The 57,671-nt window shown below is 47.1% G+C and carries 45 protein-coding genes and 1 pseudogene (1 of these 46 running past the window's edge); 34 read left to right on the forward strand and 12 right to left on the reverse strand.

The window, feature by feature from the left end:
- The first annotated feature begins 37 nt into the window (after positions 1-37).
- Positions 38-1,120: a flagellar assembly protein T N-terminal domain-containing protein gene (locus BLQ36_RS03985; protein ID WP_074514087.1), complete on the forward strand. Its 1,083-nt coding sequence runs from the start codon at positions 38-40 to the stop codon at positions 1,118-1,120.
- A gap of 127 nt (positions 1,121-1,247) precedes the next feature.
- Here the strand turns inward: BLQ36_RS03985 and BLQ36_RS13310 are convergent, their stop codons facing one another.
- Both BLQ36_RS13310 and BLQ36_RS13640 read right to left on the reverse strand, forming a co-directional pair.
- Positions 1,248-1,748, reverse strand: a complete 501-nt coding sequence (locus tag BLQ36_RS13310) for a DUF805 domain-containing protein (protein ID WP_180364825.1) — start codon at positions 1,746-1,748, stop codon at positions 1,248-1,250.
- Positions 1,749-1,865: 117 nt separating this feature from the next.
- Positions 1,866-1,934, reverse strand: a pseudogene (locus tag BLQ36_RS13640) (zinc-ribbon domain-containing protein); the annotation flags it as partial.
- A gap of 247 nt (positions 1,935-2,181) precedes the next feature.
- On the opposite strand from BLQ36_RS13640, the gene ylxM reads away from it, so the two are divergent.
- The 10 genes from ylxM (at position 2,182) to BLQ36_RS04040 (ending at position 11,356) form a co-directional block, all read left to right on the forward strand.
- On the forward strand, positions 2,182-2,544 hold the full coding sequence (gene ylxM / locus BLQ36_RS03995; RefSeq protein WP_074514089.1) for a YlxM family DNA-binding protein: 363 nt from the start codon (positions 2,182-2,184) through the stop codon (positions 2,542-2,544).
- Positions 2,541-3,929: a signal recognition particle protein gene (gene ffh, locus BLQ36_RS04000; protein WP_074514090.1), complete on the forward strand. Its 1,389-nt coding sequence runs from the start codon at positions 2,541-2,543 to the stop codon at positions 3,927-3,929. Before ylxM ends, ffh begins: the two co-directional genes overlap by 4 nt.
- Before the next feature lie 42 nt (positions 3,930-3,971).
- On the forward strand, positions 3,972-4,244 hold the full coding sequence (rpsP, locus tag BLQ36_RS04005; protein ID WP_074514091.1) for a 30S ribosomal protein S16: 273 nt from the start codon (positions 3,972-3,974) through the stop codon (positions 4,242-4,244).
- Between the two features lie 15 nt (positions 4,245-4,259).
- Complete coding sequence (locus BLQ36_RS04010) at positions 4,260-4,487, forward strand: KH domain-containing protein (RefSeq protein WP_074514092.1); 228 nt, start codon at positions 4,260-4,262, stop codon at positions 4,485-4,487.
- Positions 4,488-4,550: 63 nt separating this feature from the next.
- Positions 4,551-4,982, forward strand: a complete 432-nt coding sequence (locus BLQ36_RS04015; RefSeq protein WP_074514093.1) for a YlqD family protein — start codon at positions 4,551-4,553, stop codon at positions 4,980-4,982.
- Complete coding sequence (rimM, locus tag BLQ36_RS04020; RefSeq protein ID WP_074514094.1) at positions 4,954-5,484, forward strand: ribosome maturation factor RimM; 531 nt, start codon at positions 4,954-4,956, stop codon at positions 5,482-5,484. Before BLQ36_RS04015 ends, rimM begins: the two co-directional genes overlap by 29 nt.
- Positions 5,474-6,220 (forward strand): tRNA (guanosine(37)-N1)-methyltransferase TrmD, encoded by a 747-nt coding sequence (gene trmD, locus BLQ36_RS04025; protein ID WP_074514095.1) that lies wholly within the window; start codon positions 5,474-5,476, stop codon positions 6,218-6,220. The genes rimM and trmD overlap by 11 nt, the downstream gene beginning before the upstream one ends.
- 193 nt (positions 6,221-6,413) lie before the next feature.
- Positions 6,414-8,486, forward strand: coding sequence for a methyl-accepting chemotaxis protein (locus tag BLQ36_RS04030; protein WP_074514096.1), 2,073 nt, complete (start codon positions 6,414-6,416; stop codon positions 8,484-8,486).
- 176 nt (positions 8,487-8,662) lie between these two features.
- Positions 8,663-10,369: a HAMP domain-containing methyl-accepting chemotaxis protein gene (locus tag BLQ36_RS04035; protein WP_074514097.1), complete on the forward strand. Its 1,707-nt coding sequence runs from the start codon at positions 8,663-8,665 to the stop codon at positions 10,367-10,369.
- A 135-nt stretch (positions 10,370-10,504) separates the two neighbouring features.
- The gene (locus BLQ36_RS04040) at positions 10,505-11,356 is read left to right on the forward strand and encodes a hypothetical protein (protein WP_074514098.1); all 852 of its coding nucleotides are present in this window, start codon (positions 10,505-10,507) and stop codon (positions 11,354-11,356) included.
- 32 nt (positions 11,357-11,388) lie between these two features.
- Here the strand turns inward: BLQ36_RS04040 and hypF are convergent, their stop codons facing one another.
- Positions 11,389-13,719, reverse strand: a complete 2,331-nt coding sequence (gene hypF / locus BLQ36_RS04045; RefSeq protein ID WP_081342212.1) for a carbamoyltransferase HypF — start codon at positions 13,717-13,719, stop codon at positions 11,389-11,391.
- Positions 13,720-14,181: 462 nt separating this feature from the next.
- Between hypF and BLQ36_RS04050 the strand changes: the two genes are divergently transcribed.
- Positions 14,182-16,926 carry an ATP-binding protein gene (locus BLQ36_RS04050; protein ID WP_074514100.1) on the forward strand — a complete coding sequence of 915 codons (2,745 nt, stop codon included), beginning with the start codon at positions 14,182-14,184 and terminating at the stop codon, positions 16,924-16,926.
- A 170-nt stretch (positions 16,927-17,096) separates the two neighbouring features.
- On the opposite strand, the gene BLQ36_RS04055 is transcribed toward BLQ36_RS04050, so the two are convergent.
- From BLQ36_RS04055 to cooS, 4 genes are read right to left on the reverse strand one after another with little or no spacing between them, the layout of a single operon-like run.
- Positions 17,097-17,870, reverse strand: coding sequence for an ABC transporter ATP-binding protein (locus BLQ36_RS04055; RefSeq protein ID WP_033169103.1), 774 nt, complete (start codon positions 17,868-17,870; stop codon positions 17,097-17,099).
- Positions 17,867-18,631: an ABC transporter permease gene (locus BLQ36_RS04060; protein WP_074514101.1), complete on the reverse strand. Its 765-nt coding sequence runs from the start codon at positions 18,629-18,631 to the stop codon at positions 17,867-17,869. Before BLQ36_RS04060 ends, BLQ36_RS04055 begins: the two co-directional genes overlap by 4 nt.
- 29 nt (positions 18,632-18,660) lie before the next feature.
- Positions 18,661-19,611: an ABC transporter substrate-binding protein gene (locus tag BLQ36_RS04065; RefSeq protein ID WP_074514102.1), complete on the reverse strand. Its 951-nt coding sequence runs from the start codon at positions 19,609-19,611 to the stop codon at positions 18,661-18,663.
- 25 nt (positions 19,612-19,636) lie between these two features.
- Positions 19,637-21,691, reverse strand: a complete 2,055-nt coding sequence (gene cooS / locus BLQ36_RS04070; protein ID WP_081342213.1) for an anaerobic carbon-monoxide dehydrogenase catalytic subunit — start codon at positions 21,689-21,691, stop codon at positions 19,637-19,639.
- 412 nt (positions 21,692-22,103) lie between these two features.
- Here cooS and BLQ36_RS04075 point away from each other — a divergent pair, with 412 nt between their 5' ends.
- The 7 genes from BLQ36_RS04075 to BLQ36_RS04105 all read left to right on the forward strand — a co-directional run bounded on the left by BLQ36_RS04075 (position 22,104) and on the right by BLQ36_RS04105 (position 30,516).
- Positions 22,104-22,388, forward strand: a complete 285-nt coding sequence (locus BLQ36_RS04075) for a LysM peptidoglycan-binding domain-containing protein (RefSeq protein WP_074514103.1) — start codon at positions 22,104-22,106, stop codon at positions 22,386-22,388.
- 99 nt (positions 22,389-22,487) lie between these two features.
- Complete coding sequence (locus BLQ36_RS04080) at positions 22,488-23,633, forward strand: glycerate kinase (RefSeq protein WP_074514104.1); 1,146 nt, start codon at positions 22,488-22,490, stop codon at positions 23,631-23,633.
- A 109-nt stretch (positions 23,634-23,742) separates the two neighbouring features.
- The gene (locus BLQ36_RS04085; protein WP_074514105.1) at positions 23,743-24,717 is read left to right on the forward strand and encodes a LacI family DNA-binding transcriptional regulator; all 975 of its coding nucleotides are present in this window, start codon (positions 23,743-23,745) and stop codon (positions 24,715-24,717) included.
- Positions 24,718-24,898: 181 nt separating this feature from the next.
- Positions 24,899-26,275, forward strand: coding sequence for a glycoside hydrolase family 32 protein (locus BLQ36_RS04090; protein WP_081342214.1), 1,377 nt, complete (start codon positions 24,899-24,901; stop codon positions 26,273-26,275).
- Positions 26,276-26,304: 29 nt separating this feature from the next.
- Positions 26,305-27,579, forward strand: a complete 1,275-nt coding sequence (locus BLQ36_RS04095) for an oligosaccharide MFS transporter (RefSeq protein ID WP_074514107.1) — start codon at positions 26,305-26,307, stop codon at positions 27,577-27,579.
- 84 nt (positions 27,580-27,663) lie between these two features.
- Positions 27,664-29,013, forward strand: a complete 1,350-nt coding sequence (locus tag BLQ36_RS04100; RefSeq protein WP_074514108.1) for a hypothetical protein — start codon at positions 27,664-27,666, stop codon at positions 29,011-29,013.
- 30 nt (positions 29,014-29,043) lie between these two features.
- Positions 29,044-30,516, forward strand: coding sequence for a glycoside hydrolase family 32 protein (locus BLQ36_RS04105; protein WP_074514109.1), 1,473 nt, complete (start codon positions 29,044-29,046; stop codon positions 30,514-30,516).
- 111 nt (positions 30,517-30,627) lie between these two features.
- Here BLQ36_RS04105 and BLQ36_RS04110 read toward each other — a convergent pair whose 3' ends face one another.
- The 4 genes from BLQ36_RS04110 to uraA form a co-directional block, all read right to left on the reverse strand.
- Entirely contained in the window at positions 30,628-31,509 is an 882-nt protein-coding gene (locus BLQ36_RS04110) for a hypothetical protein (protein ID WP_143558669.1), read from the reverse strand.
- 276 nt (positions 31,510-31,785) lie between these two features.
- Positions 31,786-32,778 carry a class II fructose-1,6-bisphosphate aldolase gene (gene fba / locus BLQ36_RS04120; protein ID WP_074514112.1) on the reverse strand — a complete coding sequence of 331 codons (993 nt, stop codon included), beginning with the start codon at positions 32,776-32,778 and terminating at the stop codon, positions 31,786-31,788.
- A 151-nt stretch (positions 32,779-32,929) separates the two neighbouring features.
- A complete protein-coding gene (locus BLQ36_RS04125) occupies positions 32,930-33,808 on the reverse strand; it encodes an RluA family pseudouridine synthase (RefSeq protein WP_074514113.1) in 879 nt (292 codons plus the stop codon).
- A 10-nt stretch (positions 33,809-33,818) separates the two neighbouring features.
- Complete coding sequence (uraA, locus tag BLQ36_RS04130; protein ID WP_074514114.1) at positions 33,819-35,075, reverse strand: uracil permease; 1,257 nt, start codon at positions 35,073-35,075, stop codon at positions 33,819-33,821.
- Positions 35,076-35,446: 371 nt separating this feature from the next.
- On the opposite strand from uraA, the gene BLQ36_RS04135 reads away from it, so the two are divergent.
- The 7 genes from BLQ36_RS04135 (at position 35,447) to BLQ36_RS04165 (ending at position 44,831) form a co-directional block, all read left to right on the forward strand.
- Positions 35,447-36,676: an aspartate kinase gene (locus BLQ36_RS04135; protein ID WP_033171080.1), complete on the forward strand. Its 1,230-nt coding sequence runs from the start codon at positions 35,447-35,449 to the stop codon at positions 36,674-36,676.
- A 242-nt stretch (positions 36,677-36,918) separates the two neighbouring features.
- Entirely contained in the window at positions 36,919-38,163 is a 1,245-nt protein-coding gene (locus BLQ36_RS04140; RefSeq protein WP_074514115.1) for an aminotransferase class I/II-fold pyridoxal phosphate-dependent enzyme, read from the forward strand.
- Between the two features lie 186 nt (positions 38,164-38,349).
- Positions 38,350-38,976: a DUF47 domain-containing protein gene (locus tag BLQ36_RS04145; RefSeq protein WP_033171082.1), complete on the forward strand. Its 627-nt coding sequence runs from the start codon at positions 38,350-38,352 to the stop codon at positions 38,974-38,976.
- Complete coding sequence (locus tag BLQ36_RS04150; protein ID WP_033171083.1) at positions 38,969-39,967, forward strand: inorganic phosphate transporter; 999 nt, start codon at positions 38,969-38,971, stop codon at positions 39,965-39,967. The genes BLQ36_RS04145 and BLQ36_RS04150 overlap by 8 nt, the downstream gene beginning before the upstream one ends.
- A 93-nt stretch (positions 39,968-40,060) precedes the next feature.
- Positions 40,061-41,692 carry a nucleoside kinase gene (locus tag BLQ36_RS04155; protein ID WP_318260909.1) on the forward strand — a complete coding sequence of 544 codons (1,632 nt, stop codon included), beginning with the start codon at positions 40,061-40,063 and terminating at the stop codon, positions 41,690-41,692.
- A 137-nt stretch (positions 41,693-41,829) separates the two neighbouring features.
- Positions 41,830-42,435 carry a class I SAM-dependent methyltransferase gene (locus tag BLQ36_RS04160; RefSeq protein ID WP_074514116.1) on the forward strand — a complete coding sequence of 202 codons (606 nt, stop codon included), beginning with the start codon at positions 41,830-41,832 and terminating at the stop codon, positions 42,433-42,435.
- Positions 42,405-44,831, forward strand: a complete 2,427-nt coding sequence (locus BLQ36_RS04165; RefSeq protein ID WP_074514117.1) for a DEAD/DEAH box helicase family protein — start codon at positions 42,405-42,407, stop codon at positions 44,829-44,831. The genes BLQ36_RS04160 and BLQ36_RS04165 overlap by 31 nt, the downstream gene beginning before the upstream one ends.
- 48 nt (positions 44,832-44,879) lie before the next feature.
- Here the strand turns inward: BLQ36_RS04165 and BLQ36_RS04170 are convergent, their stop codons facing one another.
- On the reverse strand, positions 44,880-45,245 hold the full coding sequence (locus BLQ36_RS04170; protein WP_074514118.1) for a helix-turn-helix domain-containing protein: 366 nt from the start codon (positions 45,243-45,245) through the stop codon (positions 44,880-44,882).
- A gap of 426 nt (positions 45,246-45,671) precedes the next feature.
- Between BLQ36_RS04170 and BLQ36_RS04175 the strand changes: the two genes are divergently transcribed.
- The 8 genes in view from BLQ36_RS04175 to BLQ36_RS04205 are tightly spaced (at most 50 nt apart) and all read left to right on the forward strand, a layout consistent with a single transcriptional unit that may run on beyond the window.
- Positions 45,672-47,204 (forward strand): phosphoadenosine phosphosulfate reductase family protein, encoded by a 1,533-nt coding sequence (locus BLQ36_RS04175; RefSeq protein ID WP_218970065.1) that lies wholly within the window; start codon positions 45,672-45,674, stop codon positions 47,202-47,204.
- 29 nt (positions 47,205-47,233) lie between these two features.
- On the forward strand, positions 47,234-48,136 hold the full coding sequence (locus BLQ36_RS04180; RefSeq protein WP_074514120.1) for a DUF4007 family protein: 903 nt from the start codon (positions 47,234-47,236) through the stop codon (positions 48,134-48,136).
- The gene (locus BLQ36_RS04185) at positions 48,137-51,736 is read left to right on the forward strand and encodes a hypothetical protein (protein ID WP_074514121.1); all 3,600 of its coding nucleotides are present in this window, start codon (positions 48,137-48,139) and stop codon (positions 51,734-51,736) included.
- An 11-nt stretch (positions 51,737-51,747) separates the two neighbouring features.
- On the forward strand, positions 51,748-52,884 hold the full coding sequence (locus BLQ36_RS04190; protein WP_074514122.1) for an aminotransferase class V-fold PLP-dependent enzyme: 1,137 nt from the start codon (positions 51,748-51,750) through the stop codon (positions 52,882-52,884).
- Between the two features lie 50 nt (positions 52,885-52,934).
- Complete coding sequence (locus BLQ36_RS04195; RefSeq protein WP_180364828.1) at positions 52,935-55,133, forward strand: DUF262 domain-containing protein; 2,199 nt, start codon at positions 52,935-52,937, stop codon at positions 55,131-55,133.
- 17 nt (positions 55,134-55,150) lie between these two features.
- Complete coding sequence (locus tag BLQ36_RS04200) at positions 55,151-57,349, forward strand: DEAD/DEAH box helicase family protein (RefSeq protein ID WP_074514124.1); 2,199 nt, start codon at positions 55,151-55,153, stop codon at positions 57,347-57,349.
- Positions 57,346-57,516, forward strand: coding sequence for a hypothetical protein (locus BLQ36_RS13375; protein WP_180364829.1), 171 nt, complete (start codon positions 57,346-57,348; stop codon positions 57,514-57,516). Before BLQ36_RS04200 ends, BLQ36_RS13375 begins: the two co-directional genes overlap by 4 nt.
- Positions 57,506-57,671, forward strand: partial view of an AAA family ATPase gene (locus BLQ36_RS04205; RefSeq protein ID WP_074514125.1) — the start only. 1,853 nt of this gene lie beyond the right edge of the window; only the first 166 of its 2,019 coding nucleotides appear in the window; its start codon is at positions 57,506-57,508; its stop codon lies beyond the right edge, outside the window. Before BLQ36_RS13375 ends, BLQ36_RS04205 begins: the two co-directional genes overlap by 11 nt.

Below are 57,671 nucleotides of genomic sequence, written 5' to 3' on the forward strand. Positions count from 1 at the left end.
TTGTTATAATAAAAATAGCGAAAGGACGGTGAGGACTGTGTGGAAAAAATTGACGGTTTTAGCGAGCTTTCTGGTGATTCCGTCACTCACGGCATCAGCGGCCGTGGTTACGGTGAACGGTCAGGGCGGCTCGGAGCGAAGTGCTCTGCGGCAGGCCTTACGGCAAGCGATTGAACAGCAGGTCGGCGTCATGGTGGACAGCCGCAGTTATGTGCAGAATTACCGTCTTATCAATGACCGCATCTATACGCAGGCCGATGGCTATATCAAAAGTTATGAGATACTTGAACGCACTAAGGATAACGGCATTTATAAGGTAAAGGTGCGCGCCGATGTTTCGGAGCAAAAACTAAGTGCCGCGCTTGGTTCCTATGCGCAGAAAAAGGCTGTCGTTGGTGCCAATATGCAAGATCCGCGTGTTGGTGTCGTGGCGATGGATCAGCAGGGCACCCGCTATGCGGCTTTAGAAAATGCCGTGATGGAAGGTCTTGGTGCACAGGGCTATACGCGGATTGTCGATATTGACCAGCTTGACAAGTCCAAACAAAAGCAGCTGCAAGCAGCGGCTCTTTCGGGTGACAAGTCAATGATTAAGACGTTGACTTGTCAATTTTCGCTTGACTATCTCGTGACCGTGTCGGTGGATAAGGCTGTCGGCAGTATGGCTGATTATGCGCCTGTGCCGGGTTTTGAAAATCTCAAGAAGGCAAATGTCACGGTGTCGGTGCGCATGCTAAATGTCAATAATGGCGAGGTTATATACACGGGCGTGTTCAAGGGAAAATCCGAACGCCGCGGCCCCAATGCCGTAAACGAAGCGATAGCCGAGGCTGCTAAAGGAATACCTGAGGCCATCGGAACGGCGGCACTTAATAAGGCCGCTAATCCCGAGCAGCATTTGCAGTTAATCATTACGGACAACAAATTGGGCAACATCAGCGAGGCAACAGCAACTTTGCGCGAACTTTCAGGCGTGGGCAACGTCTTTGTCCGCAGTTCAAGCTTTGGCAACATGATTGTTGACATTGACTTTAACGGCACGGCGCACGATTTTGCGACGGTGCTTGAGGGAAATGGCTGGAAGGTCTTAGCGATGGGTGCGGAATATATAAAGATATAAGAAGGCTAACGAATAGGCAGGAACCATCTGCCTATTCGTGATGAACGACAGCGTGCGGTTGACAGGTCAAAAAGTTGACAAGTCAACCGCACGTGTTTTCGTATCGGGGCATGACCGAATGGTGATTTTAATTCGTAACACTTAGTGGGTCAGGGCCGTATTGGTTAGGGCCCGGTGTACCGGGGATGAAGAGAACATATATGGAGAGGGCGATGTTGAGCACGGGAATAAAATTGCCGATAGCCCACCAGCCAGGACGGTTAAGGTCGTGCAGACGACGTATCAGCAGCATGATGCTGGGAACCATGATGGCAAGACCTAGCAACCATATTAGAAGGGTACCAAACATTTCATCAATCATCATGCCGATGGTACCCAATATCAAGGATGCGACTAGGTATATACCCACCAATGCAAGACCTCGCAGGATGTACCGTTTTCGGTTCAATCGGTTGTCATAGCGGAAGAATTTTTCGGTGATGTTTTTATCGGGGGTATATGGTTCATTGCCGTAGGCAGAAAAGCCAGAGGCAGAAGCCGGATTTTGACCGGGATAAGGTGGCCGATTGAAATTGGGAGCGCCGTTGTAGTAAGGCTGACTGGGCTGCTGCATAGGTGGTGGCGTCATGGGCTTTGGTGCGGGGGGGGCTTGCGGTTGCGAATTATGGAGCGTTTGAGGCGAGGCGGTGGTGCCTGCCGGTGTTGCCTGGGCAGGTGTAGGCGGGATTGAGGCAGTAACGGCGGTACCGCAGGATGGGCAGAATTTTGCGTCCCCGTCCAATGGAGTGCCGCAGTTGGAACAGAAATTAGACATAATGATTCCTCCTGACAGATTGCTTCTGTTTGTTATATAGAAGCAGTATTTTGTTTGCTGAGGAAAAATTCTTCACGAAGCATGAAATTCCTGCTGACAAGTTAAATTGCCAGCAGGAGAGTATAGCGTTGTTTGAAAAAGAAATCTATGTGCCAAGGAAAAATGCTTGACAGGTCGTTTATGCTTCGGTATAATAGCAATGTCAAGGAGATGACCTTGGCACATTTTTTTGAAAACAGGTGATGGAATGATGGAGCAGCTTTTATATCTGTCCGCTTTGTTTGACCTGTATGGCGCACTGCTGACGGAAAAACAGCAGGAATGCCTGCGGATGCATCTGTTTGAAGATTTTTCGTTGTCGGAAATCGGTGAGGAGCTGGGGATTTCCCGCCAGGCCGTTTACGACAACATCCATCGGTCCGAAAAGGCCATGGAGGCGTATGAAGAAAAGCTGGGGCTGGTGCGACGCTATCAGGCGGAACGTCAGGAACTGGCTGAGATTTATGAATCCATCGAGGGACTGAAGACTTCGGAGAATGCCTCGAAGGTGGAAGCAGTCCTAAACCGGCTGAACCCAATATTGGGCCGCAGTCAGGAGGTATCGATTTGATATTTGAGAGTTTATCCGACCGTTTGCAGGAGACCTTCAAGAAACTCCGCGGACATGGCAAGCTGACCGAGGATGATGTCAACGAGGCCATGCGCGAAGTTCGCATGGCACTGCTGGAGGCCGACGTCAACTTCAAGGTAGTCAAAAATTTCATCAAGACCGTGAAAGAGCGGGCCATTGGTCAGGATATCTTAGAGACGCTGACGCCGGCTCAGGTCGTCATCAAGATTGTTGATGAGGAGCTCACAAACCTCATGGGAGGTACCCAGAGCCGTATCAACATGAGCCCGAATCCGCCGACGGTCATTATGATGGCTGGTTTGCAGGGGGCTGGTAAGACCACCTCTGCGGGCAAGTTGGGTCTCGCCTTAAGGAAACAGGGCAAGCGTCCGTTGCTTGTTGCCTGTGATATTTATCGTCCGGCAGCTATCAAGCAGTTGCAGGTTTTAGGCGGCCAGCTGGACATTCCGGTGTTCACCATGGAGCAGGGCACCGATGCGGTGACCATTGCCAAGAATTCCATCGCCTATTCCCAGTCTCATGCCAATGATGTTATCATCATCGATACCGCCGGTCGTCTGCAGATTGATGAAAAGCTCATGCAGGAGCTTCGCGATATCAAGGCAGAGGTTAAACCTCATGAGATTTTGCTGGTCGTTGACGCCATGACTGGTCAGGAATCGGTCAACGTTGCGCAGACCTTCAATGAAAATCTGGGCCTTGACGGTGTTGTCATGACGAAGCTCGATGGCGATGCCCGCGGTGGTGCGGCGCTGTCTGTTAAGGCAGTCACCAATGTGCCGATTAAGTTCATCGGTGTCGGTGAGAAAATCGAGCCGTTGCAGCCCTTCCATCCAGACCGTATGGCTTCGCGAATCCTGGGCATGGGGGATGTGCTCTCTCTGGTGGAGAAGGCACAGCAGACCTTTGACATGGAAGAAGCCAAGAAGATGGAGAAGAAGCTTCGCAAGGATGAATTTACCCTTGACGACTTCCTTTCCCAGATGCAGCAGGTCAAAAAACTTGGCTCGCTGGAAAATATTCTGGGGATGATTCCTGGCATGGGCGGCCTCAAAAAGCAGCTGGAGGGCCAGAACATCGACCTCGATGGCAAAGAAATGCGCCAGATTGAGGCTATCATCAAATCCATGACGCTGAAGGAACGCGCCAATATCGATATCATCAATGGCAGCCGCCGTAAGCGCATTGCCATGGGATCCGGTACGCGGGTTCAGGATGTTAACAAACTCTTGAAACAGTTTGGCGAAATGAAAAAGATGATGAAGAAAATGAAAAAAATGCAGAAGGGCAAAGGCGGGTTCCCAGGTCTTGGCGGGCTCGGCGGCTTTGGCGGCGGTTTCCCGAAACTTCCGTTTATGCATTAAGCTTTATAGATTTACTTTTTCTACGAAAGGTGGTGAATATTCATGGCAGTAAAGATTCGTTTGAACCGTATGGGTGCTAAAAAGAACCCGTTCTATCGCATCGTTGTAGCTGATTCCCGCGCTCCGCGTGATGGCCGTTTCATCGAGATTCTCGGTAACTACGACCCGAACAAGCAGCCGGCAGTTGTCAGCATCGACGAAGCTAAGGCTATCGATTGGATGAACAAAGGCGCTCAGCCGACGGATACCGTTAAAAATCTCCTCAGCAAGCAGGGCATCATGGCTAAGTTTGCTGAAGCAAAAGCTAAGAAATAATTGGAGGGACTCAACATGAAAGAACTTGTTGAAGTTATCGCCAAATCCTTAGTAGACCATCCGGAGGCCGTCCGTGTGGACGAACGACAGGAAGATGGGCAGACCGTGCTCGAACTTCATGTTGCCGAGGATGATATGGGTAAGGTCATCGGGCGTCAGGGTCGTATTGCGAAAGCCATGCGTACCGTGGTCAAAGCCGCGGCCACCCGGGAGAATACCAAAGTCACGGTTGAGATTATTTAGATGAAACAGCGGCAGGCTCAGTTTACTGGGTCTGGCCGCTATTTCTATGTAGGAGGAACTGTCATGGATACGATTTCACTGAAAATGCCGGTAACCATTAAGGCAAAACTGACGGAAAAACTCAAGGCTAAAATTCTGGGAGAACTCGAAGACGGAATCAAACGTGCCGAGCTCGAAGTTCAGCAGCTTAACATCCAGGAGAAGCGTGTAATGCAGGAAAATCAGCCGGAAGATGCGGAGAACCCGACGCCAGAAGAGATTCAGCGTTTGCAGTCCATTCAGGCACACTTCGGTCAGGAGCGTCAGAAACGCCTGCAGTATCGGGAAGAAGCAATGGCTCGCAAAGAGGAAACGGAAAAACTCGTTCTCGGTGCGGAAATTGTCCAGGGCACGCTCGAGCGTCAGGTGGAAGTTCATGTTGGTGATGATATGCGTGAACTCATGAATGTGGAAGTGCTGGTGGAAGATGACAAAATTATCGCCATCCGCAGCTAAGAAAAAACGCGTCACGATTGGTAAAGTTGGCGCGGCGCATGGCATTCATGGAGAGATGCGCATTATCCCGCTGACGGATTTTACCGAGCGTTTCGCGTCGATGAAAGAAGTCATGGTAGGCGATGAACTGCTGCATATCGAGAGCTGTAAATACCACAAGCAGTATGTGCTGATGAAGTTCCGCGAGTATCCGATTCGTGAGGACGCCATGCGTCTTACGGGGAAACTTTTGACTGTGGATCGCAGCGAAGCAGCACCGCTGGCCGAAGGCGAGTATTATACCTTTGACATCATCGGCCTTACGGTCTACGATGTCAGTGGTAAGGAACTTGGGCGTGTGGAAAATGTTCTGCGCACAGGCAGCAACGATGTTTATCAGGCGCGCCGTCTGGATGGTGGCGAGCTTTTGATTCCGGCACTTAAAGCGGTGGTCAAGGAGATTGATATCGCCGGCGGCCGTATGGTGATTGATATGCCTGAGGAGATTTCTGATGCGCATTGATATGGTGACTATTTTCCCCGAGATGTTTGCGGGGCCGTTTGGTGACAGCATCACGAAGCGGGCCGTGGACAATGGGATTCTCGATATCCACTTCACAAACTTTCGGGATTACGCAGAGGATAAGCATCACCATGTCGACGATACGCCGTTTGGCGGCGGCGCTGGCATGGTCATAAAGCCTGAGCCGATGTATAAAGCAGTCCGCGATGTACTGGGCAAGACCCAGAAATTTGCCGCGAACCGCCGCGTGCTGATTATGGACCCGTCGGGGCCGACGTTTACCCAGGAGAAGGCCAAGGAGCTGGCCGGTTATGATCAGCTCGTCTTTATCTGTGGTCATTACGAGGGCTTTGATGCGCGCATCTATAAGCTCGCCGATGAAGCCATCTCGATTGGTGACTTTATCCTGACGGGCGGCGAGCTTCCCGCTATGGTTATTACTGATGCGGTGTCGCGTATGCTGCCAGGCGTACTCGGGGCGCCGGATTCGGCACCGACCGATTCGTTTTACGAAGGCCTGTTGGAATTCCCGCAGTACACGCGGCCACGTGAGTTTGAGGGCATGGCGGTGCCCGAGGTGCTGCTATCCGGTAATCATGCCAAGATTCGGCAGTGGCGCCGCGAGCAGTCACTACTCGTGACGAAAAAATACCGGCCGGACTTATTGGAAAAGGCAGATCTAACCGAAAAAGACCGCATTTTTTTGAATCTGCAGAATGATGCGGAAGATGAATAATGTCTTTAACGAAACCATTGACAGAGGAAAACTGGAAAACTTTGTCAATGGTTTGTTTTTGGTAAGAAAAAGATAAAACCATTAGAAGGATTTTTTCTCATCGTCGTCGTATTCTATAACTATCGTAAGATTATGCTGACGTATTTGTCGGTGTAAGAATGGGATTCGATGAAAAGTATAAGGAGATGATAGGATGGAGGAACTTTTGGCACGTTTTAGTGTCAAACAGAAAATCATGGTTTTAGTGTCGGCGGTATTTATCGCTACGATGTTGGTGCTGGGCATCGTCTTGGACCGCGTCATCACAAATCATGAGATGAACAAATTTGTTGAGGAGACGGATCTGCAGGCAACGCAGGTAGATACGTCGATGGATCTGTTCCTGCGCGGGCTCCGCGATGGTATCGTCAATATGGCGAATGATCCAATCCTCAGAAGTGGCGGCAGCATTACCCTGTATACGGAGGGCGAGGCTGGTGCCGATGGCATGATTGCCATGGACCCGCAGGCCAAGGGCGGCTTTGAGCTCCAGGCCTATCAGATTTTCCAGCGCTATGCGGAGGCTAACAAAGAGGCCATTTCGGTCATCAGCTATGGTACGACCGATGGCGGCTATCTGCAGTACCCGGCCGTAAAACGCAAGAAGGGTTATGATTCCCGGAAACGTGACTGGTTCAAAGAGAGCATGGCTGACACGAATGCGGTCCGCATCACGAAGCCGTTCAAGACTTCGAAAGGCACGCCGACAGTTGGTATTTTCGCCACGGTCAAGGATATGCAGGGGCAGCCGCTGGGTGTCCTCGGTTTCAACATTGACCTGCCAGTGGTTACGGACATGATTTCGCAGATCAAGGTCGGTGATACGGGCTATCTGATGATGCTCGATGCGGACAATGTCATCATTGCCGATCCGAAACATCAGGATGCCGCTTTCAAGAAGCTTCAAGAGTCGGAACTCGGCGATCTTTCGTCTATCAATCTGAACGGCAAGGAATTGCAGGAAGTGGAACTGGACGGGGAGACGAAGTTTGTCAATACGTATGTGTCCGAGAAAACCGGTTATAAGTATCTGACCATTGTTGACAAGAGCCAGTTGATGGCCAGCGTCAACAGCATGCGCATGACGCTCGTCGTAGTGCTCGTCGTAGCGCTCGTACTGATTTTCTTTGCAACCATGTGGATTTCGCATATCATCGTTTCCCCACTGCGCGGTCTCGAGCAGTCGGCTGGACGCATCGCAGATGGCGATCTTCGTCAGAATGACCTGACGATTGAGACGGACGATGAAATCGGCAATTTGGCTCGTTCGTTCCACAAGATGACGGATGAACTCAAAAAATTGCTCGGCCAGATCAAGGGCAGTGCTGATGAGGTTTCCAACTCCTCCGGTCAGATGTCCCATGGCGTCGAGCAGGTCGCTCAGACTATCACTCATGTGGCAGAGCGCGTCGGTGATATTGCCGAATCGGCTAATACGCAGAATGAGACGATGACCAATGTGGTCGGTCATATCCGCAATATGACTGAGCAGGTCACGGATATTGCCACGGCTTCGGAGGCAATCAGCAAGACGTCGAGCAAAGCTGGTAACGCTGCGTTCGAGGGCGTCGCTGCTATCGACGATGCCGTCAACAAAATGCGGGAAGTCTTTGGTACGGTCAATGACTCGGCAGCTGCAGTTGGTGAGCTCGGCCGTCGTTCCGAAGAAATCGGTGAAATCGTCAGCACGATTCAGAGCATTGCCGAGCAGACGAATCTCTTGGCACTCAATGCGGCTATCGAGGCAGCTCGTGCCGGCGAACAGGGTCGCGGCTTCTCGGTCGTAGCTGATGAGGTTCGCAAGCTCGCGGAACAGTCCTCTGAAGCTGCACAGGAAATCGCCCAGAAGATTGGCGGTGTCCAGAAGGTTACCATTCAGGCCGTCGATTCGATGAATGCCGGTACCGAACAGGTACGGGTTGGCAGCCAGGCTGTCAAGGATGCGGGGGATCAGTTCAAGATTATTGCTGAACATATCCGTGTCGTTGATAAGATGGTCAAAGAATCGGCAACCAATGCCAACAAGGTAGCAGATGCCAGCATGGCGGTACTCAAAGATGCAGAGGATGTCGAGGCATCCACGAAACGCATCACGGAAAATATTTCCTCTATCTCGGCCGCAACGGAAGAACAGTCGGCCTCGATGGAAGAGATTGCTGCTTCGAGCCAGCAGTTGTCGCGGATGGCGGATGAACTGCAGGATGAAGCAAATCGCTTCAAATTCTAAGTGCAAATGCATAGAACCGATTAAAAACAAAGCCTTACTAAGAAATTAGTAGGGCTTTTGTTTTAGCTGTAAACAAAAAGAGGACATGTGTCCTATTCTTGTTTTGTCGTCTTTGTTATACTTAGGAAAGACATTTGTGGTGTAAATTTGTTCAGAGAAATAAAGGGTGGGGAATAATGAATTGGTTTAACAATCTAAAGGTCTCCGGGAAAATCGTCTGTATGATTGTGATGGCCGGGTTGGCCTTGGCATTAGTGGGATGGAATGCCACGTCGTATTTGCGGGCGATTCAAAGTGATATGAATCGCATGTACAGTCAAAACATGCAGGCGGTTCGGCTTCTGGGAGACTGTTCGGTAACTGTGCGCTGCATGCAGGCACGTATTTTGGAAAATGTCAGTCTAACCGATAAGAAACAGTTGGAGAAAAACAAAAAAGACATTCAGAACTACATGAATGTCTATGAGAAGAACTGGAATGACTATAAGGCCCTCGGCAGCACGAAGGAAGGTTCCGAGGAAGTCGAAAAGCATTGGCAGGGATTTAAGACCTATACGAATGAAATGCTCGAACTCTCATTGGCAGGAAAACAGGATGAAGCAAGAGCTTTGTATGGGACAAAGGCCATAAAGGAAATCATCGATTGGGATATCAGCATGGTTCCGTTGCGCAAAGCCGTAAATGCCGAGGCGGAAGAAATCAATCAGCAGAATCAGGATGAGGTACGAAATGCGATTATCAGCATGAGTGTTATCACGTTTATTTCCATGATTTTGATGTGCCTGTTTGGTTGGATGTTCAGTCGGGCGATCCGCAGACCATTGGAACAGATGATTGTCGCTTGCCGCAGACTCCGTGATGGCGATTTCCGCAATGCCGAGCGTCAGGTGGTTCGGCAGGATGAATTTGGCGAGATGGCGGATATGGTCGATGCCATGCGCCAGCAGCTCAACAAGCTCATGGAACAGACCAGCCAGTCGGCCGAACATATTGCATCGGCGTCGGAACAGCTGACGGCAAGTTCCCAGCAGTCGGCCAAGGCTTCGCATTCCACGGCGGAATCAGTGACGCAGGCTTCGGGGGCTGTAAGCTCCCAGCAGGACGGCATCAACAACTGCAGCGATGCCATCGGTAAAGTGGCCGACTCGGTCAGCGAATTGCAGACCGAAGCAAGTCGGGTGGCCGGACATGCACAGGCCGCTTCCAGTCAGGCGGTAGCCGGCAGTGCGGCAATCCAGCAGTCCGTCGAACAGATTCGCAGCGTCGAATCGACCGTTGGGGCTTCGGCTTCGATTGTCGATAAACTTGGGGCACGCTCCCAGGAGATCGGCCAGATTGTCGAGACGATTTCCGGGATCGCTGAGCAGACGAATTTGTTGGCACTCAATGCGGCGATCGAGGCGGCACGAGCTGGTGAGCAGGGCCGCGGCTTCTCCGTGGTTGCCGATGAGGTTCGTAAACTTGCTGAACAGTCGCAGGAGGCAGCTCAGCAGATTTCAACGCTGATTGTGGGAATTCAGAAGGATACGGCTAGTGCCGTTGACTCCATGAAGTCAGGCAGTGAGGCCGTAGCTTCCGGCGCTCAGTCGGTGGAAAACCTTCGTGAGACCTTTGACAGCATTCATACCTATGTTGATGAAGTATCGGAGAAGGTCAACCGCATGGCGGCTTCCATCAAGAATGTAGCCGATGACGCTAACGTCATCACGAATCACATTCAGGAAATCGATGCGCAAGGGGCTACGGTAGCTGGCGAGATGCAGAACGTATCGGCAGTCTCCGAAGAGCAGTCCGCATCGGCCGCAGAAATTGCATCTGCTAGCGATTCCCTGGCGGAGCTGGCACAAAATTTGCAGAACTCACTAAAGAAATTTAAGTTCTGATTTGTGATGTGTATAGGGAAAAGCGGTACAGCTTGAGGCTGTGCCGCTTTTTCCGTTGGTGTAAGCCGGTTATTTCCCATGGGCGGGGAATATGTGGTACAATAGAATGACGAATTTCATGAGGAGGACCTATTGATGAAGGAAACAGCTCTGACCAGAGAGATTAACGATGCTATTGCCAAGGCCATTGATGCCTGTGAAAATAAAAACTCCCAGGAGGCCGCGGACCTGCTGAAAAAAGAGATTGACCGCGTGGAAAAACTCAATCTCTACGACGACGGCAATGCCGATTACTACGATTTCAATACGCTGATGGAAATGGTGATGTTCCAGAGCCAGCATCCGGAAATCCAGCCTGTGGCTGATATTGAGGAGCCCCTAAACCGGCTTTATGCCATGTATGGTTCCGTGCTGCTGGAACTTGGAAAGCTTGATGAGGCGGAAGAAGCCCTGGCCATTGCCATGGACTGGAATCCCATGAGCGCCGATATCGCCTTTGAACATGCTGAGGTCTACAAGCAGAAAAAGGATATGGAGACCTTCAAGAAACTTTCCACGGATATTTTTAAGATTTGCTATAAGCGCCGTGAGATTGCGCACTGCTATCGGAACCTCGGTTATTACTTCGTCGAAAAGCAAATGTGGGATGAGGCCGTTGGCTGTTATCTGCTGTCCATGACCTTTGCCGAAGCCGAGGGTCGTTTCCAGGCGGAAAACGAACTCAAGTACATCTACGACGAGACCAAAGGCGAAGCCAGCCGTCCTTCCCTGGGGGCAATGCGATCCTATGGCGAGAAATACCATTTCCCCATTGGCCCCGATGCCAAGATCATTGAAACGGCCATGCTCTACGGCAAGACCATGCTGGCCAATAAGAAGCTTCAGCACGCTTCCTATTTCCTTGATATTGCTTATAAACTGACAGAAAACAAAGAGCTAAAAGAACTCTTGGATGGTATCAACAAGCAATTGAGCAGTGAAATGTAATGAAAAAGCCTTCCCGCGTCGGGAAGGCTTTTTCATTGGTTTAGATGAACCATAGCGGCAACGGCCTGCCCGAGGCAAATGCCGCCGTCGTTGGGGGGGATAAGGCTGTGGAGCAGGACATTAAAGCCTTTGGCTTTTAACTCGTTTTTCACTAGCGTTACCAGCAAATGATTTTGGAAAACGCCACCGGAGAGAGCACAGGTGGAAAGGCCGGTCTGTTCGCGGGCCTTTTCGCAGGCGTTGCTGATGCAGGCAGCAAGGCCTGCGTGGAAAAGGTAGGCGAGTTTGTCCGGGGATGTTCCCCGGAGCCGTTCGGTAAGCAGATAGCAAAAGAGTTTATCTGTGGCCAGGATGATTGATCCGTCAGCTTTAGATAAGTCAAGCCGGCAGATCGCAGGAGCTGACTTGTCAAGAGCTATGGTTTGCGGGATAATTCCCTGTGCTGCCAGATAGCGTTCCGCAGCGAACTCAAGGTACATGGAGGCTTCCCCCTCGAAGGTCGAAGCCTTGCGGATGTCAAGGATGGCGCTGACTGCGTCATAAAGACGGCCGGCGCTGGTGGATTTTATGGCATTGACGTGGTTGTCAGCCATAAAGAATTGGGCGGCAAGGTCTTTTTCGGGGCAAAGTGCCAACTGTTGGGTGATTTCCCGGACTTTGGCTTGATCATTATACAGGCCATAGAGCATGGAAACAGCAATACGCCAACCTTCAACGGAAGCTTTGTCTCCTCCGGTCTGCAGGAACGGACGGATATGACCAAGCCGCGTAAAGCTGGTAAAGTCAGCCTGCAGGATTTCGCCGCCCCAGATGGTGCCGTCGGTGCCGTAGCCAGTACCATCGAAGCTCACGCCAATAACTGGTTTATCGTGGTCATTTTCGGCCATACAGGAGAGTATATGGGCATAGTGGTGCTGGACGGGGAAGAGGGGCAGCCCTAGTTCCTTGGCGATGGTCACCGTATTGTAACGGGGGTGAAGGTCACAGGCCACTAAAGTGGGCTCGTTTTCCAGAAGTTCTGTAAGCCGGCCTATGGTCTCCCGCAGGGCCTCCATGGTGCGCAAATCGCTCATATCGCCCACATAAGGGGAGGGATAAAAGATATTGTTGGAGCCGACGCAGAAAGTGTTTTTCAGCTCACCACCGATGCCGAGTACTTGCCCTTGGAGGTCCTTGCTTACCATAAAAGGCAGGGGCGCAAAACCACGGCTGCGGCGAATCATATAGGGTTTCCCGTCAAGCCAGTCCATGACGGTGTCGTCGGCACGGATGCGGATCTTGCGGTTATGGGACAGCATCAGATCCGTAAAGCCCGACAGTGCCTCGACAGCGCCTTTATCGTCGCGGCAGATAGGAGCGCCAGCGGGGTTGCCGCTGGTCATGATCAGGGCGTCGGGCATGGTAACGCCGTCCGGGTAGTCAAACAGCAGCAGTTGCACCGGGGCGTAGGGCAGCATGACGCCTACTTTGGGATTGCCCGGGGACACGGCGTCGCAAAGCAGGCCTTCCGCCTTGCGTTGGAGCAACAAAATTGGTTTTTGGTGACCCGTCAGCATTTCCTCCTGGCCATATTCTAGCTGGCATTCCCGGTGGACGGCCGCCATATCCCGCAGCATGACGGCAAAGGGCTTAACGGGGCGATGCTTTAGTTTCCGCAGCCGCTGAATGGCTTCTTCGTTAGTGGCATCACAGGCCAGGTGAAAGCCCCCAATGCCCTTGATGGCCACGATGCCGCCCTGGGATAGCACCTGCCGCGTTCGGGTGATGGCGGCGGCACCGCGGCAGGATTCTTCCCCGATGATATAGACCTCGGGGCCGCAGTCATTGCAGCAGACGGGCTGGGCGTCATAGCGGCGGGTTTCGGGACTGGTGTATTCGGCGCGGCAATCCGGGCACATGGGAAATTCCCCCATGCTGGTGCGTTCCCGGTCGTAGGGCATGGCATCGAGAATGGTGAGACGGGGGCCGCAGGCTGTGCAGTTGATGAAGGGATGGAGATAGCGACGGTCGCTTTTATCGAAGAGTTCAGCCCGGCATTTGTCGCAGGTGGCAATGTCCGGTGAGACAAAGATATCTCCCCGTTCCTTGGCGCTATCGATGATGGAAAAGCTGGTATAGCGTTCCGGGGCGTCAAGGACTTCGGTATCCATCTTTAAAATGGCAGCCCGCTCTGGAGGTTCCTTTTCGATGGCAGCGAGAAAATCACGAACTGCTGCCGGTTCCCCCTGGGCGAAAATCTCCACATAGGGGCCCTTGTTACAGACGGAACCCAAAATATGAAATCGTGCGGCCAATCGGTCTACGAAGGGGCGAAAGCCCACCCCTTGGACGATACCGTATACTTTGCTATGAAAAAGAGACATGATAGTTCGCTCACTTTCCTTGGAATAAAATGGCATCTGTCTTTATTATAACCCATTTTTTTGGCAGGGAGGAACTTCGCATTTGTCATTATTGCCAAAAAATTATAGAAAAAATGAAAAATATACAAGATACGCGAAAATATTTGCAAAATAGGGGTACAATTTTACTCGAAAGTGTGTTATACTAAGCTTGTCGATAGGAAATAAACCGGATATCCCACCGGTTGCATCGGAACCTATCGGTCTCTTCTCTGGAAACTTATCCCAGTTTCCAGTATCCCATTTCCTTACATCTTTTTAGACAGGACCGGAGTCAGTGGAGTGACTCCGGTTCTTCGTTTTCATAAAAAAGCCTCGGACTTGGTCCGGGGCTTTTTGAGTGGAGATATTCCAGGAAAAAAAGGAAGAAGCCCGTTTTATCGCGAATACCTCCATAGAAGATTTTGGAGGAAAGGGATTGCTATGAGAAAGGTGCTGTCTGTTTGGCTTGTCCTGCTGATGGTGCTGGCTGTATTCATGCCAGGACGGGGACTGGCAGAGGATGAATTGCAGCGGGTGGTCCGCGTGGGCTGGTTTGATTCCAACTTTAATAGCATTGATGCCTATGGCCGGCGCACGGGCTATGCCTACGAGTATCAGCGCAAGATTGCGGCCTATACCGGCTGGCAGTATGAATATGTGGAAGGCAGCTGGGTGGATTTGCTCAAGAAACTGCAGCAGGGAGAGATTGACCTCTTGGCAGATGTTTCGTACAAGGAAGATCGTGTGGGAACGATGCTGCTTTCTCATTATGCGATGGGAAAAGAGGATTATTATATTTTTATTGACCCGCAAAAGAGCACGATCAATCCCGATGACTTGTCGACTCTGAATGGCAAGCGGCTGGCGGTATATAAAGATAGTCTCCAGGCACAGATTTTAAAGGATTGGGTAAAGGAACACGGGCTTAAACTCGAAATCCTAGAATTTGAGGAAGCATGGAAGGATGCGGATAATCTGCTCAAGACCGGCGCAATCGATGGCCTGGTGACCAGTGCATCCTACGATTTGTACGTGGATCATGCGGATCCGGTGGCGAGGATTGGAGCGTCGGATTACTATTTTGCCGTTAGTACCAAAAGGCCAGAACTCAAAGAGGAACTTGACCGGGCTATGAGTATCATCTTGAGCCAGAATATCTATTATAATCGCGGGCTTAATCAAAAGTATATGAGCAATACCGGCGTACGGCGCTTTTTGACTATGGACGAACGCGATTGGATTACTGGTCATGGAATAATCCGCGTGGGGTATCCGGACAATATGCTGCCGTTTTGTGCGCAGGATCCCTTTGATGGACAGGTCAAGGGCCTTTTGCAGGATTATATCCAAAAGGCGGTCGGCGGGATGAAAAATTCTACCATTCGTTTTGAAGCGGTAGCATATCCTACGTTGAATGATGCCATGCAGGCTTTACAGGCTGGGCGGATAGATTGCGTATTTCCTGCGGAGTTCAGCGCTTATGAGGCAGAACAGCAGCAGGTCCTCGTAACTACGCCGCTGGTGGATGCGATGATCATGGCAATTATACGGCCCGAGAACAGTGCAGATTTTTCGGCTGATGCATCGCTGCGCTGTGCGGTAGTAAGCGATAATTCGGCAATTGAAAGACAGATTAAGGATAAATTTCCTCAATGGGAATTCGTGTACTTTTCCTCCGTGGAGGATTGCTTGAATGGAGTAGCACGGGGGCAGGCTGATTGCTGGGTTATGAACAATTATCGGGCAGGAAATCTGCATGCGTTGTTGGATGAATATCAGCTGACGGCAGTGCCGACAAATAAAAACATTGGTATGGCTTTTGCTCTGCGGCCGGAGAATATCCAGCTGTATGCGATTTTGGAACGTCTCAATCAGGGGATGTCGAGTGCAGAAGTCAATGACTCGCTGACTCGAAATACCCATGCGGGGCATAAGGTTTCCCTGCGGGATTTTGTCAAGGCGAATTTGGGGCTGGCATTTCTGTTGATTGTGTTGGTGTTGACGGTTATTGTGGTGTTGCTGATTAAGAGTATTGGCAATGTGAAAAGGGCCAAGGAGCTTAACAGGCAGCTCAAGGAGCGGCAGCAGGAGCTCGTGACCGCAAAAAAACAGGCGGAGATCGCCAGTGAGGCTAAGACGTCCTTCCTGTTCAATATGTCTCATGATATCCGTACTCCTATGAATGCCATTATCGGTTTTTCAGACCTTTTACAGCAGAATCTCGATGATAAGGAACGGGCGCGGGATTATATCCATAAGATCCAGCAGGCGAATGATTTTTTGTTGTCGCTAGTCAACAATGTGTTGGAAATGGCGCGGATTGAAAGCGGCAAGATGACCGTGGATACGGTTTACGCCGATATACGGGAGCTTATGGAGGCAACTTGTTCGGTATTTGAAGCGCAGATGAGCGGAAAAAGGATTACGTTTGCCTATACGCTAAAAATCGAGCACACCGATATTTGGGTGGACAAGACCAAGGTACGGGAAATCTTTCTTAACATCCTCAGCAATGCCTGCAAATACACACCGGAAGGCGGTTATGTCACGTTGGAAGTCCGTGAGTTCCCTGGCAAGGAGGAAAACATAGCCGTGTACCAGACAACGGTGACCGATACAGGCATTGGTATGCCGGCGGAGTTCTTGCCGCATCTCTTTGATGCTTTTACCCGTGAACGAAATACAACAGCCAGCGGCATTATGGGAACTGGCCTGGGCATGCAGATTGTCAAGAAACTCGTTGATCTTTTGGGCGGAACCATCACGGTGGAGAGTGAACTGGGCAAGGGAACAACTTTTGTGGTCAATTTGCCGCTGCAGCTTGCCGAAAAGAAGCAGGAACAGGAAGCGAAGGCGGAGGTTCCGCTGGATATTGCGGCTTATCAGGGGATGCGTATCCTGCTGGCGGAAGATAACGAACTCAATGCAGAGATCGTCATCACGTTGCTCAGTGAGCAGGGATTCTTGCTGGAACATGCCGAAAATGGCGCTGATTGTGTTGCCAAACTGGAGCAGGCTGAGCCCGGCTACTATGATTTTATCCTGATGGATGTGCAGATGCCGCAGATGAATGGGTATGAAGCGGCGCGCGCAATTCGTGGGCTTAGTGATCCGCACAAGGCAGAAATTCCCATCATTGCCATGACAGCAAATGCCTTTGAGGAGGATAAAAAACAGAGCCTTTGAAGCCGGGATGAACGCGCATGTGCCCAAACCTTTTGACGCGGCCAAACTCTATGCGGCAATTCACGAAGTCTTAAAGAAGTGAATGACTAAAAAGCCTGCAAATAAAAAGTCAAGTATTTGACTTTTTATTTGCAGGCTTTTTTAGTCATATGTCGGTGCGAAGTATGATATTAAATATAATATTCGGTTTTATCGGCTGGTTTTAAGGAGAATTCGGCAAATACGTGGTCGCGGATGCGCAGAAAGTCTGGGCTGGTGCGGTCGCGTTGGCCATGAAGGTCTACGGGGATGATGGTCTTGATGCGGCCGGGATTTGGTGTCATGATGACGATGCGGTCAGCCAGTACCACGGCTTCGTCGATGTCGTGGGTCACGAAGATAATGGTCTTGTGTTGCCTGCGGTTGATGGCGGAGATTTCATCCTGCAGTTTCATGCGCGTCAAGGCATCAAGGGCGGCAAACGGTTCGTCCATGAAGATGATTTCGGGATCGACCGCTAACGCGCGGGCGATGGCCACGCGCTGCTGCATGCCGCCGGATAGCTCGGCTGGATGGTTCTGGGCAAAATCCTTGAGCCCGACGAGGTCCAAATAGCGGTTGGCGATTTCCTGGCGTTTTTCGGCTGGTACGGAAAGGCTCTCAAGGCCTAGCTCCACATTCTTTTCGACGGTACGCCAGGGCAGCAGACCGTAGTTCTGGAAAATCGTGACATGTTTGATTGATGGTTTTGTTACCGGGGCGCCATGAATGGTGATGCTGCCTGCGGAAACTTTATCAAAGCCGGCCAGTATGTTTAGCAGTGTGCTCTTGCCGCAGCCGGAGGGGCCGAGCAGGCAGATGAATTCGCCGCGGTCAATCCGGAGATTGACATGCTGGAGGGCGTGGAAGGTCTGCCCCTTTTGGGAATAATTTCGCGAGACTTCTTGGATGTCAATATAACTCATGCGTTACTCCTTTCTGGGATGCCCCAACGGCGGTAAATGCGTTTTTCGAGTAAGGTGATGCTGCTGTCGAGCAGGAGGCCGAGTACACCAATGGTGATGATGGCCGTCATCAAAAGGTCTGCCCGCAGATTATTGCGGGCGTCAATGATGAGAAAGCCAAGGCCGGATTGCGTGCCGACCATTTCGCCGGCAACGAGAAAGACCCAGGCGGTGCCGAGTGCCAGATGCAGGCCCGTGGCGATGCGCGGGAAAATGGCTGGGAAGATGATTTTCGTCAAGAGTTGTGGCTGGCCGATTCCAAAGTTCTGCGCGACTTTTAGATAGACCGGCTCGATGGTGGCAACGGCGGCTACGGTGGAGAGCAGCACCGGGAAAAAGGCTGCGAGGAAAATGATGACGAGCGATGGCATATCGCCAATGCCAAAGACGAGGACGATAAAAGGCAGCCAGGCAACGGGCGATATTGGCCGCAATACTTGGGCGATGGGATTCAAAAACGCCCAGATGTTTTGATACCAGCCGAGGATAAGTCCTAAAGCCATGGCCAGGATAACAGAAGTCGTGTAGCCGAGCAGAAAACGGTAGAGGCTCGTGCCGATGTCTTTCAGCAATACGCCATCGGCGAGGATTTCGCCGAATCCCAGAAGCGTCTGAAGGGGCGTGGGGAAAAGGGCTTCGCTCCAGCCACCAAGCCAGGCGATGGCCTGCCAGCTGAGGAGTACCAGGAGCAAAGCTCCGCTAAGATGAATTGCATGTTTCATAAAGTCACAGCCTTTCGGAAAGATCTAATTTATTCGTACAAACTGGTATCGACAAAGTCTTCATAGTTCGGCGCTTTGGTTAGAAGATGACTGGTCTTCATGCGCGTGATGAGTTCGTCATAAGCTAGGCGTGGGATGGAAAGGTTGTCGTAGGAAATCCATTCGAGCGACAGGTCAAGGATTTTATCCTTGGCCTTGAGGTATTTGAGCGCTATTGTTTTTTGCGCTTCGGGATGTTCGGTAAGATAGATGCCGGCCTGCTTGTACTGTTGGACGAACTGACGGGTCAGTTCGCGGTTCGCTGCTAAAAATTCGCCATTGAAGACCAATAGGCAGCAGATGCTGTCGGGCCAGAGCTCCTGCGCGGGGATTAGTTCATGACCATTGCCGAGTATCACGGATTTCGCGCCGAAGGGCTCGGCTACGCAGTAGCCTGCAATCTGTTTGGTGGCAAGGGCCGCCGGCATTTCCGGCGGGGACATTTCCACGATGGTAAGATCGCTTTCGCTAAGACCGTTTTTTTCGAGCAGCTGGTCGAGAAGCAGTTTATGGGAGGACTGTTTGTGGGGAATGGCAAAGACCTTGCCTTTGAGGTCGGTAGGTTTTTGAATGTCATTGCTGACGATTAGGGCATTGCCGTCGCGATGTCCAAGCGCAGCGGCTTTTACATCGATGCCTTGTTCTTTGGCTTTGACTGCAAGTTCGGCAAGAACCGACGCGCCGTCGACTTTGCCCGTGTTCAAGGCATCCATAAGTTCGGGCCAGGAGCCGTATTTTATGAGTTCGATTTTTACCGGGCCGTCTGCAGTTTGCAGTTCCTTGGTAGCAAACAAGGGCAGAGCATGGGTGATGGGAAGGTAAGCGATGCGGATGGTTTTTGCGCCGTTGGTTTCGGCGCGTGGGGTAGCGGGTGATTCGCCACAGCCAGCTGTTAAGAAGAGCGTTAGCAGGACAGTCAGGATAGCTAGAAATCGTTTCATGGGCAGTCTCCTTTCGTTAGCCGGTTTAGCTCCAGCCGAGCCGTTGACGTTGGGCTTCGATGTCTGCAACAATTTTGGCGGCCAGTGCTTTCGGGTCCGTATTGACATTCATGACAGCGCCGAGGGTGGCTTTCGTATCGTGTTTGAGGAAACGCTCGACGTTCTCGGAGCCTTGGACTGGTGGTTCCACACAGTGATAGGAGTCGATGCCAAAGAGTCGGAAGGCCAGTGAGGCGTCAAGGCCTTTTTCGTTGGACCATTCGGGGCTGGCAAAGGCATAGGGCATATCTTTGATGGCTTGGCTGCTTGCGGCGGCAATGCCACCGAACACGATCGAGGCGCGCGTGTTGTCGATGCATTCGCCCATGTGCCAGACCGGTGGCAGTTCGTGGGTGGTCAAGAAATCTCGCAGGGACTTTCCAGCCTTGGCGGCCCCTTCCTTGCTGCAGAACCCGAGTTTTAACAGTGGGAAGGAGGCGCAGCCGTTGGTGAAAATCAGGATATTGTTTTTGAGCAATTCCTTGGCCACATCGACGGTGGCTTTTTCATAGACGACACGGGGATTGCTGCAGCCGACCATGTTTACGATGCCGCGAATGGTTCCCTCTTTGAGGGCTTGGGCCAGGGCGTGATAGCCGGGGAACTGCTCAGCGATGTTTTCAGCGGTAAAGCCGACATCGGCCGTGACTTCGTAAGCGGGGATAAACACCGGAATGTCCCGGCGGGCGGCAAAGCTTTCGATGGCGCGGGTGACAATCTTGCGCGCGATTTTTTCGGTGTCGCTGATATTCGAATGATGGTGGTCATAGGCATAGTGCTCGGCACCAGGCAGCCGCGCGGAATCACTGGTCGTAACTACGGTGGTCTTAAAACACTTGGCAACATCCATGATGGATGGGAAGACATCCTGCACATCGGCAACCCAGAGGTCAAGGGCACCGGTGCCAAGTACGAGCTCGGCGCCGACGGCATTGGAGAGGGGGATGACCCCCTCGTAGCGGTACATCGCTGACAGGCAGGAACAGCAGATGCCGTAGAATTGGATGCCTTTGGCGCCGTTCTTTTGGGCGAGAGCCAAAAATTCCTGGCTGTGGCCAATGCGCACGATTTCGCTGACGAGGGTCGGAAGATGACCGTGAACGGCGATATTGACATAGCCCTTTTTGAGGGCGCCGATGTTGACCTTGGACGTGGCGCGATGGCCCGTGCCAAACATGGCGTCGGTGCCGATATTGGAAGCGACGACGCCGGTAAAACAGAAAGCCAGGCCGCAGCGCAGGAACTGTTTCATGATGCTCTGCCAATCGCCATCGGTGCCGACGCCAGTGCGATGGTAGGCATCAAAGACTTCGTGATAAGCGCTGATGGGCAGGATATCCAAATCCTTCCAGACCTTCTGCCGCTCGACAGGTGCCAGTGCTTTGATGGTTTCATAATCAGCGGGTACGGCGCGTGACAGGTCAGCAAGCAGTACATCGGCAAGTTTGCCAGCGAGGCGGCGGGCACTTTGGCCGCGCGTTTCGATGCCAAACGCCTTACAGATTGCGCGCATTTTCTTTTCCCCGAGCAGGGGAAGGTTTAACTTTCCTTCGGCAATGAATTTTAGCGATAAAAGGATTTCCCGTGCATGGACGCCGTGTTGCGCGGCCCCCGCCGCGGCACTTCGCAAGAGATTGCGGGCGACGATGAGATCGGCATCAGCACCGCAGACGCCACGCGGACTCTTCGGAGTAATCTTGCAGGGGCCCATGTTACAAATCTTGCAGCAGACACCGCCGAGGCCAAACGAACATTGCGGCTTCTGTTGGTCAAAGCGATCAAACACCGTATCATGGCCGAGCTGCTCCAGGCGAAGCATCATCTCGCGCACGGCGGGATCGGGCGTCTGCTCCAAGACATCCTGTTTCGAGGCAAAGGTCTTGCGGTACTCAGCGACGGCTTTCATATAATCCTTGACGCCGCCATGCTCATGGGGATGCTGGGCATCATGATCATGCGTATGCCAGTCGGCATGTTCATGAACGGTATCGTAAGTATGCGGATGATTGTGTGGGTGTTGGTGGTGATGGTTCGTTGACATAGTGACCGCTCCTTTTGACATCTGACATCTGACTTTTGACATTGGAAATTTGACTGTCAATAAAAATTAAACATATAAAACAAGTATGTATACAAGAGATGGTTATTATATTACTGTAAACTTGTAAATCTGTCAACTAAAAACATATAAAAAATATCGGAATTACTTTTTAAGCAAATTTTAAGGGGAACATAATGACTAATACTATGATAAAAAAGTGCGATAAGCCTTGTGTTTATGCGGGTTAAAGCATATCTGGAAAAAACATGTAAAAAATCTGGATTTTTTATGAAAAAACTATTGCCAAGGGGGTAAAAAAGGAATATAATCAAGTCACAAATCAAGGATGTTCACAAAGAAATCCAGTTCATTTGCACTAATTTATTCATTCGTTTTACAGGAGGAACCTAAAATGAAGAAGGCGTTGGTCATGTTGATGGCTGTCGTGTTCGTCGGATTTACCGGCATGGATTGTGAGGCAGCTGCAAAAAATTACGAATTAGTAGAAACGGTATACACAGTAGCCCAGGGAGATACGCTGGACAGTGTTGCCAAGGAATATATGGCAAAGAATAATTATGGTCCGCGTGAGATTCGCGAGTTTACCGCTGGCATCAAGGAACTGAATGATTGGCTCCTGCATCGCGATATCAAAGTGGGCGATGAGCTCCGCATCAATTATTGGGTAAAGAAATAAATTCATATTGGAATCGAGAGGCTGTGCAGATTTGTGCAGCCTCTTTACGTATGTTGGGATGGTTTGGTCATTTTTGTGCAAGAGAGGGAGTTGATTACGATGAAACTTGATCATATCGTTATTGCGATTGATTCATTCAAGGGAAGTTTGTCATCGCTGGCTGCTGGACAGGCGGCTCAAGAGGCGGTGTTGGCTGCTTTGCCCGAGGCTGTAGTAGAGGTGTTCCCCCTGGCTGACGGAGGCGAGGGAACTGTGGATACTTTGGTGGAGGGCTTGCAGGGAACAATTGTGTCGACTACGGTTACAGGGCCTTTGGCAACACCGGTTGCCAGCCGGTATGGACGGGTTCCCGAGGCTGGGCTGGCTGTGATTGAGATGGCAGATGCTGCCGGACTTACCAAGGTGCCACTGGCTAAACGCAACCCGCTTCACACGACGACGTATGGACTGGGGGAACTGATACTGCAGGCAATGGAGGATGGCTGCAGGGATTTTATCATCGGGATTGGAGGCAGTGCCACCAATGATTGCGGGCTGGGGATGCTGACCGCTTTAGGCTGGAAGTTTTACAAAGCGGATGGAAAACTTGCGGGGATTTGTGGCGGAAACCTGACCGACGTGGCAGCAATCGACGGAAGCCAGGTGGATGAGCGGCTTAAAGAATGCCGATTCCGCATTGCCTGTGACGTGACCAACCCACTTTATGGAGAGCAGGGATGCTCCGTAGTTTTCGGTCCGCAAAAAGGAGCTTCCGAGGAAATTGTCAAAAGCATGGATGAAGCCATACATCGTTTTGCTGATTTAGTAGAAAGGATGCTTCCTGCACAAGGGGCAGATGTGCCAGGAGCTGGAGCAGCGGGGGGCCTTGGGTTTGCATTTCAAACGTTCTTAGGAGGAGAACTGATACCTGGCACGGAACTATGCCTGGAGACAATTGGCATTCGTCGGGCTTTGAAGACTGCTGATCTGCTGATTACGGGAGAGGGGCGTATGGATGGACAGACAGCTATGGGAAAAGGGCCAGCTGGCGTGGGCCAACTGGCACATGCGTTGCATGCACAGGTAAAGACCGTAGCGGTTTGCGGCTGTGCGCTTCCGGATGCTGAGCTGGTCAATCAACATGGGATTGATGCCTATTTCCCCATCCTCCATATGCCAATGACGGTTGAGGAGGCTATGGAAGAGAAAACGACCCGTTTGAACCTCAAACAGACGGTGACACAAATCTTGCGTCTTCTAAAGTAACTGAATTTACCACAAAGGGCGGACTGTATGGTATACTAGGCATGTCGAGTATTTTTCGTGAGGCTTGGCATGGTTAGGATAAAGCAGTTGGAAGATGGGAGGAGCATATATGGCCAAAATTCGGGATGTAGCACGGGAGGCTGGCGTGTCGGTAGGAACGGTCTCCATGGTGCTGAACCACATGGATTACGGGTCCCCGCAGATACGGAAAAAAGTACAGGATGCGGTAGAAAAGCTGCAATATATACCCAGTGAGATGGCGCGCAACCTGTCATTGAAGCGTACGATGACTGTCGGGATTATCGTGCCAACGGTAGCGCATCCCTTTTTTGCCGAGTTAGTGGAGGCAATCGAGGAATCCCTGTATCATCAGGGCTATAAAACAATGCTTTGCTGTACCCAGCAAAAGGAAAATGCGGAGCATGTCTTTATCGATATGCTGCAGCGCCAAAATATGGATGGCATTATCATGGGGGCGCATTCCTTGGATACTTCTCTTTATCAGGGCATCAAACAGCCGATTCTGGCATTTGACCGCTATCTAAGTCCGGAAATACCTATTGTGCATGCCGATCATGTACTGGGCGGGCAGCTCGCGGCCAAGGCTTTTCTGCAGCATGACTGCCGTCATATCGTACAGATAGCCGGTTCGCAGATGGTTAAGACACCGGCGGGGGAATATCATCAGGCTTTTAATGCTGTCATGCAGAAACATGGGGTTCGTACGGATATCGTGCCATTGCCATGGAATAGCTTTGGATTTCAAGAGTCCCTGCAACTGGCAGAGATGATCTTTGCTAAGTACCGCGATGTGGATGGGATATTAGGCTCGGATGTATCGGTGGCCAGCTGTCTGCAGGTAGCTGTGCGGAAAGGGATAAAGATACCGGAGCAGTTGAAGCTGGTGGCTTATGATGGTACGGATATTACGCAAAGTGGTATTTATAAGTTGACCGCGGTGCGCCAACCTATCAAGGAACTGGCGGAGCTGGCGGTAAAGAAAATAGTGGGGCTCATAAACGGCAGGCCCGATGATTCACCATGGATATTGCCGCCGACATTATTGGCAGGAGAAACTTGTTAGCAGACAGGTTTCTCCTTTTTTGTCGAGTTTTTGCGTGTTGTCAGAATAAAGAAATAAAATAAATTATTTCAAAACCATTGACAATCGACGCAAATAAGTCTAAAATACATTTTGAACCGGTTCAATGAACCGGTTCAAAAGAATAAAACAATAATCCAAATAGATGAAGGAGCGCATGCTTATGAAAACGCCGATGGCAATCACGAATCAGCGATATCGATTGGGATATCATCTAATGACACCAGGCGGCTGGATGAATGATCCGAATGGTTTTTCCTTTTTTAAAGGCTGGTATCATATCTTCTATCAGTATTACCCATATGCTGCGGAATGGGGGCCGATGCATTGGGGACACGCACGCAGTCGCGACTTGGTGCATTGGGAGACGTTGCCGGTAGCACTGGCACCTGATGAAAATGAGAACGGTTGCTTTTCCGGCAGTGCAGTAGTTTATGAGGATAAGCTCTGGCTGGTCTATACAGGACATCATACGCCGAATGCAGTAGATCCGGAAGATTTTTATCAGGATCAGCGAGTGGCCTGGAGTGAGGATGGCATCCATTTCACGAAGTATGGTGCCAATCCGGTACTCAAAACACCAGCGGGCAATACGAAGCATTTCCGTGATCCAAAGGTTTGGCAGGATGGCGATATGTTTTACATGGTGCTGGGGAGTCAGGCAACCGATGGTCTGGGGCGTGCCTTGATCTATGGTTCGCCGGATTTATTGCACTGGCAGGAGGTAACAGAACTCAGCAAGGCAGTTTCGAAGGAAAAAGAAGGATATATGTGGGAATGTCCGGACTTTTTCCACCTGGATGGCGCAGATATCCTGTTGATGTCCCCACAGGGCTTGGAGGCGGATGGCGATCGTTTCCGCAATTTGAATCAGACAGGCTACCTGCTGGGACATATAGAAGAGAAAAAGCTGGTGCATCATGGCTTTGTGGAAATCGATCACGGACATGATTTTTATGCAACGCAAACGATGTTGACACCGGATGGAAGACGTGTGATGATAGCTTGGATGAATGCTTGGGATTCATCTATGCCGGAAATCGAAGATGGCTGGGCGGGTGCTCTGACACTTCCGCGTGAGTTATCGGTAAAGGATGGGTATCTCGTCCAAAAACCAGTAGCAGAGCTCAAGGGACTGCGGCAGGAAGTGCTGCTGGATGGACAGCTCGAAGCGCAGCAGGATTATAAACTGGGGAAAGTGGCTGAATTGGAACTGACCTTTGCGGATAAGGCGGAAGGCGTGCTGCTCCTGCTTACCGATGGCAGCAGGAATCTGCAGCTCAGCCTGGAACCCGGTGGACGGCTGGTTTTGAACCGCAATACAGAGGATGGCGAACGGGCGGCTTTGCGGCGGTCAGAAGGGCCTCTCAAATTGCAGATTTTCCTTGATAAGAGTTCAGCAGAAATATTCGTTGATGATGGGGAATTGACGTTTACCGAGCGTATGTATTGGCAAGATGATGTAACTTGCCGTTTGCTGGCAAAGTCGGCAAATCAGACGAAAGCATGGCGGTTAGAGAGTGAATCTAATCTTTATTGATTGAGGTAACTTAAGGGGGAACAACAATCATGCAAAACATTTTGATGCAGGCACTAAAAAATCCGTTTTATCGGACGGGTTCACTGGAAATTCTTTTGTTCTTTGCTGGATGGGGGATTTGGTGGTCATTTTTCCAGATTTGGCTGACGTCCAAGCAGGGATTTACGGGAGCTCAAGTGGGAACAATCTACACGTTTGGTTCAGCCGTAGCTTTGGTGTTGATGTTTGTTTATGGTTCCATTCAGGATAAGTTGGGATTAAAAAAGCATTTACTCATGGCAATGGTAGGCTGCCAAGTCCTTTTGGCACCATTTTTTACCTGGGTTTATGTGCCGATGCTGGCCAGCAATTTTTACGTCGGTGCGATGGTAGGAGCGGTATATTTGGCGGTGGCTTATCTGGCAGCCTGCCCGGTATTTGAGGCAGTAACGGAACGACTCAGCCGTCGTTACAGCTTTGAGTATGGGCAAGCTAGAGCGTGGGGATCTTTTGGCTATGCCATCTCGGCGCTGGCAGCTGGATTCCTCTTTACCATTAATCCTTATCTGGTTTTTTGGACTGGTTCCGCGGTGTCGGCGGTACTGCTCGCTATCCTGGTGTTCGTAAAACCGGAAAACAAAGAAGAAAATGTTGCGAAGTATGAGAATCGTGAGGAGCGCGATAAGGCGACGAAATCGCCATCCATTAAGGAGATTGTTCAGGTCTTTGGCATTATGGATCTTTGGCGGATCATCATTTTTGTTATCCTGAGTTGGACGTTTTACACCGTGTTTGACCAGCAGATGTTCCCTGAATTTTTCACGCGCTTCTTTGCTACGCCTGAGGAAGGACAGCAGGCCTATGGTATTTTGAATTCGGTTCAGGTGTTTTTGGAGTTCGTCATGATGGGATTGGTGCCAATCTTGATGAAACGGATTGGCGTGCGTCGTGCGCTGCTGTTAGGCTGCCTGATCATGGTCTGCCGTATCGGTGGATGCGGTTTAGCTTCGACGCCACTGGGGATTGGTCTCATCAAACTTTTGCATGCCCCGGAAACGGCTCTCTTTGTCCTGGCCATTTTCCGTTACTTTACGCTTCATTTTGACACGCGCGTATCGGCTACGCTCTATATGGTAGGTTTCCAGATTGCAGCTTCTGTAGGTGGCATTATCTTTTCGGTGCCACTCGGCAGCTTGCGCGATAATATCGGTTACCAGAATACATTCCTGATTATTGCAGGAATTGTTATCTGTGCTACGTTGTATGCATTTTTCATCCTGAAAAAAGACGATAAAGATGTGGCAGGTCAGCCGCTAGAAGCCTGAGAGGATAGATAGAAGCTAGCGTCCCTGACTGCCGAATGGCCGCAGGGACGTTTTTGATTGTTTTCTGCCAGGGGAGGAAAATATATGAAGAAGAATTTTCTAGCTTATGGTTTGGTGCCGGCGCTCGCATTGGGGACTTATGGAACGGTGGGAGCACAGCCGTTAGCAGCGGCAAATGTGATGAGCGAACAAGGTGGGATAGGACAGGCTGCAGCTGCGGCGGAACCTGTGACGCAGGAGTCGTTGCAGACTTTACATAAGGAATTGGAGCAGCAGCTATATCAGGCACAGGAATTGCAGAAAAGGCTGAATGCGCAGTTGGGAAGCCTGGAAAAGCGAATGACTAAGGTAGAGAAAAAGACCAATGAACCACGGGTGGATATCCACGGTTATGGACGCTTCCGCTGGGATAAGCAGCATTTTGCAGATTTCAAGGGGACCAATCGAAAGTCTGTCTGGCTCAACCTGTTTGTCAATCATCGAATCAATGAGCGTTGGTCCTTTCATAGTGAGCATGAGTTTGAAGATAGTCTTTCTACGAATCATGGAGCGTATGAAGCCGATGGTGGTTTTGATGCACCAGGAGGCAAGAAATACTCCCGTCCGGTACTGCAGCTTTATGCGGATGGCCGGGTAGGAGATGTGAATGTCAAGCTCGGCCGCTATTATCTGCAGTCCCCGTATAAGTTTACGTTTGATGAAAAAATCGATGGTTGGCAGGCATCTTATGGCATACCGACAAGATGGGGACGCAAGGCCAACTTCACGCTGAATTCTGGTAATACGTATAGCAAGGTTTTTTATGGCGATACGGAAAATAAATTGGATATTTGGTCAGAAGGCGGCAGTGGCAATGTACGGGTTTTGTCGTTGATAGGGGAAATCCCTGTGGCGAAAAACACCAATATCAATACGCATTACGGACGCATAACGCGGCGGAATGATAATTTGCGGCGCAAGACGTTCTCGCTCGGCTTTGATACGAAACTCAATCGCGATTTGAAATTCTGGGCCGCATTAGCTAAATCGGATTCAAACTCGTTGAATAAGTCGCATTTCCTGCAATTGCAATACAAAGAGGCGCGGGCTGATATCCCTGGTTCTTTTGATATCTATGTCAAAAAGTATTTGCAGCGTGGTCATACCGGAATGACAAATTGGTTTAACGATGATATCGTTGACCCGACGCATGGCGATTATAAAGAGGAACTGAAACAGCAGAATCCGTATGCTCCGGATAAGCCATGGCAGTATCGTGCCGGTGAGTTCAATGGTATCCGCATTGGTGCTGATTTCGTACCTGTACGCAATACGAAGCTGCTGGTCAATTATACGTTTGGCAAACAAGGCCTATTTGACGCAGGTCAAGGAAAACTTACAGGGAAAAGGAATCATTACAGCTTCTTCCGTACGCAGTGGGAAGTATATTTCTAAGCAGTATTTAGGATGAAAGGATGGCAGGTTATGAAAAAACAAATCCTGGCAGCGATGCTGGCAGCTTCGAGTTTTGGTTTTATGAATTCTCCGGCGTTGGCCTATCCGTCGATTTTCCCCGATACCGGTTACAGCTGGGTAGGCGATACGATGCCGTATTACGATGGAGAACAGTTCCGCATCTTTTATCTGGAGGATATGCGTGATGGGGATGTCGGTTTTCATCCTTGGAGCTTATTGACCACGAAAGATTTTGTCGATTATCAGCAGGATAGTATGGTTATTCCGTATGATACGGAAAATGAATTTGCCAAGGACTCAGCTTTAGGAACCGGTTCGGTGGTAAAGGATAAAGATGGTCTTTATCATGCGTTCTATACAGGCTTTAACTGGCGAAGCATGCCCAAAGAAAATATCATGCATGCGGTTAGCCGGGATCTGGTAAGTTGGCAAAAACTGCCAGAGGATACGTTCCATGGCAGCAAACCGTATATTTATGATGATACCTTCCGCGATCCGAATGTATTCTATAATGCGGATTATGATGAATACTGGATGCTCATTACGACGCGCAGCAAAAAGGCACGCGGCGTAATTGCCCGTTACACATCGAAGGACTTGAAGCACTGGGAAGATAAAGGTATCCTCTTTGAAAATGATATGGGAAGTTCTGCGAATATGGAGTGTCCGACCTTGGTTAAATATGGTGATTACTGGTATCTGACATTTTCGGATCAGTGGCCTTCCCGTGTGGTACATTACCGGATGGCAAAAGATTCAAAAGGCCCCTTTGTAAAGCCGGAACGTGATTACTTTGACGCCAGTGGTTTCTATGCTGGCAAACTGGCACAGGATAAAGAGAATCTATATCTGGTAGGTTGGACGCCAACTAAGGCCGATAAGCAGGACAAGAAGCCGACCGATTGGGCAGGCAATCTCGTAGCGCATCAACTCAAGCAGCATGATGATGGGACACTTTATCCGGTACCAGTGGAAAAGATTACGAAGCAGTTGCGGCAGGATGAGAAGCTGGTGCCGATTACGCAAAGCGGAGCGGTAAGTGTGGATGCCAAAAGCTATCGCTTTGAGGGAAAAGGTTTTGCGAATGTCGTGATGCCGAAAATAGAGGGGATGCGGAAAATAACCGGACATTTTACCCCGGCAGGAAAGCAGGGAACCTTTGGACTTATGTTCCAGGTTGGTCCGAATCAGACAGGAGCGCTCAACTTGGTATTTGACCCATCCAAGCAGCAGGTGGCTTTCTACAATACGGATACGGCCCGCATCGGGAAGGCCAAACCCGAATTAGCAGTGCCCGTTCGTTTGCAGGAGGGGGAGCGTTATGATTTTACGCTGCTGTTGGATGGTACCGTAGCCGTGCTCTATATCAATGATCAAATGGCCTTGAGTACACGTATGTATGGCTTGCCTGAGCATCAGTGGGGGATTTTCTCCCATGACAGTCAAGTGGTACTGACGGATTTACAGAGCAGCACGATTTAAGTGAGCGTTTAAATCCCAGAATGTTTGTTACATTCTGGGATTTTTGTATGTGCGCTCAGCATGGGCGTACTCTAATGCAAAAGCAATCAATTTTGTCAGATGTCATTTTTTTTATTCTATCATCCTCCTGGATTCGCATGTTATCAGCCATACGATGGCCGCATTTTTCATGCTATCCAATCGTTGCAACTGCTGCTTATTCAAGCCTTTTTCGCTATAAAGTTTTGTTGGCCGGCTGAACAGCGGTATTCGCTGCACCTTTAACCCCTGTGCGGCAATGAATCTCGTGGCTTCTTCATCATTGGCAAAAAACTTCTCATCGAAATCTGCATCCGCAATATCTTCATAAACCTTGGCCGATTCACGATAGACTTTACGGGCATCGTTCTCCCCATAAACTACTTTGGACGCGTCCATGACAAACTCGCGGGCAGAAAAGTCCGTAGTAATATAGCAGCCACCATGTTTCTGCAAAATAGCCTTGATATTCTGCAAGACGCTGGCCTGCTGTTCATGGGTCAGATACATCATCAGGCCGTCCATAGTAATGCAGACAGGGCCTGTCATCAAATCTGCCGCCGCCATCATCTGCTCCTTATCGGTTGCATCTGCGACTGCATACGAAGCCAGCTTCCGTTCAGCGGGCGTTAGACATTTTTTCAGATAGTTGTTGCCATAGGCTGCCACAGCCGGGAACTCTGCCCCAACAAAACGAATCCCATGCCGGGCCATATAAAGCCCACGGGAGGAAAAACCACAGGCAATGTCCAGGACATTCGTATAGCCATTTTGCTGGATATACTGATTGAGCGCGGCATAGCGCATCTCATGATAAAGCATATTCACCGGCTGCAAGGTATGGAAATTCTTTATCTTCCCCGTCACTAAAAGATTCTGCTTGTCCGTGGCCTTGGCATATTCAGCCGCCTCCGGCACGCCGGCCTCCTTCAGCCAGAACAGCGACGTATAAGCCGTATAAGAAAACCGGCTCAAATTCCGCGGCCCAGCTTTTTCCGCTCAACAGCAGGAATAAGCCTAAAACCAAAACAGACAGCAATCTGACTGGAAATCGTTTATCCATGTTCACCACATTCTTCCCCAGATGCAACAAATAAAATAACTCTTGGAGTAATTCCTCCAAGATGTTGCGATTTCTTGCAATAAATACAGATAGCAAAAAATAATCCGTCACCAAAAAAGACCTGCAAGCAAGTCCATTAGAACTTACTTGCAGGTCTTTTACGCTTTGTTTAAGCGGCTTGCAACAAATTATTTGTTGATGAGCGCAAGGATTTCCGGTGCACGGCCGTCGGAACCGAGAACCTCTTTGATCTTGTGCTCAACGAGCTCTTTGATGTAGGAGCGACCATCAGCAACATACTGACGCGGGTCGAAGTGCTCCGGATGAGCCATGAAGTGCTCACGGATACCAGCCGTAAGAGCCAGGCGCAGGTCGGAGTCGATGTTGATTTTGCAAACTGCGGATTTAGCAGCCTTGCGGAGCTGATCCTCAGGAATACCAACAGCATCATCGAGTTTGCCGCCGTTGTCGTTGATGATTTTGACGTATTTCGGAATAACGGAAGAAGCACCGTGGAGAACGATCGGGAACTCCGGAATCTTCTTCTCGATTTCAGCCAGGATGTCGAAACGGAGCTCAGGCGGTACGAGAACGCCATCAGCATTGCGCGTGCACTGCTCCGGTTTGAATTTGAATGCGCCATGGGACGTACCAATAGCAATTGCGAGGGAGTCAACGCCAGTCTCTTTGACGAATTCCTCAACCTCTTCCGGCTGCGTGTAAGCTGCCTCGTGAGCAGCAACCTTTACATCATCCTCGATACCAGCAAGTTTGCCGAGCTCAGCCTCAACGCAAACGCCATGCTCATGAGCGTAAGCAACAACTTCCTGCGTACGTTTGATGTTCTCTTTGAAGTCATAGTGAGAACCATCGAACATTACAGACGTGAAACCGTCATCGATGCAAGCTTTGCAAGTTTCGAAATCAGCGCCATGGTCGAGGTGCAGAGCAACCGGAATATCGTTGACTTCCAGAGCAGCCTCAACGAGGTGACGGAGATACGGGCCCTTGGCATATTTGCGAGCACCGGCAGATGCCTGCAGGATAACCGGGGAGTTCAGCTCAGCAGCTGCTTCCGTGATACCCTGTACAATCTCCATGTTGTTGACGTTGAAAGCACCGATAGCGTAACCGCCCTCGTAAGCTTTCTTGAACATTTCTTTAGTACCGACTAATGGCATTTTTCATTACCCCCTAAGTAATTTGTTCATGAAATGAACTTGAACTAGACTCATTATATCATAGAAAAGAGTTATGGTGTATACTCCAACAGCAAATTTTTGAAAATTCCTTTAAACTGATACAAAGCAATAGTAAGGCCTTAGGCTCTGGTCATAAATCCGACACAATCCGGCCCATATCCGATGGCAAAGGTGCGGTAACCACGATGTCTTCTCCGGTCATAGGATGGGTGAAGCTCAGCCGAAAGGCATGGAGAGCCTGACGAGAGATAAGATCCCTGCTGCCGCCGTAGAGGTCGTCACCAATCAGCGGATGTCCCAGATGGGAAAGATGAACACGGATCTGATGCGTGCGGCCCGTCTCGAGTACGAGATGGACGAGCGAAAGCTCGTGATTAGTCTTTACGGTATCATAGTGGGTCCGCGCTGCTTTGCCGTCAGGAGCTACTTGGCGCAGGATGATGCTCGGCAGGGCTCGGGCAATGGGCGCGTCGATAGTACCAGCTGGCGGCGTAAGTTCGCCAGGGATGATTGCCAGGTATTCGCGATGGAAGGCTTTGATTCCCTTGGGTGATAGTTTGAACTGGATTTGTGGCTGCTTGGCAATCAGCACAAGCCCGCTAGTCTCACGGTCAAGGCGGTGAACGGGATGGAAGGCGTGAGACTCGCCCTGCTCGTTATAATGAAATAAAATAGCGTTGCCCAAGGTTCCTCGTGGCTCCTGCGTGGTGGGATGAACGAGCTGGCCGGCCGGTTTGTTGACGACCAGCAGCCAGTCATCTTCATAGCGGATATCAAGGGGCAGCTTTTCGGGAATGATATTGCTGGGGCGGAGGATATCGTAGGTCACGATATCGCCGTTTTTTAGTTCCGTGCGGGCGGCGTTTACGAGCTGCCCGTTGACCTTGAAGGTTCCCGAGTGTTTGATTCGTTTCCAAATGGTATTGGATATGCCTTGTGTTTGCGTGAGAAAAGCCCTGGCAGGCATAGATTCCAGGGCTTTTGGCAAAGTCACGATAAGTTTTGTCATAAATCCTTTATCAATCGTTGAATTTTTCGTGGCGCAGCATAGCGATGAGTCGGAACGCTATCGAAAGGATGATGGCAACGACCGTAGCAAGGCTCATGCCTTTGAGCGTAACCGTGCCAATCGTAATGCTGGCGGTGGAGACGCCGAGGCCGAGTACGATGGCCGTGAGCATCAGATTGATGGGCTTGTTGTAATCAATCTTGCTCTCAGCCAGTACGCGGATACCGGACGCGGCAATGACGCCGAAGAGCAGCATGGATACACCGCCCATTACTGGCGTCGGGATGCTTTGGATGATGGCCGCCAGCTTGCCGAGGCAGGAAAGGGCGATAGCAAAGACTGCAGCACCGCCGATGACCCAGGTGGAAAATACTTTGGAAATAGCCAGGACGCCGATGTTTTCTCCGTAGGTGGTGTTTGGCGTGGAGCCAAAGAAACCAGAAATGATGGTCGAAATGCCGTTGCCGAGAATGGACCGGTCAAGACCTGGGTCCTTCGTGAGGTCTGAGCCCACGATGTTGCCCGTGACAATCAGATGACCGACATGTTCGGCGATGACGACAAGGGCTGCCGGCAAAATGATGCAGATGGCATCAAAGTTGAAAACCGGCGTGTAAAAGGTGGGCAGAGCAAACCAGGGGGCTTTTTCCACGAGGCTCCAATCCACCATGCCGCAGAAGGCAGCCAGGATATAGCCGCCGATGACGCCGAGGAGAATCGGAATGATAGCCAGAAAACCGCGGAAGGCTACCGAAGCGAAAACCGTGATGGCAAGCGTGGCCAGCGAGACGAAGATTGTCGTACCGTCCGCCGGCTTATCCCCGGTGAGGCCTGCCATGCCGGCAGCGGTTGGCATGAGTTCGAGACCGATGACGGCGACGATGGAACCCATTGCTGCCGGCGGAAAGATGATGTCAATCCATTTGGTGCCGACCGTACGGACAATCAGGCCGACCAGACAGAAGACAATACCGACGGCGATAAAACCGCCAAGGGCTGCTTCGTAGCTATACTGCCCCAGAACCAGAAAGACCGGGGAGAGAAACGCAAAGCTCGAGCCGAGATAAGCCGGGATACGGCCTTTGCAGAGAAGCAGATAGAGAATCGTGCCGATGCCGTTAAACAAGAGAACCGTGGCCGGATTTACCTTAAAGAGAATCGGAACCAATACGGTGGAGCCGAACATGGCAAAAAGGTGTTGAAGCGAAAGGGGGATGGTTTCAAGAAGCGGCAGCTTTTCGCTGACGCCGATGGGACGATTATGCAAGTGTAACACTCCTTCAAAAACTACTATTATAATTATGCCTAGAACAATCTATCATATTATAGGACGCATGTCCACTTTTTAGCGAAAGTTTGAGCGGGATTGGCTTGATGATATTTTAGCAATTCGAGAACGAAAAATACCAAAACAGGGTGATTTTGTAACATAAAAACCAGATTGTGTTTCTTGCGAACGAACAATTTTACATAAATTTGCGTTTTTCGGTAGACATATGATTTTTTTTCTTGTATAATATGATTCGATTAAAAAGATTTATAACGAGGAAGAAGATGTCGCTGCCAGTATCGATGGGGCGGCTTACCGCTGAATCCGCGGTGAGCAGAGCGTTTCTCGTTAAAACTAGGGGGAGAATCATGGCACTTATTGTAAAGAAATTCGGTGGCAGTTCTGTGGCTACCACGGAAAAAATCCTGAATGTTGCCAAGAGAGTCTTGGGCGAAAAAAAGCCCGGTGACAAAATTGTCATGGTTGTATCTGCCATGGGCGATACGACAGACGATCTCATTGCGCTGGCTGAAGGAATCACCAAAAACCCGTATCAGTACACGCGAGAGATGGATATGCTGTTGACTACCGGTGAACAGCAGTCGATTGCCCTGCTGGCAATGGCGTTTAAGACGCTGGGGCATCCGGCAGTATCGCTGACCGGTCCGATGGCTGGTATGAAGACGAATTCGGTTCATACCAAAGGGCGTATTGTGGATATTACGCCGGATCGTGTTCACGAGGAACTGGATAAGGGCAATATCGTGGTTGTTGCGGGCTTCCAGGGGGCTGATGCGTTTGGCAATCCGGTGACGCTGGGCCGCGGTGGGTCCGATACGTCGGCAGTGGCACTGGCTGGTGCCTTGAAGGCGGATACTTGCGAAATCTACACCGATGTCGATGGCGTTTATTCGGCTGACCCGCGCATTGTCAAAGGGGCTCGCAAGATGAAGGAAATCACCTATCATGAGATGCTCGAGATGGCTCGTCTGGGGGCTGGCGTCATGCAGCCGCGTTCTGTTGAGATGGGTGAGTATTTCCATATTCCCATTCATGTCCGTTCGACATTTACGACTACGCCTGGCACAATCATTAGGGAGGATTATACGATGGAAGATAAAGATTTTGTTATCCGTGGCGTTGCCCACGACGAGAAGGTTGCCAAGATTGCGGTACTCGGGATTCCGAATACGCCGGGCATTGCCCATGAAATCTTCTCGGCCCTGGCGGATGCCAACATCGATGTTGACATGATTGTCCAGTCGATTCGCAACATCGAAAAGAATGTTACCGATATGGTATTTACGGTGGCTGCCAGCGATCTCGCTGAGGCTAAGAAGGTCGTCGATGGTGTGGCCGATAAACTCAATGCGGTCGCTGTTCTCATCGAAGAAGATGTGGCCAAAGTCTCTATCGTCGGTGCTGGTATGCTCGGCAACCCGGGGACTGCTTCGCGCATGTTTGGCGCGCTGTCCAAGGTCGGAATCAACATCGATATCATCAGCACGTCGGAAATCAGCATTTCCTGCTTGGTAAAGGGCTCTCAGCTCAAAGAGGCAGTCAACGCAATTCACGACGAATTCTTCCCGAACAAATAAGAGGAAAGACTCTGCCTGCTATCCGGGGGCAGAGTCTTTTTTTGACCTGTCAGATTGACTCGTCAGATTGACTCGTCAAATTGACCGGTCAAAAATATTGTATACATACACCTGTATCGGTAGACAGGACAGACAAGAACAGTTATTATAGTGTTTGTACGAATTATACTGCTTATTGCGAAAACAGGCAGTATGATGCGACGAAAGCTTTATGGTGAAATGATTGAAAGGGGAACTTTCCTATGACGACGAGTATGGCAGCAACGCATGCTGCAAGCAAGAGACTGAAGGATGCGATTTTTGGGGCAAGTGCCGCCTGTGCTGAGGCAGCCAAGAAGCATGGTGCCGATAAAGTTACCAATGCAACGATGGGTGTTATGATGGACGACGAAGGAAAACTTGCCAGCATCCCGACGATGGAGCGCGTATTCCGTTCCCTTTCGGTTGAAGATTATGTCCGTTATGCGCCGATTCCGGGATTGCCGGATTACCTCGAGGCCGTTATTGACCTCACGTTTGCCGATCAGAAGCCGGAGGGCTATACGGCAGCTATCGCGACCGCTGGCGGCACGGGGGCTATCCATCACGCGGTAGCCAACTACGCCGAGCGTGGCGATAAAGTCCTGACGTCAGACTGGTTCTGGGGTACCTATAACGTCATTTGCAACGAGTGCGGCTGTAAGCTTACGAACTATGCGCTGTTCGATGAAAACAACAACTTCAACATTGCTGACTACACGGCAAAAGTTGACGAAATCATGAAGGAGCAGGACAGCCTGCTCGTCATCATCAACACGCCGGCACACAATCCGACGGGCTTTAGCCTAACGGAAGAGGATTGGGATAACGTCCTTGCCCTCACGAAAAAATATGCTGCTCAGGGCAAGAAGATGAGCATCCTTGTCGATATTGCCTATATCGATTACGCAGGCGAAAAGAATGAGACGCGCAAGTTCATGAAGAAGTTCGGCAACCTGCCGGCCAACATCTTCGTCATGTTCGCCTTCTCCATGTCGAAGGGCTACACGGCCTATGGCCAGCGCACGGGCGCTCTCGTGGCTGTTTCCTCCAGCGAGGAAGTCATCACGGAATTCAAGGAAATCAACAAGTACACCAGCCGCGCTACCTGGTCCAACATCAACCGCGGTGCTATGACTCTCTTAGCAAAGATTTCCGCTGATAAAGAGACGCTTACGCAGTTCGAAAAGGAGCGTGACGATTTCTATCAGATGATTCAGGAGCGCGGCATGCTGTTCATGAAGGAAGCCAAAGAGTGCGGTCTCAACGCCCTGCCCTATAAAGGCGGTTTCTTCCTTTCCGTGCCGGCTAAAGACCCGCAGGCAGTCTGCGACAAGCTCCACGATGACCTGATTTTTGCCGTACCGCTTAAGATGGGCGTCCGCATTGCTGCTTGCTCCGTATCGGCAGCCAAGATGAAAGGCATCGCCGCCAAAGTTCTCAAAGCACTCAAGGCAGTCGAGGGTTGATTTTGCTTATTGCATAAGCTTTCGATAACGAAATAAAATATTTTCGAAAAAGCCATTCCCTATATATATGTAGGGAATGGCTTTTTTTCCGCAACGACTGGAAATTATTGGTTGAATGACAGGTCAAATGATGATATAGTTAGACTTGTGTATGTGATATTTCGTTCGGGGAGGACTCAGGACAGTATGTTTAAATTCAAAAAGAAAGACAGCGAGTTCTTTGACCTGTTTGTCGATAGTGCCAATTATTTTTATCAGGGCGCTTTGATGATGGACGAGGTTATGCTGGATTACAGCAAAGCGGTTGACAAGGTAAAAGAAATCAATGACTTGGAGCACGAAGCCGATAAGGTTAATGACAAGATTATTGATAAACTGAATTTGACGTTCATTACGCCGATTGACCGCGAGGACATCTATGCACTGGCAAATGGTCTCGATGATGGCGTGGACTACCTTCAGGGAACCTTGCAGCGCATTGTGATGTATCGAACCGGCAAGGCGATGAGCGGCGCTGTCACGATGACGAAGCTGCTGATCGAAGCGACGGAACAGACGATTCGAGCGTTCTCTCTGCTCAAGGACATTCGCAAGAATCAGGCTGCTATTCTGGATGCGACGCACAAGATCGCCCAGATTGAAAGCGAGGGCGACCGCGTTTACCGTCATGAGATCGCTTACCTCTTCGATAAAGAGAAAGATCCAATCGAGCTCATCAAATGGAAAGATATTTTAGAGAAGCTCGAGGATACGCTGGATCACTGTGAGAAGTTGTCTGACATGATCCGGGGAGTGGTAATGAAATATGCATGAAGTACAGATGCTTATCTTTACAGTCATTGGCCTAGCATTGCTGTTTGATTTCATCAATGGTTTTCATGATACGGCCAACGCAATTGCCACGTCGGTATCGACGCGGGCACTTCATCCGAGTCATGCGATTATCATGGCGGCCGTGTTGAACTTTTTGGGGGCAATGTACAGTACTGGTGTTGCGAAGACGATTGGTACGGATATCGTCAAATCGGCCCAGCATGTCGATGAGCACATCATCGTGGCGGCGCTGGTAGGTGCGGTGCTCTGGAATATCATCACTTGGTATTTCGCGGTTCCATCCAGTTCCTCCCATGCGCTGGTGGGCGGTATCATCGGTGCGGTGTTGGTATCGGTTGGCACCGATGGGCTAAATTTCTATGGTATCGGCAAGATTATCCTGTCGCTTATCGGTTCACCGATTTTGGGTATCGTATCCGGCTGTATCGTGATGACGCTGCTCTTTCGGATATTTGGACGATTCAGTCCTTCGTCAATCAACCACCGGTTCAAGAAGATGCAGGTGCTGTCGGCGGCCATGATGGCTTTTTCCCACGGTTCCAATGATGCGCAGAAATCGATGGGTATCATCACCCTGGCATTGCTTTCGGGCGGCTATATCGATGCGTTCGAGGTTCCAACCTATGTAAAGGTATTGGCAGCGACTGCAATGGCATGTGGTACTGCGGTCGGCGGATGGCGCATAATCAAGACCATCGGCGGCAAGATTTTCAAGCTGGAGCCAATCTCCGGATTTGCGGCAGATTTGAACTCCTCCACGGTTATTTTCACGGCGACGCTTTTGCATCTGCCGGTTAGTACGACCCACGTCGTATCGGGGTCCATCATGGGCGTTGGTACGGCTAAACGCGTCAATGCCGTCCGTTGGGGTGTTGCTCAGCAGATGGTTATGGCCTGGGTACTGACAATTCCCTGCACGGCCGCTATGGGTGCCGTAGCCTATATGGCCGTCTGTGCGATTTTTAAATAAATAGCGGAATTCGAGTCTTAGTGTTACAATATGGGTAACACTAGGGCTTTTTTTGTTATGCAATTGTTATAGTGATGGATGGGAGGGATTGACATGGAAGTGTTACCGGGGATGTCCCTGAGGGAAATAGCAGGGAAGGCGCAGCAGGAGTATTCTAGTAAGATTGTGGCTGCTAAACTCGATGGCGAAGTACATGATTTGCAAAATGATATAAGTGGTGTGCGGGATGTGACCTTTATTCCGCTGGACAGCAAGACGGGTTGGCAGATCTATCGGCGCAGTGTGTTGTTCCTGCTTATCACGGCGGTTCATGCGCTTTATCCGGAGGATGAGGTCGTTACACAGTTTACCGCCAATAAGGGGCTGTTCTGCGAGATTCGGCATCCGGGGGGCCATGGCTGCGATAAAGGAAAAGTGCAGCAGATTGAGCAGAAAATGCGGGCCCTTGTGGCCGATAACCATCCCATCCGTAAAGAAGTGTTAAGCCGTGAAGCCGCGGTAAAGCTTTTTAGACAATCCAAACAATTTGAAAAGGCGGAGCTCATTGGCGCCCTGCAGCGGCAAAATGTCAGCCTTTATCGCTGCGGGGATTTTTACGATTACCTCTATGGTCCCATGCTGTATGAAACTGGCGATTTGGGGCGATTTGCTTTAGATTTTGAGCCGCCGGGTGTCCTTTTACGCCTGCCGGATGAGGAAACGGCGGGCAGGGTCCGTGAGCGGGTTCCCCAGCCCAAGCTCAGCCAGATTCTGTATGAGTCCAAGAGCTGGGCCAAAATCCTCCACTGTAATTACGTGATGGATTTAAATCGGGCCAATCGGGAAGGACAGATTGGCGAAGTCATCCGCGTGTCAGAGGCTTTGCAGGAAAAGCGCATTGCTCAAATTGCCGATTACATCACCCAGCACCGGGACGGCGCCCGCCTCGTGATGATTGCTGGGCCGTCCTCTTCGGGCAAGACATCCTTTGCCCAGCGCTTGCGCATCCAGCTTCGCGTAAATGGCTTAGAACCTGTGTCCATTTCCTTGGATGACTACTTCTTATCCCGTAAGGACACCCCGCGCAACGAACGGGGAGAATACGACTTTGAGTGCCTAGAGGCCCTTGATACAGAGTTATTCAACCGCCATATGGTGAAGTTGCTGGCAGGCCGGGAAGTTCAGTTGCCACACTATAACTTTTTGACAGGGTGCCGGGAATGGCCAAAGGTGCCGCCGCTAAAAGTAACGCCGGATCAGCCTATCATCATCGAGGGAATTCACGGCCTCAATGAAAAACTCAGTGAGGCAGTCCCGCGTACCCAGAAATTCAAGATTTATATTAGCGCGTTGACCCAGCTCAATATCGATGCCCATAACCGCATCCCCACAACCGATGCGCGGCTCTTGCGCCGCCTGGTGCGGGATTACCAGACTCGGGGCGCCCATGCCCTCAAAACGCTCAAGCAGTGGCCCGACGTGCGGGCAGGGGAGGAAAAGAATATCTTTCCGTACCAGGAAGAGGCCGACGTGATGTTCAACTCGGCACTCATCTACGAACTCGGCGTGCTAAAGAAATACGCCGAGCCGCTCCTAGAGACGATATCCCCCGAAGTCCCCGAATATGCCGAAGCCCGCCGTCTACTGGATTTTTGTGCCTACTTTGACAATATCACCGCTGAAGATGAAATCCCTAACAATTCCTTGTTGCGGGAATTCATCGGTAAGTCGGTGTTCTTTAAATGAATAACGAATTTTGTTTTTTGATGGTAAAGCGATGAAGCTAAAATGGCTTCATCGTTTTTTAACGTATTTTGGGGCTGAAATAACGGTAAATGAGAACTATGAAATAAAGAGAAATAATAAAATGAAAGAAAGGAGTGATGGTGGTGTCATTGGAGCAGAAAATCACCTTGCAATATTATAACGATAATGCGCAAAGCTTTGCTCAAAACACGCAGCAGGTAAACTTTCAATGCTTGCAACAGGAGTTTTTAAAGTATATTCCGATAGGAGGAAGTATTTTAGACTTTGGTTGTGGTGCTGGGCGTGATAGTCGGTATTTTTTGTCTAAGGGGTATCAGGTTCAAGCTGTTGATGGGGCGGAACAATTGGCGTTGTTAGCTGAAAAATATATTCAACAAGGGGTATTGTGTCAATCTTTTTTAGATTTCTCGGAAACAGATGCCTACGATGGAGTATGGGCATGTGCTTCTTTATTGCATCTACCTTGGTATGAGTTACGCTTGGTATTGTCCAAATTGGCTAATAGCCTGCATAACGATGGAATATTCTATGCTTCCTTTAAATATGGAGATTTTGCTGGTATACGCAATGGCCGCTATTTTACGGATATGACAGAAGCACGATGGCAGGAGTTGATGCAAGACTTTGACGCCTGGGTAGTTCTAAAGCTTTGGATAACGACGGATGTACGGGAAGGGCGGTCGGATGAGCGATGGCTGAATATATTGTGCAAAAAACGGTAAGGAACAAAGTGGAAGATATAAGTACAGTTTTTACTGGTGATTCAAAGCGCCAGCTCTTCCCGGCGTTAGAAAAATTGATCGCCAAGGCAAAAGGCATTGAGATCATGGTGGCTTATACGAGAGAGTCTGGGGTGCGAATGCTTTTGCCTGCGTTAATAATGGCAGTGAAAAAAGGTGTCTCGATAACGCTGCTGACTGGTACAGACTTTAACCTTACGGAACCGCAAGCGCTTTATTTATTGCGCAGTTATTTAGGTGATAAGGTGGAATTGCGCTTTTACAAGGGAGTAGATAAGAGTTTTCATCCTAAGGCCTATTTTTTCCATCTGAATAGCCATAGCTGTCTTATCATTGGCTCCTCGAATTTATCGGCTAGTGCTTTGGGAGAATCCGTGGAATGGAATTATTGTTTGAACAGCCAGGAAAAGCCTCAGGAGTATGATGCGTTTTATCAAACGTTTCAAGATATTTACCGCAGACAATCGATATTGGTAGACGATGAAGTGTTGCGTCAGTATGCCAGGAACTGGCGAAAACCCCAGCATTTTTCGCCAGTAATTGATGGGGATGATGTAGGCAGCTGTCAGCCCCGTGGTGCGCAAATTGAAGCATTATATTATTTGCAAAAGACCAGGGATGAGGGGGCAGATAAAGCCCTTATCCATGCTGCTACTGGTATTGGAAAGACCTATTTAGCAGCCTTTGATTCTAAGCCCTATGCAAAGGTGCTTTTTATTGCTCATCGAGAAGAGATACTACAGCAGGCCGCTTTAGCGTTTTGCAATGTACGTGGCAGTGATGATTATGGCTTTTTCACAGGTAAAATTAAGCAGCAGGATAAAAGTCTAGTGTTTGCTTCGGTGGAAACGCTAGGACAGATGAAATATCTACAAGGCGGCTATTTTGCTGCGGATTATTTTGATTATATTGTGGTCGATGAATTTCATCATGCCGTGAGTAATCTTTATCAGAATATATTGCATTATTTCCGACCGAAGTTTTTGCTGGGGTTGACAGCAACGACAGAGAGGATGGACGGTCGCTGTATATATGCTTTGTGCGATTACAATGTTCCCTTTGAGTTGTCTTTGTTTGCGGCGATAAATCGGGGGATGCTGGTACCATTTCGCTATTATGGGATTTTTGATGACACGGATTATAAAGCATTGCGGCCTGTATCAGGAAGCTATGCTGCTAGTGATTTAAACTGCATCTATTTGGATAATATTCAGCGAATGAAGAATATCTTGAAGCATTATCAAAAATACCACTCGCAGCGGGCTTTAGGATTTTGTGCTAGTCGTGAACATGCAGAGGCTATGGCAAAATTTTTTGTCAAAGAGGGAATCCGGGCAGCTGCAGTTTACAGCAATGCTGAAGGGAAGTATACAGAAGAACGTGCGAAAGCAATAGAACTGCTGAATGTTGGGGGGCTTCAGGTAATCTTCGCTGTGGATATGTTCAATGAAGGTGTGGATATTCCGGCATTAGATATGGTTATGTTTTTGCGTCCTACCGAATCCCCAACAGTATTTATGCAGCAATTGGGGCGTGGTTTGCGGCTTTTCCCTAGCAAGGAGTATCTGACGGTACTAGATTTCATTGGCAACTATCATAATGCGGGGGTAGTAAGGGGGCTACTTTGTGGGGAGAAGCGTGGAAGTTATGGCGAAGATGTTCGACCGCCGTTTCCGGATAGCTGCTATATTGATTTTGATTTACGGCTGTTAGATCTTTTTGAACAGGTAGAAAAGGGACGCCAATCCTTGCGGACGATAATCAAGGAGGAGTTTTCACGAATAGAGAGGTTGTTGGGGAAACGACCGACCCGAGTGGAACTATTCGAGCATATGGATGCTTCCCTCTATGAACAATGCTTGAAGCATCCGCAGGAAAGCCCGTTCAAGCATTATTGGCATTATCTGGAAGAATTAGGTGAACTTAGGCCCGAAGAACAGGAACTTCAAGGAACGTTGGCAGAGGAATTTTTGCTGGAAATAACCAATACACCGATGACAAAAGTTTATAAGATGCCTGTGTTACTGGCTTTGCAAGGGGAACAAAAGTTAAAGTCGAAAATTTCGTATTCTGATATATTGGTGGTGTGGAAAGCGTTTTTTGCACGTGATTGTAATTGGCGAGATCTGCCGAAGGTGGAAAGTTTTCAGGAGTATCAGAAGCTTTCGGATAAATGGCATCTAGCTAAAATAAAGAAAATGCCGATAACGTATTTACAAAGTGAGTTCTTGTATAGCAGGGGGGAGTGGGCGTTAGTCTTTGGTGCAGAAATGGAACCTTATCTGAAAAATCCTGTGGTTCGAGCTGAATTTGAGGATCTTGTAAATTATCGGGCCTTGGATTACTATCGGCGTCGTTACTTGGCCAAGGAGCACTAAAAAAAGCTTCATGCTGGTTGACAAAATATGTCAGCAGCATGAAGCTTTTTATTCTTTTTTCGACAAGGCTACGATGGCATCGATAATATCTTTGGATTTCTCATCTAAATGTGGATACTCTGCAATTAGAGAATCTAAACGGCGGTCGTTGGCGGTCTCTTGAATATTAGACATGTGTATATGATCTGTATTCATAGCCTTTGAGGTGGTAGTATAGGCGTTCAATACGAAAAAGTTAATGTCAGTTGCAAGGGCTGTTGCTAACTGTTGTAGATCTTCGGCAGCAATGCCTGTGGTATAGCCACGTTCCCAATTGGAAATAACCTGAGAAGACTTATGGACACGTTGCCCTAGCTCTGTTTGTGTCAGCCCAAGCTCCTTGCGCCGTGCTTTGATTCTGCTACCAATGAACATGATTATTATCACCTCTGAAAATATTATAACGGAAAAGTGCACGTAGTTGACATAACTAACCAACAATGAGGATATAGGGAAATACTTAGTTGAGAAGTAACGATATTCGTTATATAATAAGATTGTAAGATTACAATTGCGGTAATCTTTGATAATGTAAAGAAGCCGTCATCGTAAGGATAGACGGCTCTTTTTATAAGAACAAATTAACGCAATCCGTTAACTGAGAGGAATTCTATATACATGTGGTGCAAAAATTGTAAGATTGAGACTTTAGATAAAATATGCCCGGTTTGTGGTAGTAAGACAATCGAGGATATCCCTACAGAGATTTACTATTGCAAGCATTGTCAAACACCGGTTATTAAATATGTCAATGATTCCCATAAGGATGGTTGTCCGCTATGTCATAAAAAGTTGAGCTACATGGCGACGGATTTACGACCTGTATTTCCTGAGGAACGGAGATTGTTGGAGCTGTTGCTAGAAAAAGATATATATAGTCTACAAAGGTCAGCAGTATGGGCTAACAAAAACCGTTACTATATTGATGGGAAGAGTAACGTTATAACAAGTGATATATATGCGGCGTCAAATACCCAAGAGATACGAAAAGCGCTGCAGGAAAGCGACATCGAGCAATATCAAGATGCTTTTCAATTCCAGATGGATTTGTTTGTGGAGGCTAATCGTGAGCATTTGTTTTCGATTATTGAAGAAGCTCACGAGTTTATTCGAAAAGAAGCAAGTCGATATCCACAAGAGAATATAGTACTATCCTTTTCCGGGGGAAAGGACTCTACCGTGGTAGCCGATATTGTAACCAAGGCGTTAAGCAACCCTAGTCTAGTACACATATTTGGCAATACTACGTTGGAATTTCCCACGACCTTGGACTATGCGAAAAGGTTTAGGGAGGAGCATCCCCAGGCGATATTTCAAATAGCTGAGAATCGCGAACAGGATTTTATGGATATGTGTGCGGAGATTGGACCACCGGCACGGATGATGCGTTGGTGTTGTTCAATGTTCAAGACAGGTCCTATCACGCGTATTATCAGCAATTTATACCGAAACCAACAGATATTGACCTTTTATGGTATTCGCAAGTATGAGTCGGTAAGTCGCAGTAAATACAATCGAGTTGAGCAGAATACTGAATCGGTGAAAATCCAGCAACAGACAGTGGCCGCCCCTATTTTTAATTGGAAAGATATTGATGTCTGGTTGTATATCCTGTCGGAAAAGATTGATTTCAACGATGCATATCGCTTGGGATATGATCGTGTAGGTTGTTATTGTTGCCCGAACAACAATATCAGAGCACAGTTTTTGTCTGGCATATATATGCCGGATCGGTCAACGAAGTGGCGAAACTTTTTGATTGATTTTGCTAAGAAAATAGGAAAGAGTGATGCCGAAGTGTATGTAGATTCCGGCAAATGGAAAGCGCGTCAAGGCGGAAATGGCTTGGCGGCAGCTAAAACAGTAAAGCTTCAGTTTACTAATTGTACAGCCGAAGAACATTCGAAAATATACAAGCTATTCCGACCATATGACGATGAACTTATCAATATGTTCATACCTTTTGGCAAGATAGCTAAGGATTTGGGGCGGAAATTATTACAAGAAACTATTATCTTAGATGTGAAGAATAATGTGCCTATACTATCGTTGCAACCTTTTGCTCAAGATGGTTACGAATATGCCGTCAAGGTAAAGACCTTGAATGTGGAAGATCATGAGGAGTTGCAGCGATTAGCCGGATATCAGATTCGGAAATTCAATGCTTGCCGTCGTTGCTTAAAATGTGAATCGATTTGCCGTACAGGTGCGATTTCTATAATGGGAGATTCCTATTATATCGATCCGGATAAATGTGTTCATTGTTATAAGTGTATGAACGCTAAGTACTTAGCCGGAGGCTGTATGATGGATAAATATCTGCGCACAAAATAAACAAATTAGCTAAGAGGGAGAAATAGATAATGAAATTTCGGGGCCATGAGACATTCTTTATTCGTAAGGGCTGGCTCACTAAGGGTATGAAATATGTGAAACAAAATGCAGCGGTGTTTGTCAGTAAGGACGAAAAACCGATGGATGTTTTTGGAATCGGTTCAAATATGGTGAAGTCCCTGCGTTATTGGATGCAAGTGGCTGGTATTACTGAGGAGAAAAAAACAGGTAAAAGAGTGCAGTTTTTTACAGAATTAGGGGAACTTATTTATAAATACGATCGTTATATCGAAGAACAGGGAACTTTGGCACTTTTACAATATAAAATGGCAAATAATAAAGACGAAGCAACGGCATGGTACTATTTTTTCAATCATTTTAAAGTTCAGGAGTTTACGAAGGAAGATTTCATCAATAATATTAAGGCTTGGTTGGTTATGGGAGGTGATAGTGTCACGGTGGCAGAGCGATCTTTGCAGGATGACTTTAATTGCATAATCAACACGTATTTGCCGAGATATAAGACAAGTTCTAAATATATTTCGCCAGAAAATAATATTGCTTGTCCATTAGGAGAATTGGGCTTGATTGATTATGTAAATCGAGAAAATAAGATTTATCGGAAGAATATTGTAGCAGCAGACCAAATCCCGCCACAAATTGCTTGGGCTATGATTTTGGCTAAGCATGAGGGCAAAATGGAAATCAGTTTGGATAAGCTCTTGAATGATGAGGGCAGTATAGGCCGAGCTTTTAATTTGGATATCGTAACATTGTTAACGATTTTGCGTAGAATTGAAAATAAAGGAATTGTGAAGATTGTGCGCACTGCAGGTCTTGATGTGGTGAAGATACTCAAGATGGATACTGCTATAGAAAACATCGAGGCGTATTATAAAGAAATTTGGGAAGAACAAAAGGTGAATGAATAAATGATAAAAGTTGCAGAGGGATTTCAATATTCGGTAAATCTTGGTTATGATTTATACCATGATGAGAAAATAGAAAATTTCATCCCTACTAATTCGGCTCTGGATTTTATGGAAGATGTACTGAAGTCTACAGAGATATCTTCGACGGAAAGAGCTAGAGTGCTTGTTGGTGCTTATGGGCGAGGAAAATCCCATATGGTGCTGACCACGTTGTCGTTGCTCTTAAAAAAAGATAGAAAGAAATTTCGGCATTTGCTGCCTAAATTGCAGGGACGAAGAGAGTTGGCTCAAGAAATTGAGCGTTATTATAATTCTGTTGATAAATTGCTTCCGGTGATTATTTCTGGCAGCAGTACAAGTATTCCTCAGGCTTTTTTGACGGCTTTAGAGCACACTTTGCGGGATGAAAATTTGTTAGACATCATGCCAGATACCAATTATCGGGCGGCTATTCGCTGTGTGCATAAATGGAAGAATGAATTTCCAGACACCTATAAAAGATTTGTTTCCATGATTAACGGAACCGTATCGGATTTTCTGAATCGGTTGAAAAATTATGATATAGTAGCGTATCAGGACTTTGAACAACTATATCCGCAACTTACTGCAGGCAGCGTGTTCAACCCTTTTATTGGCTTCGATGTAGTTGAACTTTACGAAAGTGTATTAGAATGCCTTAAAAACAAAGGTTATACGGGAATTTATGTTGTGTATGATGAATTTAGTAAATTCCTCGAAGCCAATATTCAAGGTGCTTCTGTTAGCGATACAAAACTCTTACAGGATTTTGCTGAAAAGTGTAATCGCAGTGGAGAAAAGCAACTGCATATATTACTGATTTCTCATAAGGAAATTGCGAATTATATTGATAAATTGCCAAAACAAAAAACAGATGGCTGGCGCGGTGTATCAGAGCGATTTAAACATATTCATTTAAGTGATGATTACGAACAAACTTATGGCATAATTGGTACCGCTATACAGAAGGATAGCGATAAATGGCAGATATTTCAGCAAGAACATTCGATTGCATTTAAAGCATTAGAAAAATTGTATGATAAGCACGATATTCTAAAAGAGTTTTCTGCACAAGAAAAAGTCAATTTCATATTGTCTTGTTATCCATTGCATCCAGTAACTACGTTTATTTTGCCACGATTAGCAGAAAAAATTGCACAAAACGAGCGTACCTTATTTACTTTCTTGTCGGCAGATAGTCGGTTTACCTTAGTAGATTTTTTACGACAAGGTACTAACGGATTCCGTTTATTAACACCGGATTACGTCTTTGATTATTTTATGCCGCTACTGGAGAAGGACATCTACAATGGTGAAATTCATACGATCTATGTTTTGGCAAAAAATATATTAAACAAAGTCGTTGGTGATTTGCTGCAAGAAAAAATCATAAAAATTCTTGCTTTGATTTACATGGTTGAACAGTTCGAATTGTTGAAGCCAAAACAAGAAGAAATAGAGCGTATACTACAACAGGAATACTCTACTGTGGATATTGATAGAGCGCTGAAGGATTTGATTGCCAAGGAATACGTTATTTACCTTAAACGTAGCAATGGTTATTTGTGCTTGAAACAATCTTCTGGTGTTGATATCTATAAAAAAATAGCGGATTACATGGCAGCTAACGCCAATTATGATATAAAAAACATCTTGAACACGATCAATTTTGACCGCTATATGTATCCGGCGCGATATAACGATGAACGAGAAATGACTCGTTTCTTTGCATTTGAATTTATTCATGCTAGTGAAGTAGATCTCAGTGTGGATTGGGAGATAAAGAGTGAAAATATTACAGCGGATGGAGTTGTTTATGCTATATTGACGGAGTCAGAAGAAGAACTTGCGGTTATGCAGGAAATTCTCCCGAGAATCACGGCTGAGTATAATCGATTTATCTTTGTAATAAGCAAGCAATATGTAGATATTAAGGACAAACTATTAGAACTTCATGCCGTGGGAGCGTTACGGGAGGCAGCTATAGGGGATGCTGTGCTCTATGGTGAATACGATTTGGTTTATAGTGATCTTTATGATGTACTGCGTGCCTTTGTTCAATCGTATACGAGACCAGAACGAGGAGCGGCTGTTTACTATCATAAAGGAGCAGTACAGCGGATTCATCGTCGTTCGCAATTGTCTAGGCTTTTATCGAATATATGCAACAATGTTTATCGGTTGACCCCTGTTATCAACAACGAAGTTATCAATAAAAATGAATTGACAACTACAGCTATTAATAGCTGTTACAAAGTTTTAGCCGCTATTTTGCGCACGGAAGTGGAACCAAATCTAGGATTGACCGGTACGGGACAGGATGTATCCATCATGCGTAGTACCCTTATGCGGACAAAAATATTGGTAGCAGATGAAGATGGCTGGTACTTTAACCGAAACACTAGTGATAAGTGTATGAATATGGTACTAGAAACCATATATCACTTTATGGAAGATTCGATTGGTGATGAGAAAAGGCGTAGTTTTGCAGAATTGTACCAGGCTTTAATGTCACCAAAGGGCCCCTTTGGTCTTAGGCGTGGTGTTATTCCCATATATTTGGCAGTAGCCTTACACGGCCATAAGAAAAATGTTCTTATCTATGATCAGGGAGATCCTGTCAACATTACAGCAGATGTATTACAGCAAATAAATGCCCAGCCTGAGCGGTTCTTTTTAGAGAAAATTGACTGGTCAAGCGCAAAAGAAGGTTATATTAAGGAGTTAGAACATATTTTTGCCGATTTTATCACGAAAGCGGAAAGTACGGCGGATATTTTTGAGCATGTGGCTAGAGGCATGTTCAAATGGTATGTTTCGTTGCCGAAATATAGCCGGGATATGCGATGCCTGCCCGATGGAACTAAGATTGTATCGGAGATGATAGCTTTTCGCAAGGTAATAAAGGATGAACACAATGCCAGTGAATTGCTTTTTGACAAATTGCCTAAGATTTTTGATCTTGCAGTGGAAAACACGCCGGAACTCTGTAAGGCAATAGGGGCCAGTAAGGATTTTTATGATCAATCCATAGGAAATCTGGAAAAGAGTGTAGGGAGCGAAGTCCGGCAGGTTTTTCAGCAGAATCAACCCAAACGGGCATCACTGAAGTCTATTATGCTGGATTACTGTGACAATTTGCCGCAAGCTGTATTCGAGGAAATATTTGCAGATGGTACAGGAAGATTTTTAGAGATATGTCGTATGGATGGCACAAATGATACGTTGCTGCTAACGAATATCGTGAGGGAAGCCACAGGACTGCGATTGAATGACTGGAGCGATGCGACGTTTGATGTATTCAAAGCGAAAATACATGAGTACAAAAAGACAGTTGAGGAATATTCTGAGACAAGCAAGGATGACACTGCTTCCCTAGATGATGATTTCGATGGTTACGAGTTTTTGTTTCAAAATGCTCAGGGAAAAGCAGCGAAGAAGAGATTTACGAAAGTGGAGTGTTCGCCACGGGCTAAGTTGCTTCGCAATAGTTTGCTATCCAATATCGAAGCAATGGGACAGTCGATTACCGAACAAGAAAAACGTCAGGTTTTAGCTGAGCTTTTACAAGAGTATTGTTAAGGGAGATTAGCATGGTATATTTCAACAATGCTGCTACGACCTATCCTAAACCGGCAGCAGTTTATAAAGCAATGGATGAATTTTATCGGAACAATGCGGGGAGCCTAGGGCGTGGTGGTAAGGAAATGAAATCTGCAGGGGCGTTGGTAGCAGATACCAGACAGTTGCTCAAGGAATTACTGCATACATCCCAACATGAAGTGATTTTTACGCCAACGGCAACCTTAGCATTAAATATGATAATACAAGGCTTAATGAAGCAGCCGGTGAAAAATGTTTATATCACGCCTTTTGAGCATAACGCAGTGACTCGGGTTTTGCATGCCTATGCTGATAAGATAAATGTACAAATCTTAGCCGTAAATAAAGATTGCTCTTTTGATTTGGAACGTATCGGCTATCAGTTCGCAGACTCTCATCCTGATTTAGTCATCATGTCTCATGCTAGCAATGTTATCGGGGTAATAACACCAGTGGCAGAAGTGTTTGCTTTAGCCAAAAAGTATGCGGCTATCACTGTGGTGGACATGGCTCAAACAGCTGGGCTCGTGGATTTGGATATAGCAAAAGCAAAATGTGATTTTGCTGTATTTGCAGGACACAAAACGCTATACGGGCCAACAGGCGTATCGGGATTTTTAATGAATCCTGCTGTCGAATTGCCTACGGTTTTGTTTGGCGGTACAGGAGTTGATTCTGCAAATCAAGATATGCCTGAAGATATACCAGCCCGATACGAAATGGGAACCCCGAATATGATGGCTATCGCGGGATTACATGCGGCATTGATGGAATTGAAAGAAAAGAAAATAACGGAGTACCATCGGAAAGAACAAGAAAACAGAAAGCGGCTATTGAATGTTCTAAGTAAATATGATTTTGTAAGGCTAGTAGGGATTAACAAGAGTTTGGATTATGTTGGTGTAGTTTCTTTTACCATAGATGGAATTAGCAGTGATAGTGCAGCGCAAATATTTGCAAAATTAGGAGTTGACCTAAGAACAGGTCTACATTGTGCACCGTTAGCGCATAAATTTTTGGGCACATATCCCGCCGGTTCTATACGCACAAGTGTTGGGATATATACTAATGATGAGGATTTATTACGATTAACAGAATCGTTAAATTATATCGAAAGTAATTTATGAGCAATAGTTATTGGCTAATAGCTTTTAACGATATAGTGGGAGGCATTATTGTGGGGGTTAATTCAAACAATAAAAAAACATTTAATGAATTGCTAAGAAGTGAAATAATGGGCGATTTAGTTTTGCCGGATTTTCAACGTGAATTTGTATGGAAAATAGAGCAACAAAAAGCATTGGCTGCTACTTTTTTAACGAGGATACCGTTAACAAGTCTATTGCTTTTGGAAGGAAAAAGAAAAGATTTTGGGTACAAGAGATTATGCGTTAAAAACAAGGAGGTAAATGATGCCTTACCGGGAGATAATAAATGCACGTTTTTGTTGGATGGACAACAACGCTTATCAACGTTAAAAAATATTTTTTCTGATGTCTATAGCAACTGCAATGGAGATTGGGAGAGTGTATTTGATAATATAGATAATAAATTGAAATATCGTTGGTTTTTAAATCTAAAACCTAATAAGCGTTTTGATGATAATGGGGAATACAGCGATGTCTTCGGAATAGAAAAATTGTCAACGCCAAAGTCTTTAGATAAATTAGAGCCTGGAGATATAATCGATTATATAGAATGTAGGAAAATAATAAAAGGAGATGTTAAAGGTAAGGATAAGTTGAAATGGTGGCATCCAGCTTTTGTTTATTCTGATAATATAGATACCCCTCAATATGAATGTAAAAAACGGTCGGCAGACGAATATATGATTCCATTGTATAAATTTTATAATGATGAAAATGCGGATGAGAAGAATAGATTTAAAGCTACATCGACTATATCTAAAATTGCAAAAGATAGAGTGGAAAAATTGAAGGCTGAAATAAATGAAGAAAAAAGAACCGTGGATGAAATATTTGTGGGGGAATTGCGGTCCGTATATAAAGCGGATTCCGCAGAAGCATGGGATGCTTTAGAATCGAATTGGACTAACGCGATGAATAAAATGATATTAGATACAGTTGGACAAAATATTTATTTTATCGAGTTGGATACTGCAGAAATTGGACGTGCAGTTACTATTTTTGAGAATATGAACGCTTCGGGGACAAGATTATCTGTCTTTGATTTAGTGGTTGCAAGAGCTGCAGCTGGTAATAAAATGCATGAGTCTTTAACTGCACGTATTATTAAGCGACTTAACGAAAAAATAGCTATTCCAGAATCTTTAACGCCAAATATAAAAGGTAGCATAAACATAGCTGAAGATATGAAACTTATTAAAGATAATGAAATAAATGCGAATTTTAAGAATGCTTTTATTTCAATGTTGGCAGCAAAAAAGAAAATTGATAGTTTACCGAAAGATAATAAACAATATTTCAAAATATCGTCTGATGATTTAAAGCAGAATAAGATCCTACAGATTACATCTGAAGAGATTTTTTCTAATGTTGATAATGTAGTCGATGCCTTGAAAAAAGCATATATGTTTCTGCAGTATAGATGTGGATTAATATCAATAAAAAATTTATCATATAGATTGATGATTATACCGATAGCGTGTATTTTTCTTGATGATAATAAATGGAATGACAATGTTGTAATAGACAGAATAGAATGCTGGTATTGGTCATCTTTGTTTAGTGGGGCTTTTTCTGCAAATCAAAATAATAGAAGTGCAGAAGATGTGAAAAAATTATTCGATTTTGTCGATAATAGTAATATAAATATATTTGATGAACGTATTGATAAGATTTTTGGACAAAAAGGATATTCGGATTTATCAACCTTTTTAGGAGAAAGTGAAGATTCTTGGAATGAAGCTATGCACCAAGGTGTGTTAGCGTATATTCTTAGTCGAAATCCACTTGACTTCCAGAAGCATACATCAATTCATTTGCGTGCTTGGGAAGCATCGAGGAAAACTGCAGTTTCTTATAATAATGTTAGCTATATAATTGATTTGCAGGATCATCATTTAATTCCTCTTTGTCAAGATAAGATGATTAGATATAGTGATTCTGAAAGATATTTAAGACAAAATAAAAAGTTTATTTTAAATTCACCGTTAAACAGAACTTACATAACGGCTGAGGCAAATAATCGGATAAGTAAAGATAAAATAGATTCTTATATGAAGGATATTAATGGCTATAGTGCAAGTGAACATTTTATACCCAGTTCTGATTCTTTAGTGAAAAAGAAAAATGAAGATGATGACAAATATTATCGAAGGGTATTAACAAATAGATTTAAATTATTAAGCAATGAGATGAAAGATGAACTCGATTTTCTGAAACATGCCGAATAGTGATGAGGGATAGCATAATGAGCTTGAGAGATATACCTTTAAAATCTGAATATCGAACTCTTAAAGATAATATTGCTAATGAATTTTATGTCCCTGCATTGAAACAGGCGATATCATATAAGAGAGCCGTGGGCTTTTTTTCGTCTTCCATACTTGCTATGATTACAGATGGTTTGTATGAATTATATCAAAACGGTGGGTATATTCAGATCTTAGCATCGCCAAGATTATCTGATGAAGATATTGAAGCTATAAGGCTAGGGTATGAAAACAGAGATGTAATCATAAAAAATGCTGTTGTGCGAGAATTGAGAGACTATGAAGACTTTAAGACCAGGGATCGTTTGAATTTGTTAGCATGTTTAATTGCAGAAGGCCGATTAGATTTTGAAATCGTTGAGCCTATGCTAACCAATGGAAGTGGTATGTATCATGAAAAAGTGGGAATTATCACTGATGCAGAAGGAAATATAGTAGCATTTTCTGGTTCTATGAATGAGAGTAGTAATGCGGTCGAAAATAACTATGAATCATTTGACGTGTTTTGCTCGTGGAAAAACGCTGATGAAGAACGAGTTATGAGTAAAGTCGAAGCATTCAATCGCCTGTGGGAAGATCAAGAAGATAAAGTAAATGTCTTTAAATTTCCAGAAGTAAAAGATTTGTTTATAAAGAAATATCAAACGGATTGTTATTGTCTTCAAAAAGAAAGAGATCGTGTCTATGATGAGGTGGCCGAACCTAAGGCTGATTATGATAGAGATGGTGAGGACGACAATCTTTCGTTTGTAAAGCCGGAATGGCTTCGTTTATATGACTATCAATTAGAGGCTATTGATAATTGGCAGAATAATAACTATTGTGGAATTTTTGATATGGCAACAGGGACTGGGAAAACATTTACTGGTTTAGCAGCTGTTGCGCGTTTATGTGAGAATGTAGAGAAACTTGCTATAATTATTGTTTGTCCCTATCAACATCTAGTGGAACAATGGGCAGGTGATGTGCGAAAATTCGGAGTAAATCCGATAGTGGGTTACAGTGGCTCTAAAAATAAAGATTATAAGCGAAGACTGGCATCCGACATATTTGATTTTAGGATGGGAATAAAAAAACGCTTGTGTTTCCTTTGCACAAATAAAACTTTCGCTTCAAGAGCTATTCAAGAGGTTTTAGGAAAAACTAGAGGAGAACATGTGCTGTTGGTAGTTGATGAGGCGCATAATATTGGGGCAGAACACTTGCGAAAGACATTGTCTGTAAATTATGAATATAGATTAGCATTATCGGCTACACTGGAACGATATCAAGATGATGACGGGACAATGGCAATAAAAAGTTTTTTTGGAGAGAAATGTATCGAGTATACTCTGGGACGAGCGATCCAGGAGGAAAAATTAACACCATATTATTATTATCCTATAGTGACCTCGTTATCGGAAGAGGAATACAAGTTATACCAAGAATTAACCAAGAAAATGATGTCCTGTTTGATAAAGATAAACGGCAAACTAACTTTAAACGAACTTGGGAAAAGACTAGCAATTAAACGTGCTAGAGTGGTATCGGGGGCGGTTGATAAAATTAGTAAACTAAGAGTTTTAATAGAGGATGGATATAAAGATAAAAACAATATGTTGGTTTATTGTGGTGCGACTCGTTTAGTCGAACAGGATGGAGATATATCGATTCATGATGATATCAGACAAATAGACTATATTTCTCGCATGTTGAATATTGATTATGATATGCGTACTGCGCAATTTACCTCGAAAGAGAGTGCAGAAGAGAGGGAATTGAGACTGCGTTCTTTTGCTGAAGGAGAGATTCAAGCTCTAGTAGCTATAAAGTGTCTTGATGAAGGGGTTAATGTTCCACAAATACAAACAGCATTCATTTTAGCAAGTACTATGAATCCTAAGGAGTATATTCAACGACGTGGGCGTGTACTACGATTATATCCAGGAAAAAAGTTTGCTGTGATTTATGATTTTATTACTCTGCCACATGCGGTTGAAGATGTTCCGTATTTAGATGCCGACGTGCGTGCTGGTGATATATCATTAGTTAAGAAAGAATTGTGTCGATTGCTCGAATTTGAACGGTTAGCTAAAAATAAACATGAAGCGGATGAAATATACAGTGAACTCATTGATGCTTATGAATTATATGATTTTGATGTGGGTAATGAAAGTATTTGGGAGGAGCTAGTATGAAAGAGATTGAGGTAAACGAAAAAATTGTGGATCGTATCATGATGCGAGTTATATATGATGAGACGCGAAATTTGAGAACGGAAAAGTACAGTGCTTCAGAATTGGTAAAGAAACATATTAAGACAATAAAAGAATATACAAAGGAGCTTGTTACCAATGAAGATTAAAAGTATATATTTAAAGAATTTTCGTCAATTCAAGGGAGAGCATACATTAACGTTCTCTACTGATAGTGAGAAAAATGTCAGTGTGATAATGGGAGAAAATGGTTCAGGGAAAACTACGTTGGAACAGGCTTTTCGGTGGTGCTTATATGGTGCGC

The organism is Selenomonas sp. WCT3 (assembly GCA_900100835.1).
Classification (GTDB): Bacteria; Bacillota; Negativicutes; order Selenomonadales; family Selenomonadaceae; genus Selenomonas_A; species Selenomonas_A ruminantium_E.

Bases quoted from the DNA above. Each gene is read 5' to 3' on its own strand.
- BLQ36_RS04080 (WP_074514104.1), top strand. From the start codon at position 22,488: ATGAAACTTGATCATATCGTTATTGCGATTGATTCATTCAAGGGAAGT.
- BLQ36_RS04155 (WP_318260909.1), top strand. From the start codon at position 40,061: ATGGAAGTGTTACCGGGGATGTCCCTGAGGGAAATAGCAGGGAAGGCG.
- BLQ36_RS04060 (WP_074514101.1), bottom strand. From the start codon at position 18,631: ATGAAACATGCAATTCATCTTAGCGGAGCTTTGCTCCTGGTACTCCTC.
- rimM (WP_074514094.1), top strand. From the start codon at position 4,954: ATGACAAAATTATCGCCATCCGCAGCTAAGAAAAAACGCGTCACGATT.
- BLQ36_RS04095 (WP_074514107.1), top strand. From the start codon at position 26,305: ATGCAAAACATTTTGATGCAGGCACTAAAAAATCCGTTTTATCGGACG.
- rpsP (WP_074514091.1), top strand. From the start codon at position 3,972: ATGGCAGTAAAGATTCGTTTGAACCGTATGGGTGCTAAAAAGAACCCG.
- fba (WP_074514112.1), bottom strand. From the start codon at position 32,778: ATGCCATTAGTCGGTACTAAAGAAATGTTCAAGAAAGCTTACGAGGGC.
- trmD (WP_074514095.1), top strand. From the start codon at position 5,474: ATGCGCATTGATATGGTGACTATTTTCCCCGAGATGTTTGCGGGGCCG.
- BLQ36_RS04075 (WP_074514103.1), top strand. From the start codon at position 22,104: ATGAAGAAGGCGTTGGTCATGTTGATGGCTGTCGTGTTCGTCGGATTT.
- BLQ36_RS04055 (WP_033169103.1), bottom strand. From the start codon at position 17,870: ATGAGTTATATTGACATCCAAGAAGTCTCGCGAAATTATTCCCAAAAG.
- BLQ36_RS04085 (WP_074514105.1), top strand. From the start codon at position 23,743: ATGGCCAAAATTCGGGATGTAGCACGGGAGGCTGGCGTGTCGGTAGGA.
- BLQ36_RS04180 (WP_074514120.1), top strand. From the start codon at position 47,234: ATGAAATTTCGGGGCCATGAGACATTCTTTATTCGTAAGGGCTGGCTC.
- BLQ36_RS04185 (WP_074514121.1), top strand. From the start codon at position 48,137: ATGATAAAAGTTGCAGAGGGATTTCAATATTCGGTAAATCTTGGTTAT.
- BLQ36_RS04150 (WP_033171083.1), top strand. From the start codon at position 38,969: ATGCATGAAGTACAGATGCTTATCTTTACAGTCATTGGCCTAGCATTG.
- BLQ36_RS04035 (WP_074514097.1), top strand. From the start codon at position 8,663: ATGAATTGGTTTAACAATCTAAAGGTCTCCGGGAAAATCGTCTGTATG.
- BLQ36_RS04030 (WP_074514096.1), top strand. From the start codon at position 6,414: ATGGAGGAACTTTTGGCACGTTTTAGTGTCAAACAGAAAATCATGGTT.
- BLQ36_RS04040 (WP_074514098.1), top strand. From the start codon at position 10,505: ATGAAGGAAACAGCTCTGACCAGAGAGATTAACGATGCTATTGCCAAG.
- BLQ36_RS04010 (WP_074514092.1), top strand. From the start codon at position 4,260: ATGAAAGAACTTGTTGAAGTTATCGCCAAATCCTTAGTAGACCATCCG.
- BLQ36_RS04065 (WP_074514102.1), bottom strand. From the start codon at position 19,611: ATGAAACGATTTCTAGCTATCCTGACTGTCCTGCTAACGCTCTTCTTA.
- ylxM (WP_074514089.1), top strand. From the start codon at position 2,182: ATGATGGAGCAGCTTTTATATCTGTCCGCTTTGTTTGACCTGTATGGC.
- hypF (WP_081342212.1), bottom strand. From the start codon at position 13,719: ATGTCTCTTTTTCATAGCAAAGTATACGGTATCGTCCAAGGGGTGGGC.
- BLQ36_RS04125 (WP_074514113.1), bottom strand. From the start codon at position 33,808: ATGACAAAACTTATCGTGACTTTGCCAAAAGCCCTGGAATCTATGCCT.
- BLQ36_RS04190 (WP_074514122.1), top strand. From the start codon at position 51,748: ATGGTATATTTCAACAATGCTGCTACGACCTATCCTAAACCGGCAGCA.
- BLQ36_RS13310 (WP_180364825.1), bottom strand. From the start codon at position 1,748: ATGACGCCACCACCTATGCAGCAGCCCAGTCAGCCTTACTACAACGGC.
- BLQ36_RS04200 (WP_074514124.1), top strand. From the start codon at position 55,151: ATGAGCTTGAGAGATATACCTTTAAAATCTGAATATCGAACTCTTAAA.
- BLQ36_RS04145 (WP_033171082.1), top strand. From the start codon at position 38,350: ATGTTTAAATTCAAAAAGAAAGACAGCGAGTTCTTTGACCTGTTTGTC.
- BLQ36_RS04175 (WP_218970065.1), top strand. From the start codon at position 45,672: ATGGCGACGGATTTACGACCTGTATTTCCTGAGGAACGGAGATTGTTG.
- BLQ36_RS04050 (WP_074514100.1), top strand. From the start codon at position 14,182: ATGAGAAAGGTGCTGTCTGTTTGGCTTGTCCTGCTGATGGTGCTGGCT.
- BLQ36_RS04165 (WP_074514117.1), top strand. From the start codon at position 42,405: ATGGCTGAATATATTGTGCAAAAAACGGTAAGGAACAAAGTGGAAGAT.
- BLQ36_RS04015 (WP_074514093.1), top strand. From the start codon at position 4,551: ATGGATACGATTTCACTGAAAATGCCGGTAACCATTAAGGCAAAACTG.
- BLQ36_RS04135 (WP_033171080.1), top strand. From the start codon at position 35,447: ATGGCACTTATTGTAAAGAAATTCGGTGGCAGTTCTGTGGCTACCACG.
- BLQ36_RS04105 (WP_074514109.1), top strand. From the start codon at position 29,044: ATGAAAAAACAAATCCTGGCAGCGATGCTGGCAGCTTCGAGTTTTGGT.
- cooS (WP_081342213.1), bottom strand. From the start codon at position 21,691: ATGTCAACGAACCATCACCACCAACACCCACACAATCATCCGCATACT.
- BLQ36_RS04160 (WP_074514116.1), top strand. From the start codon at position 41,830: ATGGTGGTGTCATTGGAGCAGAAAATCACCTTGCAATATTATAACGAT.
- BLQ36_RS04140 (WP_074514115.1), top strand. From the start codon at position 36,919: ATGACGACGAGTATGGCAGCAACGCATGCTGCAAGCAAGAGACTGAAG.
- BLQ36_RS13375 (WP_180364829.1), top strand. From the start codon at position 57,346: ATGAAAGAGATTGAGGTAAACGAAAAAATTGTGGATCGTATCATGATG.
- BLQ36_RS04170 (WP_074514118.1), bottom strand. From the start codon at position 45,245: ATGTTCATTGGTAGCAGAATCAAAGCACGGCGCAAGGAGCTTGGGCTG.
- BLQ36_RS04100 (WP_074514108.1), top strand. From the start codon at position 27,664: ATGAAGAAGAATTTTCTAGCTTATGGTTTGGTGCCGGCGCTCGCATTG.
- BLQ36_RS04090 (WP_081342214.1), top strand. From the start codon at position 24,899: ATGAAAACGCCGATGGCAATCACGAATCAGCGATATCGATTGGGATAT.